This is a genomic window from Pedobacter zeae (assembly GCF_014196715.1).
Lineage (GTDB): Bacteria > Bacteroidota > Bacteroidia > Sphingobacteriales > Sphingobacteriaceae > Pedobacter > Pedobacter zeae.
Genome location: NZ_JACIEF010000002.1, coordinates 1,209,224 through 1,266,894, shown reverse-complemented (window position 1 = coordinate 1,266,894; position 57,671 = coordinate 1,209,224). Strand labels below are relative to the sequence as shown.

Below are 57,671 nucleotides of genomic sequence, written 5' to 3'. Positions count from 1 at the left end.
ACTTTCATGGTAGATTTCGAAAACGAAGCCCTAAAATTAGGTATTCCTTTAAAAACACGTCACAATGAGGTTGCACCTTCTCAGTTCGAGTGTGCACCGATTTATGAAGAAATCAACTTAGCTATCGACCACAACCAATTGTTGATGGATTTGATGGAAAAAGTTGCCCGTCGTCACCACTTCCGTGTGTTGTTACACGAAAAACCATATGCAGGTATCAACGGATCAGGTAAACACAATAACTGGTCGTTAATTACCGATACCGGTAAAAACTTATTGGCACCAGGTAAAACGCCTAAAAACAACTTAATGTTCCTTGCTTTCTTTGTTAATACCATCAAAGCGGTTAGCGAACATGCCGATTTATTACGTGCAAGTATTGCATCGGTAAGCAACGATCACCGTTTAGGTGCTAACGAGGCTCCTCCGGCAATTATCTCTATCTTCTTAGGTTCGCAATTGAACGATGTATTGGATGAGATTGAGCACTCGCGTATCAGCAAAAAAATCAAAGAAGATAATGCACTTTGGTTAGGTATCCCTAAAATCCCTCAGATTTTATTGGATAACACCGACCGTAACCGTACATCTCCTTTCGCATTTACAGGTAACAAATTTGAGTTAAGAGCGGTAGGTTCGTCTGCTAACTCTTCTGCTCCGATGACGATCTTAAATGCAATTATGGCTGAGCAATTGGTTAAATTCAAAGCTGAAGTAGATAAATTGATCAAAAAAGGTGATAAAAAAGATATCGCTTTATTAACCGTGATCAAAAAATACATCAAAGAATCTAAAAATATCCGTTTCGAAGGTAATGGTTATAGCCAGGAGTGGGAAGATGAAGCTGCAGCACGCGGTTTATCAAACATCAAAACCACACCAAAAGCCTTGGATGCTTACTTAACTGAAAAATCAGCGGAGTTATTTGCAACAACAGGTATTTATAGCCCACGTGAAATTCATGCCCGTCATGAAATCATGTTAGAAAACTTCTACAAAAAATTACAGATCGAGGCACGTGTAATGGGCGAAGTGGCGAACACCGCCATTATCCCGGCTGCCATTGCTTACCAAAACTCTTTGATCGAAAACGTACAGGGATTAAAAGCAGTGGGTGTAGACAGCAAAGTTTCTCTTGATATCGTGAAAAAATTATCAGAGCACTTAGAAATTGTGAAAACCAATATCGATGCGATGTTAGAAGAACGTAAAGTAACCAACAAAATCGAAGATACCCGCGAAAAAGCGATTGCTTACGATGAGAAGGTTAAATCTTACTTCGATACCATCCGTTACCACGCTGATAAATTAGAGCAAATTGTTGACGACAGCGTTTGGCCTCTACCAAAATTCAGAGAATTATTATTCATGAAATAGATTTTAAGCCGTAAGGTTTAAAGTATAGGGCGTAAGGTTTAAACTTTACGCCCTTTTTTTGTTCATTAGTTCATTAGTGACTGCAAACTTCCAGCAGTTCCAGGCGTCATTTCGACTGCAGCATAGCGGAACGGAGAAATCTACTTATTTATTTCTTGTATAAGAAACCCATTTTACCACAAACTGCCAATTGAAAATTGTAAACTGCTTATTATTACTTCGTGCCTTTGTGGTAAAAAACTTAAGCGCATTAGCGGTATTCAAACATTTTTTTGGAAAGCAATACCTGTGCTCATCGGTTAAAACAGCCCTGCTTTTCTTCCTGCTGTAAAGTTCTCTCTAATTTCAACTTATGGTTCACAGCATCCATCCAATCAGGTTTATTTAACCTAGGCCGGTGCAAGGAAAAAACCCGCCACAGGGAACAGCCCTCCGTACCCTAAGCCCGATTGTACGAATGCCGTTTTAATCGACAGTTTTTTTTAATCTCCGAAATTTAAAAACGGCAGCAGGAAAAGCGGGGCTGAAAGCCGCCATGGAAGACCAGACGTTCACTTCCCAAAAAGAATAAGCCGCGATCTCTTGCTGTTATAGGAATATAAACCTTTGTGCTTAGTGCCTTTTGCTTAGCTACACTCAGATGCATTGAGGTCCCTTAGGCGGTAAAAATCGTTTGGAAAGCAATACCTGTGCTCATCGGTTAAGGTAGCCCTGCTTTTCTTCCTGCTGTAAAGTTCTCTCTAATTTCAACTTATGGCACACAGCATCCATCCAATCAGGTTTATTTAACCTAGGCCTGCAAGGAAAAAACCTGCCACAGGGAACAACCCTCCGCACCCTAAGCCCGATTGTACGGATGCCGTTTTAATCGACAGTTTTTTAATCTCCGAAATTTAAAACGGGCAGCAGGAAAAGCGGGGCTGAAAGCCGCCATGGAAGACCAGACGTTCACTTCCCAAAAAGAATAAGCCGAAATCTCTTGTTGTTATATGAATAAACCTTTTTGCCTTAAGCCTTTTGGTTAGCTCAACTTAGATGTGCTTAGGTACCTTAGGTGGTAAAAATCGTTTGGAAAGCAATACCTGTGCTCATCGGTTAAGGTAGCCCTGCTTTTCTTCCTGCTGTAAAGTTCTCTCTAATTTCAACTTATGGCACACAGCATCCATCCAATCAGGTTTATTTAACCTAGGTCTGCAAGGAAAAAACCTGCCACAGAGAACAACCCTCCGCACCCTAAGCCCGATTGTACGGATGCCGTTTTAATCGACAGTTTTTTTATCTCCGAAATTTAAAAACGGCAGCAGGAAAAGCGGGGCTGAAAGCCGCCATGAAAGACCTGACCTTCACTTCCCAAAAAGAATAAGCCGCAATCTCTTACTGTTATAGGAATATAAACCTTTGTGCATAACGTCTTTTACTTGGCTCCATTCAGATGCATTGAGGTCCCTAAAAGTGGCAAAAATCATCAGGTAAAACCCAACACCAGATTAATATTTTCATGATCAACTTTAGGCTTCTGGTACCAGACTTCAGACTTTCTATCAACCTTTTACCCTCTACCCTTTTACCTTCCACCTTAAAAAACTATCTTTGCGCAACATGAGTGATAACAGGTACAATCAACGCGGCGTTTCTGCCTCAAAAGAAGATGTGCACAATGCCATCAAAAACATCGATAAAGGAATTTTCCCAAAAGCATTCTGCAAGATCATCCCCGATATTTTGGGAGGTGACGAAACCTATTGCAACATCATGCATGCCGATGGTGCCGGCACCAAATCTTCTTTAGCTTATGTGTACTGGAAAGAAACCGGCGATATTTCGGTTTGGAAAGGTATTGCACAGGATGCCATTATCATGAACATCGACGATTTAATCTGCGTGGGGGCTACAGATAACATCCTGCTGTCTTCTACTATTGGCCGTAACAAAAACCTGGTGCCAGGCGAAGTTATCGCTGCTGTCATTAACGGAACAGAAGAAATTCTGGCCGATTTACGCGAACAAGGTATCTCCATTTACTCAACCGGCGGCGAAACAGCCGATGTGGGCGATCTGGTACGTACCATTATTGTCGATTCTACGGTGACCTGCCGCTTAAAACGCGAAGAGGTCATCAGCAATGATAACATTAAACCGGGCGACGTGATTGTGGCCCTGGCTTCGTACGGACAAGCTACCTACGAAACCGAATACAACGGTGGTATGGGCTCAAATGGCTTAACCTCTGCCCGCCATGATGTTTTTGATAAATCTATTGCCCATAGCTACCCTGAAAGTTTTGATCAGGCAGTACCTTTCGACCTGGTTTTCTCAGGAGGCAAAAAACTAACCGAAGAAATAGAAATCGAAGGTTTCGGCAAAACAACTGTTGGCAAATTGGTGCTGTCACCTACCCGTACTTATGCCCCGGTAATTAAAAAGATTTTAGAAAGCTACCGCAGCCAGATCAATGGTATTGTGCATTGCAGTGGTGGCGCACAAACCAAGGTATTACATTTCATCAATGATGATATCCATGTGATCAAGAATAACCTGTTCCCTATTCCGCCGCTTTTTAAGCTGATACAGGAGCAATCAGGTACCGATTGGAAAGAAATGTACAAGGTATTTAATATGGGGCACCGCATGGAGCTGTATGTACCGCAGGAAATTGCAGATCAGATTATCGAAATATCGAAAAGTTTTAATATCGATGCCAAAATTATCGGCCGCGTAGAAAAAGGCGATCAAAAACAGGTAACAATCGAGAGCGAAAAAGGAACATTTGTTTACCACTAATTTCGCACTTTGCGTTTCATATCAAGGCTTCGGATAAATCCCGAGGCCTTTCTTTTTTTCATCATCACCTATCTTTACCCCCCAATTGCAATAAACGCTTTACAATGGGTAAAAACCATTATTACCAGTCAAAAAAAGTATATTCGTGACAATAAACTAACAAAACATGAATTCTAAAAAGACCATTGTAATGGGCTTGCTGGCTTGCCTTGTCATCAGCCTGAGTGCTTTTATGCCGAAAGCCGAACCCGCGCCAAAAGCAAAAAACTTAAAGGTATTGCCTAAAAACATCAGCAAGGAAGAATTGGACAAAGTAATGGACGATTTTAAACTTGCTTTAGGGGTACGCTGCAGCCATTGCCATGCGCCGATGAAAGATAACCCGCGTAAAATGGATTTTGCCAGTGATGAGAAACCGGAGAAGGAAATCGCACGCGATATGATGCGCATGACAGCCAAGATCAATAAGAAATATTTTCACAAGGCTTTAGAGGAGGGCAAAACCATTACCCAAATTGCCTGTATCACCTGCCACAATGGTAAAACTGAGCCCAGTAAATAAAGAGACTCATAATAATAAGAATACAGTAAAGGAAGGTTATAGAAATTATTTCTCCGCCCTTCCTTTACTTCTATTAAATTGTGCTAAATTAATATTTATATCCTACTCCTTCAGAAAGTGCAAAAGAATTTGAATTATAATAACTATAATTGCCGTATTCCGAACTATACTCTGTTAAAGCTGTGCCAAGGTACACAGAATGATTTCCTGCAGGAACAACTAATTCTCCTGGATACCCCCCATTGCCTTGAAGACTTCCAAAATTATTAACGTACTTTATTTTAACAGGGTTAACCAAATAAATTGGCGTATTAAAACCTGCGTCACTAAAAAATTCCAGTGAAATGAAGTATTCAAATCTAGCATCTTCATTCGTAATACTGCTATTATAATAAGAACCTTCTTCATTATAAACAGAAACTAATTTAACATATATAGGCTTATACAAATAATTCACACCATCTATATCACCTTGTGAAAGATAATAATTATCACCCCATGTGGTAAATCCATCCTTTTTTGTCATTTGTGGAGCTGTATTTCCCCCAATTCTAGCTGCTGCGTTATTAGAGCGATAAAGCATTACAGAATTGAAATCAAAAGTTCCAATCTCTGAGCCTGATTCACCTTGTACACTATATGTATCGTATTGTGATGTCCAGAAAGAATTTATATTACCATAGTTTACTGTAATATATTGATCCCTATCCGCTCTTGTTTGTTCATGCATTAAACCAACAGCATGCCCTATTTCATGTACTACAGTGGTAAAACTAGCATTATCTTCTAATTTAATCTCCTGTCTACCTCCAATCATACCCAATTGAGATGAGCCAGATCCCTGCGACGGTGAACCTGTAAAATCAACGTAATTAGGCTGATTCGTCCGCTGAACAAAACGAATTGGTGTATTAGACTCCCATTCATTTATTGCTAGCCCAATATTACTGCTGTTTAGGGTGTAACTTATGGTATAGTATACAATGCCATCAGGCCATAATTTCTGAAATTCAGCCGTAAACGTACTTCGTGGCGTAGTCGCCTTACCATCACCAACTTTATTATACTCCAAATAAGCAATTTGATCTTTTGATAAGATCACATCGCCTCCAACAACATATTCTCCTCTATCATTAATTTGGGCAGTAACCTGCCCACCGTTCTTTAAATGATAGGTAATAACTTTACCTGGAGTGTTTTGTGACTGCTCTATTTTAACAGAAGTTTCTTTTTTACAGGCAGTCATAAAAATAACGAGCGCTGCAACAGCATAATAGATTTTTTTCATGTTTAGATGTTTTAAATTTTAATTCATGTTGATTTAATTATTAAGTAAAACATGGTTGACCTACTATAAAAGCACAAAGGTGTAGTATTAAAGCGAAATAGAATTGGAGGGATAAGCTGCTTAAGCAGAACTTAATGTTCTAATTCAATGAAAAGATCTTTTTCTGAGAGAGAGTGCGTTTCATAGATAGTTTTATTTGTTTTCCATGATAAAGATAGCTGTCTATTATAAAAACGGTTACTTTTTTACATCAAATACTTGGTTTATTACACAAAGTCCACTGAAACAAGATTAACTGTGAAATCATAAAAAAACAAAGCGCGGTCATAATTGACCTTCAATTTTAATAAATATACGTTATTAATTATTATTTAAAGTTATGACGAACACCAAGCTGCATGTAGTAAGCTTAAGAATTGGTCTGAGGAGCACCAAATGTTTCTCTAGTGATATCACTCAGCTGTCCCTATGTGCCACAAGAAATTGCAGATCGTATTATCGAAATATCAAAAAGCTTTAATATAGATGCTAAATTATAGGCCGCAAAGAAAAGGATAATCAAAAACAGATAACCATTGAAAGTGAGAAAGGTACTTTCATTTATCATTAAGAACATAAAAAGGCTGAAATACAATTTCAGCCCTTTTTTATTCCCGTTCTACAAATTTGTGAAACGTACTTTCATCTCCATTAGCTTTCTTCTCCTGGTAAAGAAAATCGAGTTGATGCTCATCAAAGGTTTTAAAAAAAGTATCCCAATCAATTTCTTTTAAGTCGGATGAGTGATCGCTATGCTTAGGAAAATGTATCCTTAAAACCCCATCGCCTTTATTTGTTGAGGTATCTGCAACTATTGCAGGTACACCGCCATGCTCCTCTGCCCAGGCTTTAATGGTTGCATGGTTATGCGTCTGTTTCGAACTGCTCATTGTTTTATAAATTAGTTTTTAATAAATAGACTAATCATAGAATCATGTTCGGCAGGAAATGGTTTTGGATTTAACAAAAAAAGCGCCGGTCAAGTGTGACCGGCGCTTTTAATAATATACGTTATTAAGTATTAGATAAAGTTGTAACGAACACCAAACTGCATGTAGTAAGCTGAAGAATTGGTCTGAGAAGCACCAAATGTTTTTCTAGTGATATCACTCAGCTGTCCCTATGTGCCACAAGAAATTGCAGATCGTATTATCGAAATATCAAAAAGCTTTAATATAGATGCTAAATTATAGGCCGCAAAGAAAAGGACAATCAAAAACAGATAACCATTCAAAGTGAGAAAGGTCTTTCATTTATCATTAAGAACATAAAAAATAACATAAAAGGGTTGAAATACAATTTCAGCCCTTTTTTATTCCCGTCTAAAAATTTGAGAATTATCTTCAGTAAAATGATTTTAGAACTTTAAGAAAATAGAGTATACATAATTAACAATTAAGCATATACTTTATTATGTCATCACTACCATATAACATGCCCATAATAAGAGTTAGACCAATAGGCAACTTGAAAACCGCTTGTATTATCATACACTTGATTCCCAAATTCCCAGCCTCGATCTACTGTAAATTCACCTAAATGATATGAAGACACTCCATCATCTATAAGCAAATTTACCACAGAATCCACACCACCATAATAACTAAATATATTTAAAGTAAAATAATTCGAAGTTATGTATGGAATTGTACCTGCTGCATCCTGATAAAACTCTAAAGTAATGTCATAAGACCTTTTATCGTAATCACTGGCACCCGAGCTATAAGAGTCATTGTAAATTAAATCATGAATTTCTTTAATGTAAATATCTTTTCTGTAGGGATAAAGTGACTTCAAAGACAAAATGTCTCCAGATGTAAATGCACGGTCACTCCCGTCAGAACAAGCTGACATCACCGAACCATACGATGGCCCAGTCGGAGTACCTCCTATGTGATTCGCTCCAGGGCCAGTCCCTTCGTTATTTCCTGGTTTCACTACTCCACAGCTAAATGCTCTATTCATATAGTCAGTATGTCTGAGCCCAACCGTATGTCCAATCTCATGAACTAATGTACTAACAGCATCAAGTCGATCATAAGAATTGTTATAATAATAAGTATTAACATTAATTTGATTATAAGGATTTCCAGACGTAGGGAATCCAGCAGACATTAAATAAGCTTCATTAGGATTGGTCACCGCATTTATGTATGTTGTTGAAATAATAATATCAGCGCCCGCAGAACTTGAAGTTCTACTAAATATCAAGCTTAAATCCAAATTATTATATCTAGCTATTGCTGTATCCAAGCTATTATGCATATAAGTTCCAAAAGCCGGGCTCATAAATATATTTATTGTCCTACGATTTGCACTTAAGCTTATTAAGTTATTTGTCCTATAGTGGCTGAGGGGGTCTTTCCCCTGAATTTTTAATTTTTTTAGGCTTAATAATAAAGGGATATTAATTTTTGAAGCTTCGCTGAGTTTATTTATATCTTCAGTTGTCATGAAAATATCACCTTCAACTAAATAGCCATTTTTATGCTTTCTAAGTCCCTCACTAGTATCAAAACCTGCGGCTTTTAATTTTTGGATAATATCATTGGATATTTCTATTTTATTTTCAACAATAGTCTGGTCTTTTTTACAAGCACTAAAAACTGCGATCGATAAAAACAAAGCATAATAGATTTTTTTCATGTTTAGATGTTTTAAATTTTAATTCATATTGATTTAATTATTGTGTAAAACAATGGTTGAACTACTATAAAAACACAAAGGTTTAGTATTAAAGCGAAATAGAATTGGAGGGATAAGCTGCTTAAGCAGAACTTGATGTTCTAATTCAATGAAAAGATCTTTTTCTGAGAGAGCGTGCGTTTCATAGATAGTTTTATTTGTTTTCCTTGATAAAGATAGCTGTCTATTATAAAAACGGTTACTTTTTTACATCAAGTACTTGGTTTATTACACAAAATACTATGAAACAAATATTTAACTGTAAAATTTATTTTAAAAAAAAAGCGCCGGTCAAATATGAACGGCGCTTTTATTAATATAAACTATTAAGTATTAGTTAAAGTTGTAACGAACACCAAACTGCATGTAGTAAGTTGAAGAAATGGTTTGAGATGTACCAAATGTTTCTCTTGTGATATCACCTTGGCTGTTATTAAGTCTAAATGTAGGCTTTGTAGTATCATTTATAGCGCCAACATTTTGTGGAACTAAGATAGAAGAACTATTTACAAAGTTTACATTACCCCATTTACGGTTTAGTAAATTACCTACGTTGAAGATATCTACTGTAAATTGGAAAGAATTTTTAGTGTTACCAAAGTTCTTGAAAACCTCTTGAGTTAACCTAAAATCAAACTGATTTCTCCATGGAGATGTTGCTGCATTACGCTGGGCAAATTCACCCCTGTGTTTACTTAAGTAGGCATCTTGCTGAATATAAGCTTCGAAAATATCTGCCTGTTCTTGAGCGCTATATGCTCCCTTATAGTTAGTTGTTCCGGCGGGAATAGCAACGAATGATGAGGCTGTCATTTCGCCTGGTTTAGGAATATAAATTAAATCATTTCCTGATTGACCATCACGGTTAAAATCTGTACTATAAGTATAAGAGAATCTTCCTTGTTGAGTTCCCTCATAGAATAATGAGAACGAAGTTGCTAAATTTCCGAAATATTCTTTTCTATAAGAAATGTTGGCAATGATGCGATCTGGATTTAAGTTTTGGGAATAACTTAGAGTTGGCTTATTTGGGTTACCAGAAGTTGCAGGAATTGACCACAAGTTTAACAATTGATCACCACCGCCATCGCCGTAATTACGCTGATCAGATCTGGTATAAGCAATCATTGCAGACAATCCGCTTTGGAATTGCTTCGTTAACTGTGCAGTAGCTAACCAGTTGTAACCACCCTTTGAATTTGTCATCTGAATTACGTTGAAACCAGATGAACTTGTGGTAGCAGCAGTAGAGGCAACAGCTCCACCATTTGTTAATGAAACAAATTGTCTGGCAAATGCTCCTGCCGATGTTGTAGGCAATTGACCACCAGAAGGAAACATTAATCTATTGTCGCCATAACCACTGATATTCAATGCTGTTGGGTTAACCAAGTTGATGTTTTGAGCAACAGCAACATTTAAATCACGTCCATAAATACCTTCCAAAGTTCCGATAATACCCCATGGCAATTTAATATCGAAAGCAATACTTGATTTCCATGTTTGCGGCAATTTCAGGTTTGGAGACATCACACTAATGCTACTTGGAATCGAAGATCCTGCTGCAGGAGCAGCGTTTAATAAGTTTGGCGCTATGTTTGGACTAAAAAACGGGGTATTTGCTTGCCCTGAATAAGTTTGAGTATATTGTAGTAATCCAGCATCACCTGATTGAGAAACAATCCATACAAATGGAATACGACCGGTAAAGATACCTGTACCACCACGTACCTGGAATGAACGATCACCAAATACGTTCCAGTTAAAACCAAAACGAGGTGAATAAGAAATTCTATTCTCAGGCAAAACACCAGTGTCCACTTTTTGTCCATTAAAACTTAAGCCAGCAACCAAAGGGTGTGTCCTAACTTCACTTACATCAGGATATGTGGCTTGTTCGACACGCAAACCAGCTGTTAGTTTTAAACGGTCAGAAACAGTAAACTCATCTTGTAAATAGGCAGAATACTGATTAAATTTAAAACTTGGATAAGCTTGAGAACCATCTGCAGTTAAAGGATAAGTAACAGCGTAATTCGAAGGTTTAGCATTATTTACAAAATCAGCCCAAGAATTAAATACATAATAACCTGTACCAAAACGTTGGAAACCATTTTTAGTAGTGCTAAATTCAGCTTGTAAACCTAAACTAATGTTGTGTTTTCCTAAGGCAATACTTAAATCATCAGAATAAGTATATCCTTTAACATCTCTTAAGTTTCCGTAAGTAAATGGCTCATAACCAAAAGTTGTTGCTACAGCCGGGCCATCTAAGATATCAACCAATGGAAATGGGCTACTATCTGATGTCCTTGGATCGTTTTGATGAGAATAAGTTGCCCTAGCCACATTCGTTACCTTACTACCAAAAGATGAAGTTAATTCTGCTACAGCAGAGTATAGATTTGCCGCTTGATAATAGTTAGAATTTGCAAATGATAATGCAGTACTTGCTGCTCTATTATTGGCACTTGAAAAGGTTACACCAGAACCAGTTGTAGAAGTACTTAGAGATGATGGTGATTGACTTTCTACCTGGTTATATCTAACACTAAAACGGTGATCTTTTGTAATGTTCCAATCTAAACGGGCAAACATTTTCTCGTTATCACTGATATTCGAATACCCCTGATAAGGACCTGTTGCATAACCATACTTAGATTGCAGATAAGATGAAACTGTATTTAAGAAATCTGCGGTAGGTTTTGCAACAAATGATGGCGTACTTGAACCGCCAAAAGGAAGTTGAGGTGTTGATGCAATTTTATTTGTTCCAGGTTGAATAGTATGTTTCTTTTCGTAGTTTACAAAGAAGAATAACCTATCTTTTACTATTGGGCCACCTAGGCTAAAACCGTAATTTTTCTCATCAAGTTTTTGTAAAACTGGGATTCTATAAGTTTCGCCTATTCTTTTTCCTTGTTGCTCTTCTCCGCGCATGGTATAAAAAGCACTACCAGTAAAATTATTGGTACCAGAACGGGTTACAGCAGTAACAGAGCCTCCCGTAAAACCGGTTTGACGAACATCAAATGGAGTTACATTAATCGAAATCTGCTCTAACGCATCAATTGAAATTGGTGAACCGCCTGCAGGGATGTTCTGACCAATACCAAATTGGTTGTTAAAGTTAGCACCGTCTACGGTAAAGTTGTTAGAACGATAGTTACCACCACCAATTGAAGTACCATTTGCCTGTGGCGTTAAACGGGTCAAATCGTTAACACTTCTACTAATGGTCGGTTGACTTTGGATCTGCTGTTTGCTGATCACAGTAGAAGTACCATTCCTACTTGAATTCATAATTGAATTGGCACTTTGACCCACAACTTTAACCTCCGCAAGAGTTGAACTGTTATCTGTTAAAACTAAATTTAAAAGATAAGGCTCACCTAATTTCAAATAAACCTCGGTTTGTTTCTCTGGCCTGTAACCAACAAAACTAACTTCAATGGTATAAGGACCGCCAACACGCATACCACCAATGGTAAAACGGCCATCGTTGTTTGTAGATACCGAATAAACAGTCCCGGTTGGTGTGTGTGTTGCTTTAACACTCGCACCAGGCAAGGCGCCTTTGGCATCCTTAATTGTTCCTGTCATTGATGAAGTGGTTACCTGTGCGTTAACGCCGAAAGTAATACCTACAAATGCAACAATAACCAGTACTAATCTTAAAAGTAAAGATTTCTTCATACTTTGTTTTTTAAATGTTTTTTGTCGTTGAAAATAACCCCAATAAGGATTTTATTGCTGCAAATGTCTTAATAAAATTTAACAGATTTTAACATCTCATGTTAAAAAATTATTAAGTCGGTCAAAACTTTTCAACATTTAACACATATTACCTCAATTATAACTTTCAGTTTATCAATACATTGACATTAAAGCTAAATTTTTAATAACGAAACATTCAGTTGATTATAATTTAAGCATAAAACCTATGTTAACTTTGGTATTTTTTAAATAATATATATTAACACCCTTTTTTTAGCCCTAACATCCTGATTATTCAACTTTTTACGACCTGTACCATATATTATTCTGCAAATCAGGCGGATGGTAACGATTATTTTTAAACATAAGCTTCACCACAATCACTACCCAATGTAATTTTTAAGGCCTATATCAACATTGCCCTATTCAATTGACATTTTTTTTTTAGTTTTGAGCGATTATTAAAGGATCAAAACCTTTAACATTTGTAGTGTACGGGATAAATGAGCAGATAACCGCAACCTTAAAATTACCGGTTAATGCAGAACAATTAAAAACAAAATCTCTTTAAAATAGATATGAACCGTCCATAATTAGATCATTAGTTATGGTAAGCTCCGTCTGACAGATAAAAAACAAATTAGAAAAAACAGATGAATTACGACGTTATTGTTTTAGGCAGCGGCCCAGGTGGTTACGTAGCTGCGATCAGAGCTTCTCAATTGGGACTGAAAGTTGCAATTGTTGAGCGTGAATCATTAGGTGGTATTTGTTTAAACTGGGGCTGTATCCCTACCAAAGCACTTTTAAAAAGTGCCCAGGTTTTCGAATATATCAATCATGCTGCTGATTACGGCATTACGACTTCGGGTGCTACTGCCGATTTTGCCGCTGTGGTAAAACGCAGCCGTGGTGTTGCCGATGGCATGAGTAAAGGCGTTCAGTTTTTAATGAAAAAAAATAAAATTGACGTGATTATGGGTACGGGTAAAGTTAAACCCGGCAATAAATTAGAAGTTAAAGGTGCTGATGGTTCACAAAAAGAACTTAGCGCTAAACATATCATCATTGCAACAGGTGCCCGTTCGAGAGAATTGCCTAACCTGAAACAGGATGGCAAAAAAATTATCGGTTACCGCCAGGCCATGGTACTTCCCGAATTACCAAAAAGTATGGTGGTGGTAGGCTCAGGCGCCATCGGTGTTGAGTTTGCTTATTTCTATGCCACCATGGGTACCAAAGTAACCATTGTTGAGTTCATGGAAAACGTTGTACCAGTTGAGGATGAAGATGTTTCAAAACAACTGTTACGCAGCTTAAAGAAAACCGGTATCGATGTAATGACCTCAGCCAGTGTCGAATCGGTTGATACCAGCGGTGCAGGTTGCAAAGTTTCGGTTAAAACCGCTTCTGGCATGCAAACCATCGAAGCCGATATCGTACTTTCTGCGGCAGGCATTGTGGCCAACATCGAAAACATTGGTTTAGAAGAAGTAGGAATCAAAACCGAAAAAGGTAAAATCGTTACCGATGAGTTTTATAATACTTCGGTAAAAGGATACTATGCGATTGGTGATGTGGTGGGCGGACAAGCCCTGGCACACGTTGCTTCTGCAGAAGGTATTATCTGTGTAGAAAAAATTGCGGGTCAGCATGTAGAACCATTAGATTACAATAATATTCCGGGATGTACTTATTGTACACCAGAAATTGCTTCGGTAGGTTATACCGAAAAAGCAGCCAAGGCAGCAGGTTATGAGTTAAAAATCGGTAAATTCCCATTCTCAGCCTCAGGTAAAGCCAGTGCCGCCGGTGCTAAAGATGGTTTCGTAAAACTAATTTTCGATGCAAAATACGGCGAATTATTGGGTGCACACATGATCGGCGCCAATGTAACTGAAATGATTGCCGAAATTGTTGTGGCACGTAAGCTGGAAACCACCGGACACGAAATGATTAAATCGGTTCACCCTCACCCAACCATGAGCGAAGCCATTATGGAAGCTGCCGCTGATGCTTACGGAGAAGTAATACACTTATAAGGTAGAAGGTTTAAAGGTGGAAGGCAGAAGGCTAAAGCTTAATAAACTTAATTAAAACCAACATTACAGAGCCCTTTAGTTAATCCTAAAGGGTTTTTGTATTTTTATCAGTTATTTTTAAAAAACCCCCAAACCCCCAAACCCCCAACCCCCCAAACCCAAACCCAAACCCCAAACCTTAAACCCTAAACCTTAAACCTTAAACCTTAAACCCCAAACCCTCAGATGAAACTCCATACCATAAACACAGGCCTTTTTAAACTCGATGGCGGCGCCATGTTTGGCGTAGTACCCAAAGCAATCTGGCAAAAAACCAACCCGGCCGATGCCAACAACCTCTGTACCTGGGCCATGCGCTGTTTACTGATCGAAGAGGGCAATCAACTGATTTTGGTAGATACCGGGATCGGCAACAAACAGGATGAAAAGTTTTTCAGCCATTATTACCTGCATGGTGATGATAGCCTCGAAAAATCGCTGGCGCAATTGGGATTCGGTACCGCCGATATTACCGATGTTTTTTTAACACACCTCCATTTCGATCATGTGGGCGGTGCCGTCATCAGGGATGGCGATCAGCTGAAACCGGCTTTTAGCCGTGCCACCTATTGGAGCAACGAAAAGCATTGGCAATGGGCCATAACACCCAATGCCCGTGAAAAGGCTTCTTTTTTAAAGGAAAATATTTTACCCCTGCAGGAAAGCGGTCAGCTTAAATTTGTTGCCGAGCAGGAAAATATAACCTGGCAAAAAGACATCAGCATCAGTTTTGCTTATGGCCATACCGATGCCATGATGCTGCCTAAAATGAGCTATAAAGGCAAAACCATCGTTTATATGGCCGATCTTTTACCTTCTGTTGGTCACCTGCCCCTGCCCTATGTAATGGCTTACGACATGTTCCCGTTAAAAACACTAAACGAAAAACAGGCCTTTTTAGAAGAAGCCGTTAACAACAATTATATATTATACCTGGAGCACGACCCTGTTAACGAGTGCTGTACCCTACAACGCACAGAAAAAGGCATACGCGTGGCAGAAACCTTTAAACTCAGCGAAATCTAACCGGATCATCACCTTAACCCCCTACTTTCCATAAGGTACTACTCAAATTTATTTTGAATTTTATTTGTATTTAATCTAAATAATCACAATTTTTGTAGCCAATGGAAAAAGCTTGTATCGATATCAACCAATTGGTTAACGTATTCTCAAACCACCAGGGCTCTGTTTATCAATCAGATAAATTAAATTGCTTTTACGTAGATTTTGGAGGTAAGTTTGCCCGTTTCAACTGCTTGTCCCTTCAAAAATTGAAAAAGGTAGTAGAAGATATTGATATCGACGCATTGCTGTTAAATACCCAAAAAGCCAATTTCGAACTTGTTACCTTTAATGGCTGCGAACACATTTATCTTTTAAACGTTTTAGAAATTATAGCCTTAAAAGATTTATTGCAAGGTACCTTCACCATGTTCAAACTTAACCACCTGATCAACGACTGCCTGTATAGATTGGTTTACTAGTATTGGTTCATTGGTTCATTGGTCATTGGTTCATTAGTCATTGGTTCATTGGTAACTGCAAATTGATTATTGGTCATTAGTTCATTAGTCATTTGTTCATTAGTCATTTGTTCATCGGTGCAGCAAATTAGTTAACTGCAATTCTTCACAGCCGTCCTCCTGAACTTGATTCAGGATCTGAAACGAGTGATTTAACAAGGAATGTAGCGGTATAGAGAAATCTTTCTCCATATACTTCCCATTACAAAAGATCCTTCATTGCATTCAGGATGACAGATTATTGGAAAGAGATAGTTAGGTACTAAAAACTGCTAACACCCAGCTGAAAACCAACCACCATCCTGCTGATCCTCAGCCACTATCCGTTTCGCGTTATACTAACCTTACCAGCGTGCTCCTATCTTATTTAAACTGATTACAAATAACTAATTATCAGCAATTTAGACTAATTTCATATTGCAAATAAATTAGTAAGCCGAACAAATTCGCTTTACATTTGTATTGTTATTAAAGCACAGAATTATGAAAGACTTAATGCGTATCCAATGCTTAATATCTCAGGATATTGAAACATTGTTAAATCAACAGATCAAAAAAGAGGCACACTCTTCATCACTATATTTATCTATGTCGTCCTGGTGCGATCAAAATGGTTTCGACTATTCGGCAGATTACTTCTTAAAACAATCTGAAGAAGAAAGGGTTCACCAGCTTAAATTGTTCAAGTATGTATTAGACATGGGCGGAAATGCCATCTCTCCGGAAGTAAGCGGAATCAAAACAGACTTCGCCAGTTTCAGGGAAGTTTTCGAAGATGCTTTGGAAGCAGAAATCGCGATCACCCAGAGCTTCAAAAACATTGCCGCTAAATGCCATAAAGAGCAGGATTTTGTAACCATGGAATTCTTAAACTGGTTCCTGAAAGAGCAGCGCGAAGAAGAATACAAAGCACGCAGGGCTTTAGAATTGTTCGAAGTGATTGGCGAAGAAGGTACCGGAAGATGGGAAATCGACAAACACGTCAACAAAATCAATTATTCAGAAGAATAAACAACAACAAAACATATATTGGAAAGCTATCCTGAAAAGGGTAGCTTTTTTTGCTTAAAGCATTGAAATAAAATCCACACACGCGCAAAGATGACGGCATCCCTAAATCTTAATTCAATCATCTTTTAATCTGCGCCACTTATCTTTTTTAAATCTGCGGGAAAAACTTTAATGCAAATCCTTTGTTTCCCGCTGATCAGGTAGAAAAGGACCGCAGATCCAAAAGGAATTTATTAAATCATCAATTGGAAAATCGTAAAGCATATAACACAGGTCGCGGCAGGTGCGAAAATGACGACCGTTTTAACCTCCAAGTATATTCCCTTCGCTGTATTTCAGTCGAAATAACGATACTGCTTACCCTTCCAGCTTCACTTCATCTGATCATTATCGTATAATGCGGACAACACTCTAAAAAAGAAAAGCCCCAGTTGTTCTGGAGCTTTCTTGGTTTGGTTGTTTGGTTTATGTTGATTATGAATAAGTCTTAAGAGTTTTATAAAAAAAGCGCTGTCACAGCGCTTTTTTTAAACCAAATATATAATAATAATTAACGAGCATTACAAAAGTACGAACTTTATTAATATTTGCAAGTATTTTTATTAAAAAATTAAATATTTTAATAAAAATTTTAAAAAACACCTACATTTAACCGCAAACAACACCATAAAACATTAAAAATCAGCATAAATATTAATTTTATACACAAAAAACACAATTATTTGCTTATAAAAACATATTTTAAGGAAATATTTAAGTCAAATGATAGAAGATTTTATTAAAAGCTACTCAAATCATCCTAAAACTTACGACGAAATGTTTTTAAACGGTGATCGTTACCGCGATCATTATACTAACTTTATTAACAATTTCTCTAAAGAATCGCTCGAAAACCTAAACAAAAAGGAAGAACTAGCCAAAAAACTGTTCATGAGTCAGGGAATTACCTTTACCGTATACGATAGTGGCGAAGGAATCGAAAAAATCTTCCCTTTTGATATTATTCCGCGCATTCTTACCTCCTCTGAATGGAGTTTTATAGAAAAAGGAATCAAACAACGCTTAAAAGCGCTCAATCTTTTCTTAAAAGATGTGTACAGCAATCAATTTATCTTAAAAGATAAAATTGTTCCCATCAATGTTATTTATTCCTGCCCGCATTTCTTAAGAGAGATGCATAATGTAAATGTGCTGCACGATATTTACATCCACATTGCCGGGATAGACCTGATCCGGGATCACGACGGTACATTTTACGTACTGGAAGATAACCTCCGCACGCCATCCGGCGTGAGTTACATGCTCGAGAACAGGGAAATTACCAAAAGGTTATTCCCGGATCTTATCCCCCAGTGCGGCGTAAGAAGCGTAACCGAATATCCGGCTATCCTGTATAAAAATTTAATGGCACTTTCGCCACGGGCAGTATCCAATCCCACCATTGTGTTGTTAAGCCCGGGCATGTATAATTCTGCGTATTATGAACATACTACATTGGCACGCTTAATGGGGGTAGAACTGGTAGAAGGGCGCGACCTGGTGGTAAAAAACCAAAAGGTATTTATGAAAACCACTACAGGTCTGCAGCAGGTTGATGTGATCTACCGCCGTGTAGACGACGACTATCTCGATCCTTTGGTATTTAATCCCAACAGTGTACTGGGTGTTGCCGGCCTGATGGGCGCCTACCGTAAAGGCAATGTAGCCATTATTAACGCCGTAGGCAATGGCGTAGCCGACGACAAAGCGGTTTATACCTATGTACCGGATATGATCAGGTATTACCTGAATGAAGAACCGATATTAAAAAACGTACCCACCTACCAGCTCAGCAATAAAGATGAGCTTGATTATGTTTTTGCAAACATTAACACCATGGTGATCAAAAAAACCAATGGAAGTGGCGGTTATGGCATGCTGATGGGACACGCATCAAGCGAACAGGAAACAGAAGAATATAAAATTGAAGTACTGAAAGACCCGCGCAATTTTATTGCCCAACCCACCATCAGCCTGTCGTCGGCGCCCTGCTTTATCAACGGAAAACTGGCCCCACGCCGGATCGACCTCCGTCCTTTCGCTTTAAACGGCCCCGATGGCATTTCAATTGTTCCGGGCGGCTTAACCAGGGTAGCTTTAAAAGAAGGCTCGCTGGTGGTAAACAGCTCGCAGGGTGGCGGCAGTAAAGATACATGGGTTTTAACTTCTTAGAATACAGAACAATATGTTAAGTAGAGTTGCATCAAGCTTATATTGGTTAAGCAGGTACGTTGAGCGCAGCGACGGTATGCTGCGCATGTTAAAAATAAATTACGCTTCCTCGCAGGATACCATCCAGGAATTTACCTGGAAACCGGTGATCAGGATTTTCTCCTCGGATGATGAAAATGAACTGCTGAATATCCAGCACGACAGCCGTGCGGTAATCGAATACCTGCTGTTGAACCGCGAAAATCCAAATTCGATTTTAAACATCGTTACCCTGGCCCGCGAAAATGCAAGGAGTGTACAGGAACACATCCCCAAAGATTTATGGCAATGCCTGAACGAGTATTACCATACCGTTAAAGATGAAAAACTGTTATGGTACGTACAAAAAGACGATCCCATTACCGCACTTGATATTTTAATCAAACAGGTGATGCTCTATAACGGAACGGCCGACAGTGTAATGGAACGTGGCGAAAGCAGGAGTTTTATGAATATTGGAAAACACCTGGAGCGGAGCATACAATCGGTCGATATCCTCGATATTAAATTCAGTTCCATCAGCGGCAACCCTGATTTATTGACCGATATCTCCTACTGGAAGCACCTGCTGCTATCGTTAGGGGGCTACGAACTGTACCTCAAAACCTACCGGCAGGGCTTTGATGCCAAAAACATTATCGAACTGGCCATGCTCAATAACGATTTCCCACGGTCGGCACTGTATGCCATGAGCAATATCGAACGGTATTTTAACCGTTTAAAGAGCGAAAGCAATATCGGTCATTATAATAACCTGTCGTTTAAAATCGGCCGATTAAAAAGCATGATTACCTATAGTTCTGTTAACACCATGGACGAAGGACAGTTGCACCATTACCTGACGGAAATTAAAACCGAACTCTTTGGTATCGGAAACCTTTTGAATGAATATTATTTCGCAAATTCATAAATAGTTTTTTAACCACAGCTCAACATGATTCACACCGGTAAATTTCCTTTTTTCATTTTTCATCCATGTTTATCCTTTATACCGGTGGTCACCCATAAATAACAAAACCCCTATGCCAATTTTTAAAATCAAACATATTACCAATTACAAATACGAATCGCCCGTTCGGGATAGTGCGAATCAGATTATTTTATTTCCGATTAAAGATGATTTCCAGAAAGTAATTAAACACGACCTGAATATTTCGGGAAGTCCGGAAATTGAAATTTTTATCGACTATTACGGTAACGAGGTGGGTACTTTCACCCAAAACGAACCCCATACCCAGCTTAAAATCTTCTCGAAAGTAAGTGTAGAGACTTTTGCAAAGCCATTGCCACAGGACGATATGTTCAGCAGCGAGCAATGGAACAGCCTGGATGCACTTAAATATGAAGTGCCCTATATCGATTATTTACGGCAGGAAAGTTTTGAGGGCATTCACCTGCTGAAGGCAACTGCCCTGGAGATGAAGGAGACGGATGATACGCCCTACCAAACCGCCATCAAATATTGCGCTTATGTGTTTAACAATTTCGAATATATTAAAGGCGTAACGGCTGTCGATACCACCATTGAAGAGATTTTGAAGCTCAAGGCTGGTGTTTGCCAGGATTTTGCACACATCCTCACGGCAATGTTGCGCTTAACCGGAATTCCGGCGCGGTACGTGAGTGGTTACATCTGCCCCAACAGAGATGGCATGCGCGGCGAAGGCGCTACCCACGCCTGGGCAGAAGCTTACCTGCCCGCATACGGCTGGCTGGGTTTAGACCCCACCAATAATTGCATCGTAAATGAAAACCATGTGCGATTGGCAGTAGGCCGTAATTTTGCAGACTGCTCGCCCGTAAAAGGCGTATACAAAGGTGGGTTTGAGCACATTATGGAAGTAAATGTTTCGGTTGGTTATAACGATGAAGATCTGAATGATAACGAAACTTATTTCCAGCCAAAGGAAGTGAATTACAGCAAAGCCACCGGAACAATCACCACCGCAAGAACCAAAAACAGCTATCAGCAGTATATGGAAGCGATGCAGCAACAACAACAGCAGCAACAGTAGGCAGTTTTCAGTTGGCAGTTACCAATGAGCTAATGACCAATGAACTAATGACCAATGACCAATGAACCAATGACCAATGACCAATGAACCAATGAACCAATGACCAATGACCAATGACCAATGAACCAATGACCAATGAACCAATGAACTAATGACCAATGAACCAATGAACTAATGACCAATGAACCAATTTACAGTTGGCAATTGACAGTTTAAACCAAGCTTATGCAAAAAACTGTACACTGATACCTGCAAACTGTTAACTGATACGAGTTTTTTTTCTAAATTTGCGCCTTTTACAAATAACAATATGATTAAGAGACAGCAAATTAAAGATTTATTAAAGTCGACAGCATTTGACACAGAAGTAACGGTTATGGGATGGGTAAGAACTTTCCGTAATAATCAGTTTATTGCCTTAAATGACGGATCTTGCATGAGCAATATCCAGGTTGTGATCGATTTTAATAATCTGCCTGATGAGCTGTTAAAAAGAATCACCACGGGTGCCGCAATCGCTGTCACCGGCAAACTGGTCGAATCGTTAGGTAAAGGCCAAAGCGTTGAGATCAAAGCCACCAGTGTAGAAATTTTAGGCGATAGCGATCCGGAGAAATTCCCTTTGCAACCTAAAAAACACAGCCTGGAGTTTTTACGCGAAATTGCACACCTGCGTTTCCGTACCAATACTTTTAACGCTGTTTTTAAGGTTCGCCATGCCCTGGCTTTCGCCATCCACCAGTTTTACAACGAACGTGGTTTTGTATACATGCATACGCCCGTAATTACGGCCAGCGATGCTGAAGGTGCAGGCGAAATGTTTAAGGTAACCACTTTAGATTTCGACAACCCGCCACGCACTGACGAAGGTAAGGTTGATTTCTCGCAGGATTTCTTTGCCCGCGCGACCAACTTAACCGTATCGGGCCAATTAGAGGGCGAATTGGCCGCCATGGCTTTTGGTAAGATATATACTTTCGGACCTACCTTCAGGGCCGAGAACTCAAATACCACCCGCCATTTGGCCGAGTTCTGGATGATTGAGCCTGAGTTTGCTTTTGCCGACCTGGAAGACAACATGCAGCTTGCAGAAGACATGATGAAGTATGTCATTAAATATGCTTTAGACCACTGCAAAGAGGAACTGGAATTTTTAAATAACCGCCTGGCCGAAGAAGATAAACAAAAGCCACAAAACGAGCGCAGCGAACTGAGTTTATTGGAAAAACTGGATTTCTGCCTGGCCAACGATTTTGAGCGTTTAACCTATACAGAGGCCATCAGGATATTAAAATCTTCTAAACCTAACCAGAAAAAACAGTTTAAATACCTGATTGATGAGTGGGGAGCAGATTTACAAAGCGAGCACGAACGTTACCTGGTAGAAAAACACTTTAAAAAACCGGTAATTTTAACGGATTACCCTGCAGATATTAAATCGTTCTACATGCGCCAGAACGAACCGGATGCCGAAGGCAGGCAAACTGTTGCCGCTATGGACATCCTGTTCCCGGGTATTGGCGAAATGATCGGCGGATCGCAGCGCGAAGAGCGTTTAGACCGCTTAATCCAACGCATGGAAGCGTTAAACATCCCGCAGGAGGAATTGTGGTGGTATTTAGATACCCGCCGCTTTGGTACTGCACCGCACGCAGGTTTCGGTTTAGGTTTTGAACGTTTGGTACTGTTCGTCACCGGCATGACCAACATCCGTGATGTAATTGCGTTCCCAAGGTTCCCTAAAAACGCGGAGTTTTAAGATAGGTTTAGGGCTAAGCGCCAGGCGATCAGCGTAAAGCGGTTAGGACCAGGCGAACAGCGTTTGGCGATAAAAGAACAAGCCCCATCAATAAAAAAGCGGTCAGGTTTTAAAAAGCTGACCGCTTTGTTGGTTATGAAGCTTTCTGCCCTACAGGTTTGCCAGCGCTTCCATGGCCTTTTTTTCTTTAGCCGAAAGGTTTTTTAAAATACCGGATGCCTGCTGAACATATTTAAAATCACTGGTCAGGCTTACTTTCTCGAATAATTGTGAAACCCCTGTCCAAAGCGAGGCAATTTCTGCAAAAGCTTCATCACCTGCTTTCAATTCCTCAAGTTTGAGCAATTCGTAGCTTTCTTTCAAAAAATCACGATACAAATTCCTGAATAAAGCGCCACCCGTTCCGGCTTTTTCCATCATCATGGCCGATTGCCCGAATTCGCCAGCGATATTTTTGCTCACCTGAAACCATTTGAAAATCTCGCTGCTTGCCTTTAAAATTCCTTTATAGGTAATATTGGTGATGGGCGGATTTAAATACGTTTTTGCATTATTTTTAATTGCCTTTAACGTTGCAGCTTTCAGGTCGCTTTCTTTCTCCTGGCGTTTTATGGTATAATACAGGTTTTTAGAAGCCATAGGGCCTTTCTCAGCCCTTGCCAATGCCAGGCTATCCAGTGAGGTTTTAACCAATCCGCCTTGCTGCCGTGTGTCTACTAAAAAGGCATCGTGGTTATCGTAGCCATAAATGGCTGCATAATGCCCGGCAAAGTGAAAAGGCTTTGAAAAGTATTCCAGGTGATAACAATCTAATTTCAGCCCCACCACCTGCCCTTTATCCAGCAGCTGCTTTACCCCATCCCAGGCCTTTTGCTTGGAAGAAGTTTCTTTAGCCCTTAATTCGAGGTTTAAATTTCTGGTAATATTTTGCGTTAAAAGGTCTGTTTTTATTCTCCCTCCCATAAAGGGGAAGTCCATGCCTTTCATATTCCAATAGATAAAGCTCAACCCTTCTCCAAGACCAAAAAGCATGGGCTCTGAAAGTTCAATACCAAGCTGGCGCAGCAAAGTTCCTGTTGCCGTGGTTTCACAGTGTTGTCCGTCAAAAGGCTTTAAATGCTCAATTTTCATTTTAACTGATTAATCAAAACAATATATTATTTTTTTATCTGCCCGATGCCCAAACTCGATGGTAAATGATTGAAAATCACAAATCGTACCATTTTGAGGATTAATCAAAAAAGATTGTCCTTTGAATACGCTATCATTGACAGATACTAAAGAGGCTCGTCATTGCGAGGAGGAACGACGAAGCAATCTTACCACCATGGGTTACAGCGACCGCATTAAGATTGTTTCATCCAATAAAAAATTAGCTTCGTAATGACGATTCCTCATCTTTCATCATCCTTATAATGCCATCCGAAACACGAAGCATTTACATGGAAACACTTCATAGCCAGCCAATTGAATCATTAGTATTTCATTCCGTACGGGCATTTGCTGATTAATCCGTTAATACCCCTTCATTACTGGCCGCCTAAACCTGATTGACGCGGAAAGCCCGGAGCGAGGAACGAGTGAAGACTTGTAGCAAAAAGCAGGACTACCCAAACCCAGGCACCACTGCCCCTGCTTTTCAAAAAACTAATCAGTTGCCATATGCCAGACTTCCGAAGTTCTACCTACGCTTAGCCTCTTTTTAAACTTCGTCAGTTATCCCCGGCTGTTATCGCCCATCATCATGCATGGTATCTCCATACGGATTGGCATGCGCATAATCAACTGCCGAAACCTTATAATCGGTAGGTGCAAAACTTTGCGAAGTACTTAAGGCCATACCCAGTTCGTAACGGGTTGGATAAGGCGTTTGCAGCAAGCTACCTGCCGGGATATACGGAAAGGTCTCCAAATAACTCTGCATTACACTCGGGCTTACACGCCTGTTGATATACGCCCTGCTGAGCTGGTGCGGCTCCCTTAATCCGGCAGCGCCCAGTAATTCTACCGCACTGGCCACGGTAAGGTTGTGAAAGTTTTTAACCCTTACCGTTTTATCCTCTACCACCAAACCTTTCATTAAACTCGGATCTTGCGTGGCCACGCCCGTTGGGCAGGTATTACTGTTACACTCCAGTGCCTGGATACAACCCAGGGCAAACATCATTCCGCGGGCGGCATTACACATATCAGCGCCCAATGCTATATTTTTAACCAGGTCAAATCCGGTAGCTACTTTACCCGAAGCAATAATTTTGATGTGTTTCTTCAGGTCGAAACCATTTAACACATCGTACACAAAGGCCACCCCTTCGCGCAGCGGCATCCCTACCGAGTTGGAAAATTCCTGTGGTGCAGCACCGGTTCCGCCCTCGCCCCCGTCAACGGTAATAAAATCGGGGTAAATCTTTGTTTCTACCATTGCCTTGCAAATGGCATAAAACTCGCTTTTACGGCCGATACACAGCTTAAATCCAACAGGTTTACCACCCGATAGCTCGCGCAGTTTTTTCACAAATTCGAGCAAACCAATGGGCGTGCTGAAAGCCGAATGTGCCGGCGGCGACAGTACATCTTTTCCTTCGGGCACTAAACGGATGCGCGCCACCTCGGGCGTTACCTTTTTAGCGGGTAACATCCCACCATGGCCAGGCTTAGCCCCCTGCGAAAGCTTAATCTCGATCATCTTAACCTGATCGGCCTGGGCACGCTCGGCATAAGCATCGTAATTAAAGGTACCATCGGCATTGCGACAGCCAAAATAACCGGTACCGATCTGCCAGATTAAATCGCCACCCGGCTGCCTGTGATAATCGCTGATCCCCCCCTCGCCGGTATTGTGCGCAAAATTACCCAGTTTGGCCCCTCCGTTTAAGGCCAGGATGGCATTCTGGCTTAAGGAACCAAAACTCATGGCCGAAATATTGTAAATACTGGCCGAATAAGGCTTTTTACAATCTGGTCCGCCAACCAGCACCCGCGGATCTAAATTCAGCTCGTGGTGCGAAATAGCGGCAATACTGTGGCTTAACCACTCGTAACCATTTTCGTACACGTTTAACTGCGTGCCGAAGGGAATGGTATCATTATCGGTTTTAGCGCGCTGGTAAATGAGCGAGCGGTTTAAGCGGTTATAGGGCGTTCCGTTGGTATCGCTCTCTACAAAATACTGGTAAACTTTCGGCCGCAACTCTTCCATAAAATAACGTAAGCGACCAAAAACCGGGTAGTTACGTACAATGCTGTGTTTGGGCTGGTACAAATCGTAAATCCCAAGCAGCACAAAAGGGCCGGTGAAAATAAATGTCCACCATAAAAACGGGTGGTAAAGCCCCAGCATAATGGTAAGGGCAACTAAAAATGCGGCGATGGCGACGAAAGCTTTTCTCATAAAATCAGATTAGCGGATGTTTTGTTGTTACAAAGATAAAGATTAGGATTATTAAACAACTGACACCATTAAATTGTTATTTTTACGTTATGCTTATTAAGATTTATCCTGAAAACCCCAACGAAAAAGCCATCGAACAGGTAGCAGAGGTGCTGAAAAAAGGCGGCCTCATTATTTATCCAACCGATACGATTTATGGTTTGGGCTGCGATATTACCAACCAGAAAGCCATTGAAAAAATTTGCCGTATCCGTGGCATAAAACCCGAGAAGGCTAATTTTTCGTTTATCTGCCACGATCTGAAACACATTTCCGACTACATTAAACCGATTGACAATACCACTTTCAGGGTGCTTAAAAAAGCCTTACCGGGTCCGTTTACCTTTATTTTTAACGCCAACAACAATGTACCTAAATTACTGAGTTCGAACAAAAAAACGGTAGGTATCCGTGTACCCGACAATAATATCGCCCGCTGCATTGTTAAAGAACTGGGCAACCCGATCCTCTCTACTTCGATAAAAGACGATGATGATGTGATCGAATATTCTACTGATCCGGAACTGATCCACGAAAAATACGAAGACCTGGTCGACCTGATCATCGATGGAGGTTATGGAGATAACGAGGCTTCTACGGTGATTGATTGTACCCAGGGCGAGTTCGAAGTGATCAGGGAAGGTAAGGGAAACATTGAAGAATACCTGTAGCAATTTTTGGCAATTTTCTGAATATACTGCCATATCAGTTAAATTGTATTTTTTTAAGGAAGTGAGCGCTCCGGTGAGCTGTGGCGGCCTCCTGTCCTGCTTTACACTACAAGTCCTCCCTCGTTCCTCGGTCCGGTCTTTCCGTTTCAATCAGGCTTAGTAACAAGCGCTGCTACTTTCAATCACAAACCTATAACATAAGACCTGCGTGATCCCTTGGCAACTAAATAAGGGCGAGTTCGAAGTGGTCAGGGAAGGTAAGGGAAGCATTGAAGAATACCTGTAGCAATTTTTAGCAATTTCCTGAATACACTGCCATATCAGTTAAATTGTATTTTTTTAAGGAAGTGAACGATCCGGTGAGCTGTGGCGGCCTCCTGTCCTGCTTTACACTACAAGTCCTCCCTCGTTCCTCGGTCCGGTCTTTCCGTTTCAATCAGGCTTAGTAACAAGCGCTGCTACTTCCAATCGCAAACCTATAAGATAAGACTGGCGTGATCCCTTTGAAAACCAAATAATAACAGTGCAAGTGATAAAGGGCCTCCATATCTTCATTCCCGACCGCAGCGGAGCGTTCTTTTTAGCGGAGCGCAAAAGATTTCTCCCTGCCGGAGGCAGGCGGGCGTTCCGGTAGCTATGACACTGATTTTTAAAATTTGTCATTGATCATCAAACGGAAGCGTATTTACAGGAAGAATAATACAATTTCCAGCGATAAGTTGTCAGCAAATTGATTTCTTTAAAGAATGTTTGACATGAAATGCACTGAAAAAACCGGAACAACGTCTACATATACAAAAAATTACCCCATATTACATTTATTTTTCCACAATCGGTGGAATTAACACTAAATTAATCTGATCATAAGCCATTTGCATCTACATTTGTTGCAAACAAAACTAACTATATGAAAAGATCTTTACTGCTCATTTTATCTTTTCTGTTTTCTCTCCCAACATTTGCCCAGGTTAGCCTGACAAGCTCCCCTTATGTTGAGAATTTCGACGGAATAGGAAACGGATTACCAAATGGATTTACAGGGAGGACATCCGCTAATGCTACTTCATTAGGTACCGTTGCAACTTTTGCCACGGCCAGTGCGCCATGGAACAATGTCAGCGCCGGCTTCAAAAATTTAGCTTCTGCTACTGCCGGGGCTGCTGCTGGTACCACTGCACAGGCTGCTGCAACAGACCGGGCCCTGGGGCTTAGGCAAACCTCCGCAGCAGGTTACGATCCGGGAAGCGCATTTGTATTCCAGATTGCAAATACAACCGGGAAATCGGCCTTTAAATTAACATTCGACTTACAATCACTCGATGCCAGTTCACCAAGAACAACAACCTGGGCGGTAGAATATGCTTTTGGTGCAACACCAACCAATTTCACGGCAGCTGCCGTTACCGGAACCACCACTACCGGTGGCAGTACCTTCAGCAATAATTCCATAAGCGTTGATTTTGGTACCGCACTCGATAACAATGCCGGCCCGGTTTGGATCCGTTTAGTCGCTTTAAGCGCTACTACCGGTAGCGGGAACAGGGCAACCACCGCTATTGATAACTTTAATTTAACTTTTAACGCCGGCACAGTTCTAAGTCCATCTTTAACGGTTGCACCAAATAACCTGGATTTCGGAACACAGTTTACCAACAGCGCATCAGCCGAAAAAACTTTCGTTTTAAGCAGTGCAAACTTAAATTCGAGTAATGTTGGATTAACTACAGCTGCACCTTACAGTCTTTCCAAAACATCCGGAGGCACTTTTTCCACCTCGTTAACGTACAGCCCCGCCGAACTGGCTTCTGGCAGCAATACGGTTTATGTTAAGTTTATGCCAACCGCTGCCGGGAACTCAACCGGCAACATTACATTTACCGGAGGAGGGGTAACCAACCCGCCATCGGTAACCTTAACCGGTATAGGGCAATCAACTGTTTTAACCGCCAGTCAGACTTCCCTCGATTTTGGCACACAAAATACAGGCACTAATTCTGCGGCACAATCCTTCACGCTTTCGGCTACGGGATTAACCGACGTGGTCAATGTAAGCACGAATGCGCCTTTTGCCTTATCGAAAGACAATACCAGCTTTTCTACCTCCCTAAGTTATACGGTAGCCGAACTGGCCACAAGCAAAACGGTTTATGCCCGTTTTAGCCCAACTACTGCTGCCGCAGCCAGTGATAACATCAGCATTTCGAGTACAGGAGCAAGCAGCCAAACCATTGCCCTAACCGGCACAGGCACCACCCCACCCGTTGCGCAGGCACATGTGGTCATCAGCGAAGTGTATGGTGGTGGCGGTAACTCCGGTGCCACGTATAAAAACGATTTTATTGAATTGTACAACCCCGGTAATACCGCGGTTGATTTAACCGGATGGTCGGTACAGTATACCAGTGCTGCCGGAACCGCCTGGAATAACCCTACAGCCTTAACGGGCAGCATCCCTGCAAAAGGATTTTACCTTATCCAGGAAGCGCAGGGCGCCGGTGGTACACTTAATTTACCTACCCCCGATGCGATCGGGACATTAGCCCTGTCGGGTACTGCCGGAAAGGTTTTACTCGTTAATACCACCGTTGCCCAAACGGGCAGCAAACCTGCAGGTGCGCAGGTGATCGATTTTGTAGGTTTTGGTACGGCAAACGCGTATGAAGGTGCTGGCGCTGCACCGGCTCCTGCAAACCCTACTTCCATTGAGCGGAAAGCAAGTGCCAGCTCTACCGCAGCTACCCTGGCCGCCGGCGGAACGGAAGAATTTGCCGGTAACGGTTACGACACCGACAATAACAACACCGATTTTGTAGTGCAAAGCCCTAATCCGCAAAATACCAGTGTGACGGAACCTGCCGGGGCCAACCATGTGGTCATCAGCGAAGTATATGGCGGTGGCGGCAATACCGGTGCCACATTAAAAAACGATTTTATCGAACTGTATAACCCTACCAATGCCGATGTGAGTTTAGCAGGCTGGTCGGTACAATACGCCAGTGCTACAGGTACCAGCTGGCAAACTACCGCTTTAAGCGGCACCATTAAAGCCAAAGGATTTTATTTGGTACAGGAAGCCCAGGGTACCGGCGGTACCCTTAACCTGCCTGCGCCAGATGCTACCGGAACCATCCCGATGGCCGCCGGTGGTGGTAAGGTATTACTGGCCAACGTTACTGTTGCTCAAACCGGCAGCAAACCTGCAGGCAGCCAAATTATTGATTTTGTGGGTTTTGGTACGGCCAGTACTTTTGAAGGTAGCGGTGCAGCCCCTACCCCTTCTGCCAGCATTTCGGTTGAGCGTAAGGCTTCGGCAGGCTCTACTGCGGCCAGCTTAGCTACCGGCGGATCGGAAGAATTTGCCGGTAACGGTTACGACAGCGACGACAACAGCGCTGATTTCGTAGCGCAAACGCCTAAGCCGCAAAACAGCAGTGTTACCGAACCGGTTTCTGCCTCAGCAGCCAGCATCAGCGTTAACCCAACCAGCCTGGCATTTGGCAACCAGGCCATTAACACCACTTCAGCAGCAAAAACCTATGTGGTATCGGGCGCTAACCTCACCAACAATGTAAACATTAGCGTAAGTGCACCTTTTAGTATTTCTAAAGATAACAGTGCTTTTTCAAATGCAATTAGTTTTAGCCCTACCGAAATTGCTGCAAACCCTACAGTATATGTAAAATTCAGTCCAACTGCAACGGGTAATGCCACTGCACCACTGGCGCACAGCAGCGCAGGTGCCACCACGGTTAACCTGGCCCTTACTGGTGTTGGCATTAACCCTAACCAAACCGCATTCAATTTCGAAAACTGTACTACAGCCGGAAGTTCGGCGCTTTCTGATGGTTTCTACCAATATAGTGTTACGGGCCCACAAACCTGGGGCTGCACCACTACGTTCGGGCACGATGCCAGCGATGCTACCGGTGCAGGCAGTGCCGGCAACGCCTTACAGATTAACGGTTACTCGGGTGGTAACATCCAGAACGAAGACTGGCTGATTTCGCCGGCCCTGAATATTGCTTCATTTAATTATGCCGTTTTATCGTTCTGGACCCGGTCGGCCTTTGCAGGCGATAAACTGCAGTTAAAAATATCAACCAACTACAGCGGTACGGGCAATCCGGCTTTAGCCACCTGGACCAATCTTGATGGTAAATTCCCGGAAACCGGTTCAGATAAATGGACCAAATCAGATCACATCGATTTATCGGCCTATAAAGCCACACCGGTATATGTAGCCTTTGTGTACAACTCTACTACCTCATCGGCCAGCCGCTGGACGGTTGACGACTTTGCCATAACCAATTCCAGCACGCCGCCGGCGGTTGATATCAACACCTCGCCATCGGGCCTTAATTTCGGTTTCCAGGCTGCTAATACCACCTCTGCTGCCAGCAGCTTTGGTTTCTCGGCAGGCAATTTAACCGGCGATGTCACCTTAACGGCCCCGGCCAATTTCAGCCTGTCTAAAACCAGTAACGGTACTTTCGGCAGCAGCTTAACCTATGCCAAAGCCGACATTAACAACACCTCGCAAAGCGTTTACGTTAAATTTTCGCCAACAGCAGTAAATACCAGTTATGCCGGTAATGTAACTTTGAGCACCAGTGGCTCGGCCAATAAAACCGTTGCGTTATCCGGAAATACGTTCGATGTAGCCAGCACCCTCGAAGTAGTCAACTGGAACATCGAGTGGTTTGGCAGCCCTGCGCAGGATCCATCAAACGATGTTCAGCAAGCCGCCAACGTTAAAACCATCGTCAACAACATCAATGCCGATATTTATGGTTTTGCCGAAGTGGTAGATACCACTTTATTCCGCAATACCGTACTTCCGGCCGGATATAACGTCATTTTCAGCGAATTCGGTTCTTATGCCGATGATAAAGCCGATGCCGATTATCCGCTGGCCCAGAAACTGGCTTTCATGTACCGCACCGATCTGATCAAACCCCTTTCAGCTTTTGGTGTTTTACGCGATACCTACAACCCCGCTGTGCCGGCTACCAGTGCCGATGGCACCCCTTACAAAAACTGGTCGTCGGGCCGTTTCCCTTACCTGATGCAGGCGCAGGTTAAAATCAACAATAAGCTCGATACGGTGTATTTTGTCGAAATACATGCAAAAGCCAATACCGGCACCACTGCCGATCAAATCGATTCTTACTACCGCCGGAAAAATGGCAACAAGCAGTTAAAAGACTGGTTAGATGCCAACCTGGCCGGCAAGAAGGTGATCATCCTCGGCGATTTTAACGATGTACTCGATCCCGATAAAACCATTGCCCCGATGCCTGCCGGTACCGGAACTTCATATGTTGATTTTACCCAGGATGTAGCGCGCTACGTGCCTGTTACCCTGCCTTTAAGCCTGGCCGGGAAACAATCTACTGCCGGTTTCAATACCGTAATCGATAACGTGATCATTACGAAGAGCCTGAACCTCAATTACCTCCCGGCATCGGCCGAAGTTTTGGATGGCGTTAAAAACCTGGTCACCAATTACAGTTCGACCACAACCGATCACTACCCGGTTAAAACCCGCTACCTGTTCGGCAATGGTGCGCCGACCATCGATGCCGTAGCCAACCAGGCTGCCTGTTATTCGTCTGCCAACCAAAGTATTGCCTTAACCGGGATTTCAGCTGGTCCGGAAACCACGCAAAGCACTACCCTTTCGGTAAGTGCCGATAACCCTGCATTGTTCGATGTATTATCCATTGCAGCAAACGGAAGCGATAAAGGAACCCTTACCTACCGTTTAAAAAACAATGTAAATGCTGTTGCCAATATTACGGTTACCGTAACCGATAACGGCGGAACCGATTTCGGCGGTGTAGATAAGGTCAGCAAAACCTTTAAATTAACCCTTACGGCGGCCGCTACAGCAACCATTAGCGGTACAGCTGCAGTTTGTTTAAACAGCGCTGCCCCAACCATTACCTTTACCGGTGCCAATGGTACTGCGCCTTATACTTTTACCTATAACATCAATGGCGGAAACAGCCTGACCGTAAGCTCGGCAGGCAGCAGCAACAGTGCTACTGTTTCGGCACCGGCTAACCAGGCGGGAACATTTACTTACAATTTAATCAGTGTAAAGGATGCCAACTGTGGCCAAGCGCAAACGGGTACCGCTACGGTTACCGTTAAAACCTTGCCTACTGCAACGATTTCGGGTAGCACAGCCGTTCCAAACCTGGCGCCTGCACCTAACATTACCTTTACGGGTGCAAACGGAACCGCCCCTTATACTTTTACCTATAACATTAATGGAGGCAGCAACCTCACCGTTACTTCAACGGGTAATACCGCTACTGTGGCGGCACCAACCACTACCGTAGGTACTTTTGTATACAATCTCGTGAGTGTAGCCGATGCCAGCTGCAGCCAGGCCCAAACCGGTTCGGCCACGGTATTGATCCGTCCGCTGCCGGTAGCCGCCATTTCAGGAAGCACTTCGGTTTGTAACTTTGCCGCTTCGCCGAACATTACCTTCACCGGCTCGGCAGGCACTGGCCCTTATACCTTCACCTATACCCTTAACGGTGGCAGCAACCGTACGGTAAGCACCAGTACAGGTTCCAATACGGTAACTGTAAGTGTACCAACGGGTACAACCGGAAACTTCACCTATACTTTGGTGAGCGTAGCCGATAGCTATGCCAGCCAGGCACAGAGCGGAACCGCCACCGTAACCGTAAATGCTTTACCAGTAGCTTCCATCAGCAGCAATAGAGGACTCTCTGTTTCTAAAGGCGAAGCCCTCGTTTTAACCGCAACAGGTGGTACGCAATACAGCTGGTCGGGGGCCGAAATCGTGAGCGGGCAAGCCAGTGCAGCGGTAACCATCAGGCCAAAACAGAGCGGCACCTATAAAGTAACCGTTACCAATGCCAGCGGTTGTGTAAGTGAGCAAAGCGTTGCCGTTACTGTAACTGAAGATTACAAACTCGAAGCCAGTACCGTAGTTACACCTAACGGCGATGGTTATAACGATAAGTTCATCATCAAAAACATCGATTATTACCCGAATAATACGCTGAAAATTTTTGATAAAACCGGGCGCATCCTGTATACCAAACACACTTATGCCAACGATTGGGATGGTACCATAAACGGCAGTCCGCTCGCCGAAGGCACCTATTATTACATCATCGACCTGGGAGCAGGCATTGGTACTTTTAAAGGTTTTGTTAACATCATCAGAGACTAATTACAGACATGAAAGCAATCATCAAAAACATAAAGCAAATAAGTCGCGTAACGTTTCTATTTGCAGCAGGATTATCCTTTATTCAAAGTGCAAAGGCACAGCTTCTGCCTTTAAATGCCCAGTATTTCCAGAACCGCTACCTGGTTAACCCTGCTATGGCCGGTATTAACGAAGGTTTTAACATCAATGGCAGTTTCCGCAAGCAGTGGTCGAACATTCCCGGCGCACCGCTTACCCAAAGCGTTACGCTCGATCAGCAGCTAAACAAGGTGGGCTGGGGTGTAAATTTCTACAACGAAAAATCGGGCGGTATCCAGCGCACCAAAGCCGTGGGTACCTTTGCCTATCACCTGCCGCTGAGCAATAACGACCAGCAACTGAACTTCGGGATCTCTTTCGGTGCCAGCCAGGACAGGCTCGATTTAAGCAGTGTAAAAAACAGCGACATCAACGACCCTTCTATTGCCCGCTTTAACGACAGGGGTTATTACCTCGATGGCGATTTCGGGGTATCGTACACCTCGAAAAACCTGAGCATAGAAGGTGCCGTGCCTAATATGCGCTCGGTATTCCGGAAAGATGATTTAAACTTTGCCGATAAACCGACCTTTTACTCGGCAGTGAGCTATAAATTTAACCTGGGCTCGGGCATGGATGCCGTGAGCCTGGAGCCGAAAGGTGTGTTCAGGGGCATTAAAAACTACAAGAATTTATGGGATGCCGGCTTAAACGCCAATTTTGCCAACGACAAGCTGTACCTGATGGCCATGTACCACAATACGCAAAATGCAACGGTGGGCCTGGGCATGAACTATAAATCTACCCTATATTTTATGGCCTATTACAACACGGCAACTTCGGCCATCAGCGGTTATACCGGCGGCGATTTTGAAGTGAATGTACGCGTAAACATCGGCAGGAAACCATAAGGCACCAGGCTGCACAGCTTCTGAAACAAGTTCAGAATAACGATCAAACAGCCGTAGATCGAAAGATCTGCGGCTGTTTTTATTGAGATTTTGTCATCATGAGGAATAATTTATTGGATAACAGTCAATATGATTGACATAACTGATTTCTTATACCATGCAACACAGTCTTGCCTCGGCTCGCCGCCGCCGAAGGGCTCTTTCTTTTTGGTGTCAAAAAGAAACAAAAACCACCGGCTGAAAATTTATTCATCTGTTGTTATATTTTTCAGCTGCATTCATGAGGGCTACGCCGTTTTCTTTCGAAGCTAGTAGGTTGGCTGGGGCAGTGCAGCCCGAAAAATTTGTTAGGCCGGATTTAAGTAGAACGGGGATACTGTGCTATGGCTTAGCTACTCTGAAATGCATAATGCCGCAATACACTCGTTAATAGGCGATTACAAAATAACGTCAATGGTAGGTACGAAGGATCTTTACGACCTTAAGCCCTATCGGCACCTTTCCCCTGAAAGGGAAAGGACTCAAGACAAATTACTGCCCCCTGCAATACGCACCATGCTATTTGCTCCCTGCTATCCGGCCTGGGAAATGATGGCAGGAGAAAACGTTAAAGCTTTTGCACACCCTTTCAACCTAATACTGCACAGAGGCAGCACACCCTCCCCGATCCTTCATCGGGGCTTGTGCTGACGACCTAAAAGCTTTGACGAATTTATCCAACATCAATTCCAAGCCTTGATTTTTGGTTACCTTTTTATCAAGAAAAAGGTAAATCCCTTTGGTGACTAACCGAGGCAAGCCCGAGCCAGGGGGAAGAAAACCTTTAATGTCATGCTGAACGCAGTGAAGAATCTTTAGAGCAAAAGATCCTTCGTTCCTCAGGATGACAGAGCTATTAAGAGATGCTGATCCCGATGAATTGGGAAAGCATGACGATAAGAGGAAGAGCTGCGCATCGGGCTTCTCTGCACCCTGCTATCCGGCCTGGGAGATTTTCGCCGGAAAAAGCACGAAAATCTTCGCACTTCCAAGTCACAACACCACAGCCCAAGGCAGGATCAAAGCGGGAGCGTTGGCACAAAGCCAGAGTAAGCGCCTCGATGCTGCCGCAATAAAGATTTCCGTAGGTTTTTACAAGAATTGCGCAGCAATCTTTTATACCTATAAAAACAACATTATCACATAAAAAACGGTCCAAGTCTTTCAGTTATGCCTTGTTTATTATTGTAGTTTAAGGTAGGCATGCTTTCGCTACGCTCAGGTTTGTTTCTTTTGGGCCAAGCCAACCTGCGAAGCAAGCTTGAAGACCGATAAAAGCATAAACGACCACTGAAAAAAGAAAGAGCCCTTCCGTGGCTAACCGAGGGCAAGCCCGAGCCAGGGGGAAGAAAACCTTTAATGTCATGCTGAACGTAGTGAAGAATCTTTCAATAAAAAGATCCTTCGTACCTCAGGATGACAGCAATACTTAAACAACACCAACCAAAGTATCAAAATCCCCGCTGCGCAAAAACAACGGACTGGCCAAAATCGCACCAAACCTTCCCTTATCCCCTCTATTTTCACTACTTTTACCCTATGGCCAAAACCATCAACCTCGAAATATTCAAAAGATTTTTCCGTGCCGAGCAAACCGGCGGCGTACTCCTCTTAATCTGCGTAGCCATTTCGCTCCTCATTGCCAATACCAGTGCTAAAGACAGCTTTATCCGGTTCCTCGAAACCCAGGTAGGCTTTGGCCCCCTTAACTACAGCATTTTAGCCTGGATTAACGATGCCCTGATGGCCATCTTCTTTTTACTGGTAGGCCTCGAAATTAAACGCGAACTGATAGAAGGCGAACTTTCTTCGGTTAAAAGCGCAGCCTTACCCGTAATTGCCGCCCTGGGGGGCATGCTCGTACCTGCTATGATTTATAGCCTGCTGAATCAAGGCACGGAAACTGCCGGCGGCTGGGGCATCCCCATGGCTACCGATATTGCCTTTGCACTGGCCATTATGGCCATGCTCGGTAAAAACGTACCACCCAGTTTAAAAATCTTCCTGGCCGCACTGGCCATTGTCGACGATTTAGGGGCCATTTTAGTCATTGCCATTTTCTACACCAGCCAGATCCATTTCGAATACCTGGCCATGGCGGCAGGCATTTTACTGCTGCTCAGCCTCCTGAATTATTTCGGCGTAAAGCGCCTGGTCTTCTACCTCATCCCCGGTGTGTTGCTCTGGTATTGCATCCACCATTCGGGCATACATGCCACCATTGCAGGGGTATTACTGGCTTTCACCATCCCCACCAATGAAACCGATATCGAATCGCCTTTAGAAAAACTGGAGCATGCGTTAACCACACCGGTTAATTACCTCATTATGCCCGTTTTTGCCCTGGCCAATACCAACATCACTTTCCAAAAAGAAATGCTTACCGGGCTGGTTTCGCCTTTAGGCCTGGGCATTATCATCGGTTTATTTGCAGGCAAAACTATTGGGGTTAGCCTTTTTAGCTGGCTGGCTGTAAAACTGAAATGGGCCGAATTACCCACCGGAGCCGGCTGGAAACACCTCCTGGGTTTGGGCATGCTCGCCGGTATCGGTTTTACGATGTCTATTTTTATTGCCCTGCTTTCGTTTAGTGATACACTGCATGTTTCAGAAGCGAAGTTTGCGATTTTAACCGCATCGGTGTTATCAGGGGTGGTGGGGTATGTGTTTTTGAGGGTGGTTAAAGCTAAGGATTAACCAAATTGCATTTTAACCACAGAGAGCACAAAGAAAGGCACAGAGGGCTACAGAGCTCTTTCCGCCCATGAAGATAAGTTCTTTAGGCACTGCGCCAACTGCCTTTCACCAAGCCATAAGCTTAACCGAAGTACGCCCGTCAATCCCAAGGGCCAGCAAAATCAAAAAAACAGGTGCAGACCAGCACAACTAGCACTACCAAACCTCAAACGCAGTGAGTTTTGTGCTTCATGTTGGCAAAAAACTTTCAATAACCACTAACGAACAAAACAAAGTGCCACTGTTTTTTTGATGTGCATCGGCTTGCGAAAAAGGCCCATTGCTGGATTGACGAAGCATTTTTGCATACTTTTGATGCCTCAAAAGTTTGATGCCCCGCGGCATAGAGCGAAGATAACATTACCCCCTCTTCACCTCATACCACTTCCCCACCCCCTCTACAAACCTCTCAAAAAATTCCCTGTAATACCCTTTCGGTACTTGTACCCTAAAATTTACCCGGCTAAAAAACCATACCAGTTTATAATCCATTTCAGCTTCAAGCAAATACCACAAATACGGTTTAGATCTTTCGCAAACTAAAAACAGCCCAGGCTGATCCGTATTTAGCTCCAGTAGTTTACCTTTTACTCTAAGCTTCAGCAGCAGTTCGTAATAATCGCCCTCATCTTTTAATATGAAGCTTAAAACAGGTACCTCCATGGCGAATTCAACCAGTTTCATATCACGCATTACCGGTTTGCCGGATACATTGCGCAGGCCATAAGTATAAAAGTAATGTGTAAAACGCTGCTGCATCAATAATGGTAAAGCCTTGTTCCATAACTTAAAAAGGACGAGCTGGTTGGCATCATTAATCGCATTAATTTTAGCCGCAGTTTCGGGCAGGTGACTATTGGCACTAAAGCGTATGGCAGCGATCTGTTTCATGGCAAAGCAAATGCTGTTCAGCTCCTCCTGTTGGGGCGAGAGGCTTATACCATCCACATCGTGCGGATTTAATACGAAACGTTTAAAAGATTTAACCGTTTTAAGGTAAGCCGTGGCTGCAAAAACATAAGGAATTAAAAAAGGATAATGGTTGCTGTGGAAATGCTGCAGATCTGTATTGGCGAAACAATAACCAATGCTAATCGGTGCCAAGCGTGCCATAACATGTTTATCCAATACCCTTTCACGCGGTACTACCGTTCGTTCCGTAACATCAGGCAAATCATCACCAGGCCTAAACAAACCGCTAAACTTTTTCTTCAAGGTGATGGTAAAACCGCCAGGTTTTTTAACCACATCTACATAGCCCGACCGCTTGTTGCCCAAAGCAAAACATGCCGGCCAGTAATATTCCCGAAAATCGCAGTAACCACTCCGCATCATGGCACGCAAAGTAAGGTAAGCATAATGCCCAAGGTAGGTTTCATCCGTATCAACACTACAGCTCACCAACAGGCAATCGTATTCTACCCCAATGTAAACCCTCGCCTCTTCCCCTTCCAATTTAACAGTAACGATTAATAAACCCTGATCAAAAGAAAGCGATGTAATGGCCAAAGGCTCAGGCTTTTTACCTACGCCAAAGGTGTTATGCAATCCGCCAGCTGCCTGATCCAGCACCGCTAACTTTAACACCCTGCTCCCCTTTTCTAAAGGCAGTTGGTAAAACCGCGAAAGCGGTTTCCCTGCAATGGTAATTGGTTTGGTCATCATACTCGTATAGTTTTACGAGTCTTGTTGGGGTAAAATATAAAAGTGGGCTTCTACCTACCATAGCTCCTTAAAGTTTCTCAGGCCTTACGTTGATATGGAATTACAGCAGAAACCCACTCTCATTTAGAAATGCTAAAATAGCATAAACTACGCAAGAATGGGCTATAAATCTACTGTTTTACATCAACGGCCTGAGATGTGGAGCTGCAAAACTCTTATTTATAACTCTTTATTAATTAATCAAATATAATAAATCAAAAACAAAAGGACAAATAAGTCCTAATATTTTTTCAATAATATTTAGACTTTGCACTGTGGGAAAACAATACCGGGATCAAGAATACTTAGTCAAAATTGGAAAACGCATTGTGGAAATTCGTGATCTTCGAAAAATTACACAGGAAAAGCTGGCAGAATTAACTGAAATTGATACCAGACAAATAGGTCGTATTGAAAGAGCTGAAACTAACGTTTCTATCAGCAGCCTTAAATTGATTGCTGACCACCTAAAAATATCGGTATCTGATTTACTGGATTTTTCTAAATCAATAGAAAAATAACAAGCCATTAATATTATATCAAATACATTTCATGACACCAGTAGCGACAATTCAACATTAATTGCCAGCTCATTAAACTATACAATTTTGTTACTATCCCCCTCTCGATCTGACAACTGCTTTCGGCAATCTTTTTTTGCTAATCAATCTTCTACTAGAGATGAAATAAGCTTACTTTTTCCAGTCGCTTTGCCGAAAGAGTAATATTCTGCTAAGAGATCATAGGGTGAAATTACCCTTTTCTCATTAAAATATTCAAAATAGAATTTGTCTTGCTATATTTAGGCTCAAACAAATTAAGAATATGTCTATTGGTACCTGTTACGTCTGTTTTGATGGCGACAATGATATCCGCTATTATCGGTTAATGCAAGCGTGGCATGAAAATGAAAACTTTGATTTCACATTCAAAAATGCCCACGATCTTGCCCAAGCCCGAGACACCAGTTCCGAAGAAACCATTAAAAAAAGCTTAAGATTAAGATTGAACGCTACTGACGTTTTTATTGTACTTGTCGGACAAAGCACAAAGCACTTGTATAAGTTTGTTAGATGGGAAATTGAAGTTGCCATCAGCATGGGAATTCCAATCATTGCCGTAAACCTTGATAAAAGTCGATCAATGAACTCTGCTTTATGTCCACCCATTCTCAAAAATGAATTGGTAATCCATGTCCCTTTTGGACATAAGATTATTAATTACGCTATAAAAAACTGGCCTAGTAGTTATAAAAGCCATGTTTCCAAGGGAAACAAAGAAGCCTACGTTTATAAAAATTCAGTTTATGAGGAATTAGGGCTTTAGAATGAATTACCATTTACGATCTTTCCGTACCAAATCTTATTGGTTGTATGCACTTTGTAGCGTTGACTCTCTTAAGACATTTATTGCAGTAGTCGGTGGAACATGGACAATTGTTGATATTTCAGATTCGTTTCATCTATTAGATAAAACTGATCTTCCCGCATTCTGGATATATGTTTTGATGGTTATCGGAATAATAACAGTTATCATAACTAGACGTCCAGTAAAAAAAATAAGCTATAAATATCCAGGAGAAGATTTGTCAATTGAAGTACGAATAGATGATATCTTCAACATATCTGGTCAAAAGGTTATCAGTACCAATACCACCTTCGATACAGATATTGCCAACGGAATTATTTCTCCAAACAGCCTTCAAGGGCAATTTACTAATAAATTCTATTCCGAAAGAGTAAACGAGTTAAACGAGAAGATTGACATTGGCCTAAACGACACTGAATTTACGGTTATTGAAAAAGAGGCTGGTAAGAATCATCGTTATGATTTTGGTACCACTGTAAAATTTAGAGAAGGTGATCAGTTTTTTTATTGGTTTGCCATGTCTGACCTAAACTATAACAATAATGCGCGAACAACACTCAATAATGTACAAAAATCATTAGATGGACTTTGGGACTTCATTGCTAACAAAGGCGAAAAAATTGACATTGTCATCCCTGCAATTGGTTCCGGGCTTGGAAGACTGAAAACCAGTAGGAAGAAACTAATTGCCATCATAGCACAATCCTTTATCAATGCATCAGAGGAAAGTATATTTTCAAATAAACTAATTATAGTTGTTCATCCAAGTGACATTTCCAAATCCTCGTTAAATTTATTTGAGGTAAAGGATCTACTTCGACACTATTTACCATAAACGGGAATTTTTCTATAAGGACTACTAGTTCTAAAAAAAAGCATACTTGAGCAAACTCATATGCATTATCTCATAACTTACATTATTTTCCAAAGAATTAGTTGTTTCAACGAAATTATTAAACTATCGATTATTTAATTTCTTGAGAATCCTGTCAAGGCAAACTTAAAATAATTAAAAAACGTATAAGGTCCAAATTAATCCTCTTTAACTATTGCATAGAAAATGTCTAAAAACATAAATACAACAATCAGTTGGTGAACTAAAATGCTAAGACAGATTGAATCAAATATATTTCTAACGCTATGGTTGAATAATGATGCCTTAGAACTAGACAAATCAAATCCTATGAAAATTAGTGCAGCTATAATTAGTAATCCACAAGATATTACAGCTTTTTTATTCAATGAAATTAAGGTAGGGTAATTACCACTTTCTCTAATTCTTATAATAGCTTCGTTATTCGCCTGAACAAGTATTGCCAAAACAGCTAGAAGAAAGCCAAAGCTAATTGAAGAAATATCTATAGACTTATCCATAACTTTGTTCATATCAATACTTGCACTCCAATCATATATCAAATTGCATGTTAATATTAATAAGGCAGAAAATAATCCCAAATAATTTTGAATAATCTTTTGAAAGGTCATTATTATAAATATCGATAAATATCTCGTCTTAAACGCTCATAAGCTAAAATAATTTCTTGTTTACGAGCTGTCGGTTTAAGATCTGACATGTTTTTACTATCTGAATATTTAATTTTCTCTATCATTTTATCTCTAATGAAATCTACTTCTGTAATTTTCTCTACATCCTCTTCATAACCTTTAACTTCAAATTTTTTAACATTATCTCTCAATAGATCAAATTTATTATTAATATACTCAAGCATATTATTAATTTTTCCATTATGAAGGTATTTACCTTTAGTCGTAGTTACTTTATAAATAACGTCAATTAATTCTGCTCCAATATCTTTCCCCGGTTTTATTATCTCTTTTATAGCACTTTGTTCACTTTTAATCTTTTTTAACATTTCATCAGGATGAGCAAATTGGATGTGAACAGCCTTTCGATCGCCCATAGAAAGTAGTTTTTCCATAGCATTAGCATTCATAAGTGGAATAAATTTAATATCAATCTTAACTAATGGATAATCTCTTATCAGAGAATAAAACAAATCACCTAATTGGCCAATAAACAATCCATCTCTCGTAACCTCATAAAGCAAAACCTGTTTTTCTTTATCGAAAAGAAAAACATTGCCATACAATAACCCTTCTTCCCGTTTTAAACCTAAAGCTAATGTTTCATTAGTAAGAATATTGCGCTTTGGTGGTGTGGAATCCATTTTAGTAGATTGAATAAGCCCAACGCAATAATTTTCATGATCCTGAACGTACACCAATGACCTATGGCTTCCACCAATTTTTATATCTACATTGTGAAAATCAGGATTTAGTAAGATCTGTTCAAATTTGAACTCCGATTCATCAATAGTTTTAATCTTTACTTGAACTACTTCAACTTTTTTTTCTGTCATTTTCTTGAGATTTGTTAACAACTAACATTCATAAAGCTTAGCTGCTTGATTATTTGATTTAGATTAATTTTATACTTTCTTCACAAATCTAATTCCGCTTAGGGAAAAATAAATAAAGCTAATACTTAAACTATTCTTTTACTTTAATTCAATCTTTGAATATCAGATAACTTCAACTTTATTCTAAAAAACATACCTATTTTATGATAAGGCGTGAATATTTAAACGGTATATGAGAAAATCTTTTCTTACTGTCAAGATACTTGATGATAGAAAATAAAGCTTACGGTTTACCGTATTTGATGAAAATTGTTACTGAAATAATCTGTTAATAAGTTAACACACGTTCAAAAATCCCAATAACCTTTAAATCAATAGTTTCTTCATCTCTTAAAACAAGAGGCTTAAAATATTCATCGGTAGATAAGGGATGTAAGGTAATTTCTTCATGCACCCAACTATCATCAGTTTGGGCTTTTTTGCTTCTGTATTCTTTAATAGTATACTGGCCACCTAAATCTTTATCATATATATTGGTGGATTCGACTAAACAAATTAATCCATTACGTGAGCCTCCGCTATATTTTTTAAATAACGCAATCGATCCGTTAGAGATAATTTTATTCATAGATTCGCCAACAATCCTGCAAGCAAACAGATCGGCATTTGCCCTTAAACTTTCAGGCAATTCCAAAAAGCTAATATTTTCAATTTGCTGATAATCGGAAAATGAACCCGCAGCAATATTCAAATCATAAAAAGGAATGCACTGGCTGTTGATTTTGGTAGGATATATGTTTAAAGGCTTAACTTCAGCTGGGCTTTCTTTTAACCGCCAATACTTTTTAAAATGGTTACGCAGTGCCGGATCGCAAACGTAGATGAAAGTTCCATTAATTCCTCTTAATAAAATGGTTTTATAAATATTAACAATGTAGCTTTTTAATATTTCAGGATCTTTTATAGCGTTTTTACCATTTTTATCCTGATATAATTGATCATGAATAATGAGTTTTTCTGATACTGGATCATAGCCAATTTCAGGCCCGATGATTACGCCGGTATAATTTAGATCATAGCCTTGAACAGTATGTATACAACCAACTTCATTTATGGCATTTGGTGTATTTACCCAATCAATGGTTACGGCATTCCACTGCAATTTTGTATCCTCAATAACAATATCAAATTTGCTTTTATCTTTCTTTGAAATCCATTTCCACGCAAAACCTGCAACCAATCTGGATAAGCCGAATTGCTGATTTTTTAATTTGATATCATTCACCATATCATCCAAAGATTCGTAGAGATATGACTCATAGTTTAAACCAGGGGCATAAGGTTTTAATGCCTTATCTTGCTCAGTAAACAAACCTTGAATAAATTTAACGTATTCTGCACCACCCTTTACCCTGAATTGAGTTTTCAATATCTCGTAACGGGTATCAGCTTTTTGTTTTAGATTATTAAATGCAATGGTCGACACATCAGAAGGTTTTATACTTTGCTGTTCATCATAAAACAGAATGCTTTTATCGGCTTGTTTTAAAACCCAGTCTAGCTCAGAACTCGTCATTTTATCGAAACCCAGCACTTCACAGTTTTGATCAAAAACACCAAAATAGGTACCTAAATTTACTCTTTGCCTTAAACGATGTGATTCATCAACAATTAATAAATCATATTTCTTTTTAGCCACATCAGCAGGCCCGATAACCATATTTGATTTTAACCCTTTAATCCCTTTAAAAACTTTTTCTATTGTTTTTCTAAACGAGGACATAGGCACTACTAAAGCCATTTCTAAATGACCGTATTGTTCTTTAACCTTTTTAAACAAATCAAAAAGTTCCAGATCATTCTCGTCAAAATCAGTAAAATTAAAATCTTCGGTATCTGTTTTTAAGAGTTTAAATAAAAAAATGGCCAAAATACTCTTTCCTGTGCCGGCACCACCTTCAATTAAACTCACCTTTGCCCGATCATCCAACAAACATTTAAGTATCGTTTTTAAACTACTAACCTGATCATCCGACAAACTTTTATAAGGCGAATATTTAAAAAGATCACTATTATCTATATATTCTAAAGAATGTCTGGTAATACCAAGCTTTCGGAGTTCAGACCAGATGTCTTTAAAAATATCCCAATATAATTCCTTCTTTTGGTAAAAGTTATGGTCAATAATGCCTAAATTACCATTTTGTAATTTATAGCGGCCATCGGCAGCTATGTATTTTATTAAGTTTGATTCAATATCCAGCGTTGCAGATTTGTTAAAAAGATCACTGGAAATTAAATGTACTGAGTTAAGATTTTTTTTACGATCGCTTTTTAAATGGGCTTTCATCCTACTAACAAGATCGGTAGTTTCCCCAACGTAAGCTTCATGCTCTTTGTTTTCACTTAATTCACTTAAAAAGTAAACTAATGGCCAGGATAAAAAATTCTGATGTTTTAAACTTATATCTGTTAAACTTTCTTCAGAAAATTCAGAGGTGCTAATTAGATAACGTTCCTTCATTTATAGTTCGTTATACTTTTTAGCCGTTCCCTTTGCCTTATCTACAGGATACTTGCTATCGTTGAGTTTAATTTTATCCAGAATGATTTGCTTCACATCCAGGTTATATTTTTCGGCTAGCAAAAGTGCATAAGAAAACACATCAGCGAGTTCTTCCTTTATCTTGTCAACATTGGCATCTTCGGCATTCTTCCATAAAAAAAGTTCCAACAATTCAGCCGCTTCTATATTTAAGGCAAGGGCTAAATCCTTAGGATTGTGAAACTGCGCCCAATCGCGCTCGTCTCTAAATTTTATTAATGCTGCTGTTATTTCTTCGGTCATAGGGTTAATTACAGCCAATTTAAGAATATACTGTTGATTTGGGAAATACAATCATTGAAATTTTCAGATTGTGGTCATATAATCAAGTTGATCAAAGCTTAAGAAATGTCCAACAAAACTATTTCAACCATCTCACTCCTCCTCCACCTCCCAACTCAACCTGTTCTCCTGCTCTGCCACCATTTTTTCTGCCTTGGGCTGCGCCACAAAATTTACCACCACCCCATCTTTTAAATGCAGGGCATGGATAATTTTACAGGCATAATAGCGCCGGTCGGCAGCGCGATGGGCATCCCTAAAGAAAGAGATACCCAGGGCAATGATTAAAGCTTTGTCGCCCTGGTGCTTTAAATGCAGGGTTAAAGTGGTTTTCGGGAAATGGGGGAGGTTTACCGGCACCACAAGGTCATTTACTTCGATAATTTCATAGCTGCCCTTACCGGCCAGTTCGAAATGGAAACCCATTACCTGCAGGTGCGCTTCGGTGGCTTTGGGCTGGGCTTTCAGGAGCGATTTAAGTTCGCCTTTTGGCAAAATAAGTTTAACTGATCCATCCGGCTCCAGGTTCAAAACCGTTTCCTTTAGCCACAACTGCTTTAAAGGTGTGCTGGCATTAAATTCGAAGCCTTCCAGTAGGGCCAGGTGCCCGTCGATCAGCTTTTTACGGCCCGCCTGTTCGGGTGCAATGGTTTTAAAGATTTCGATCAGGCGTTTATTCAGCCGGTTGAGGAGGTCGCCATGGGCGTACCGTTTTGCCAGGGGCGCAAACGCTTTCCTGATGTAAGCGGCATTGCGGGTAGCGGAGCCGAAATCGGTACTGCTTTTTTTGCTGGCTTCGGTTTGCTGCTTATTGCCGGCTTTTTGGCGTACCACTGCCTTTCTACCGCGTTGGTAAAAAACGAGGTCGCCGAGTTGCCCGTTAATTTTGATAATTCCGTTTTGTGTAGCCATAATTTTAGTATATTTAGGTTAAACAAAAGGGATGATGCTCCAATTTAATCAATCTGATTTAAACCTCCCAAAAAAATATCTTCCAAGTCCACCTTCATTCCACATTTACCCCACGTTAAGGCCACCTTTTAGCCAGGTTTGCTAGGGTACTGCTGTGTACCTGCTGTAGTGTTGCTTCGCCGATGCCGGGCGGCAGGTTAAGTGCTGCTGCCGGTAGCCCATACCCTGAGGTTGCCCTGCTTTGTGTTGGCGGGTTAAGAATAGGTGGATAAAAGGTTTGCAAATGGTAAGGCCTATTGAAGCGAGGTAGCGCTGATATACCTGCGTATGTCCTCCTGCCGTCGGCCGGTTAGGATTTATACCGGTAAGGGAGGCAAGACAGCGCGAAGGGCAAAACCTACATGGTCATTCTGAACGCAGTGAAGAATCTTTAGAGCAAAAGATCCTTCGTACCTCAGGATGACAGCGAAGAAGAATTCCCTTTACGCCATGCTGTTTGCACCCTGCTGGCCGGCCTCGCAGATTTTTGCAGGAAAAAACATAAAAAATTGCGGGCTGACTTTTATGAAACAGATTTCTCCGTTTCGCTGTGCTTCAGTCGAAATGACGATCGATTATTAGAAGAACTATATGCCTCTGCATCATGCTATAAGCACCCTGTTATCCGGCATAGGATATGATGGAAGGAAAAAACGTTAAAGCTTTTGCACATCCTTTCGAACTACCACTGCCCAGAGGCAGCACGCCCTCCCCGATCCTTCATCGGGGCTTGTGCTGGCAACCTCAAAGCTTTGACGAATTTATCCGACATCAGATCCAAGCCTTTCAGTTATGCCTTGTTTGTTGTTGTTTTCAGTGGTAGGCATGCTTTCGCTACGCTCAGGTTTGTTACTTTTTCATCAAGGAAAAAGTAAAAACCCTTCCGTGGCTAACCGAGGCAAGCCCGAGCGAAGGTCAAAGAATAGCGAACGCATTAAGATTCCCGCCTGCGCGGGAATGACGACCGTATTAGAAACAATGCCTATACATAATGCTATCTGCATCCCGCTATAAGCACCCTGCTATTCGGCCTGGCAGATTTCCGCAGAAAAAAGCACGGAAATCTTTGCAGTTCCCCATCACAACCCCACAGCCCAAGGCAGGATCAAAGCGGGAGTAGTGGGACAAAGCAAGGATAAGAGCCTCGATGCTGCCGCAAATAAGATTTCCGTAGGTTTTTACAAGGAGGGCTGCTAGCCTTGATTTTTTGGTCTCTTTTTCATCAAGGAAAAAGGACTAGCCTCGGCGGCAATGAGCCGAAGTGCAAAACGAACATTGTCATTCTGAACGCAGTGAAGAATCTCGATCAAAAGATCCTTCGTACCTCAGGATGACAGAAAATAATGAGCAAGGGCGAGCGAAAACTTCAAGATTAGCTTCGCTGAGCATTTCGTGGTTCCTGCCTGCGCGGGAATGACGGATCGTAGAAAACAAAAAACCTATAAGATCATCACGACCTTATAGGTTTCTTTATGCTTTTATGCCTTTGCGTTTAAAAATGGCTTAATTCCATCCCCCACCCAAAGAGCGGTACAAACCTACCACGGCATTTAACTGCTCGGCTTTGAGGGTTGCCAGTTCCAGTTCGCTTTGCAATAAGTTGCCCTGAGCGGTAATTACCTCTAAATAGTTGGCCATACCACTTTTGAACAACAGATTGGCGTTGCGCGAAGCTTCCTGTAAAGTTTGGGTCCTTTTTTCGGCAATGCTGTACTGGCTTTTCAGTTTTTCTACCTTGGTCAGCTCATCAGACACCTCGCCTACGGCATTTAAAACCGATTGGCGGAACTGGATCACTGTTTTCTCGCGGTCTATTTTAGCCAGTTCTAAATTGGCTTTCAACTGTCCGCGTTGAAAAATAGGCTGCGTAATGCCACCCGATACCAGGCCGAACAGCGAAGCCGGTACATTAAACCAGTTACTCGCTTTAAAAGAGTTAACGCCTCCACTTGCTGTAATTACCAGCGAAGGGTACAGGCTGGCTTTCGCCACCCCTACTTTGGCATTGGCTACATTCAGTGCCAGTTCGGCACTTTTAATATCGGGCCTGCGGCTTAACATCGATGAGGGGAAACCCGCATTTAAATTGGCAGGGATACTCATTTTATCCAAACGGCTGGCGCGGTTAATGGCTTTAGGCAAGGTACCGATCAGCACACTCAAGGCATTTTCCTGTAAAGCCACATTCTGCTCCAAACGGGGTACCAGCTGTGCCGCCACCAATTGCTGTGCCTGTGCCTGCTGTATGGCCAGCGAGGTTACCTGGCCGGCATCAAACTGCAGGTTAATGATCCGCAGGGTGCTGTCGTTCAGTTTTAAGTTTTTGCGGGCAATTTCCAGTTGGGCATCCAGCATCAGCAAATTATAATAACCCTGGGCCACATTGGCTACCAGGCGGGTCTGTATGGCTTTGCGTGCTTCGGCAGTTTGCAAAAAACTGGCTAAGGCGCCAGCTTTTTGGTTGCGGATTTTCCCCCAGATATCGGCTTCCCAGTACAAGCCCAGGTTGGCACTGTAATCTTCAATATGGGTAGAGCCGGTAAACTGGTTTAAGCTTAGCCCGTTTAAACTGTTATCAGACGGGCGGCTCGAACTGGCCGTTACCTGCAGCTTTAGCTCGGGTATATTGCCCAGTTTCGATTGTTTAAACAACACTTCGGCCGCATCGATATTTTTCAATGCGATCTGCATGTCGTAATTTTTGGCCAAAGCGGTATCAATTAAATTCTGTACCGTAAGGTCGTTAATAAAACTTTTCAAAGGCATGGTGCCAATACTCGAAGAGTCTTGTGGCGAGCTGTTTCTGAATAGGCCCGGTGCTACATTTGGCAGCAGGGTATCTTTAGAAACCGAACATCCGCTCCACACCAAAACCAGGAGCAGGATGGCATATATATTAAACCGTTTCATAAACTGCATGATTATTATTTACAGGTTCTTCATGGTGATGAACAACCTCGTTTGATTTTTTAGATAGTTTTTCCTGTAAAGCCTGGAAGATCACAAAAAGTACAGGAATGATAAATAAACCTAATACCACACCCGATACCATCCCTCCGGCAGCACCGATACTGATGGAGTGGTTACCCTGTGCCGACGGACCCGTTGCAATACTCATCGGGAACAAACCAAACACAAAGGCCAGTGAGGTCATGATGATCGGCCTGATCCTTAAGCGCGCGGCTTCTATGGCCGAATCGAACAGGCTCAGTCCTGCCCTTCGTCGCTGCACCGCAAACTCTACGATCAGGATGGCGTTTTTAGCCAGCAACCCGATGAGCATGATCAGCGCTACCTGCACATAAATGTTGTTTTCGATACCGGTTAAACCCAATACCACAAACACACCAAATACACCGGTAGGGATAGAAAGGATTACCGCCAATGGCAGGATGTAACTTTCGTATTGTGCTGATAACAAGAAGTATACAAATACCAGACAAAGCAGGAAGATTACGGTCGATTGTCCGCCCGAAGAAATTTCCTCGCGGGTTTGTCCGGAGAATTCATACGCATAACCCGTTGGCAATTGTTCTTTAGCTGTTTCTTCTATCGCTTTAATGGCATCGCCCGAGCTGAAACCCGGTTTAGGGATGGCATTAACCTCGATAGAGTTGAACAGGTTATAACGCGAAGCCGTTTCAGAACCATACACACGGGTTAATTTAACCAGGGTGCTGATCGGCACACTTTCGCCGTCTTTGTTTTTCACAAACACGCGGTCAATACTGGCCGGGTCGGTCCGGTCGGCAACATCAGCCTGTACCACTACCCTGTAGTATTTACCAAAGCGGTTAAAATCTGAAGCCTGCGCCGTACCAAAATACGTTTGCATGGTTTGCAAAATATCTTTCACACTTACGCCCAGCTGATCGGCTTTTTCATTATTCACATCCAGCTGCAACTGCGGATAATCGGCTTTGTAAGAGGTAAAGGCAAAGGCAATGGCCGGTTTAGCCATTAATTTGGCAATAAAGTTATTGGCTACCCCGCTGAATTTATCCAGCCTGCCATTTGTTTTATCCTGCAACATCACGTTCATCGCTTCCACATTGCTGAAGCCCGGCACGGTTGGGAAACTGAATACAAAGAAGGTACCGGCAGATATAGCGGCCATTTTAGCCCGTACGATATTCTGGATCTCATCGATATTTTTTACGGCTCCACGCTCTTCATTCGGTTTTAACAATAAGAAGATCTGTCCGGCCGAAGGGCTGTTCGAGGCCGTTAAGAAGTTATAACCGGCCAACGACATCACGAACCTGGCCGATGGCATGGCGCGTAATTCTTTTTCGGCCTGTTGCAATATTTTATTGGTATTGGCTAATGAAGTTCCCGAAGGGCTCGAAACCGCAATGGCCACAAAGCCCTGGTCTTCTGTCGGGATAAAACCGGTTTTGGTTCTGCCTACCAGTAAAACTGTAACCGCAACAATAATTGCCAGGCCGGCCATACTGATCCATTTATGACGGATCAGCACTTTTAATCCACCGATATAACGGTTGGTCATGTAATTAAAGCCACCGTTAAAGCCGGCATAAAATTTCTCTACAAAACCTTTTTTAGGTTCATGGTGCCCGCCCCCGGCATGTTTATTCTTTAAAAATAAGGCAGCCAGCGCCGGACTTAAGGTTAAAGCGTTAACCGCCGATATAATGATGGCGATGGCCATGGTTAAGGCAAACTGTTTGTAAAATATACCGGTAGAGCCGGTCATGAAACCCACCGGTAAAAATACCGCCGCCATAACCAGGGTGATGGATATAATGGCCCCGGTAATTTCGTTCATGGCCTGTGTAGTCGCTGCTTTCGGGCTCAGCTTAGGGTTTTCTTCCATTTTGGCATGCACCGCCTCTACCACCACGATCGCATCATCTACCACGATACCAATGGCCAATACCAGGGCAAACAGCGTTAACAGGTTAACTGAGAAACCGAACAACTGCATGAAAAAGAACGTACCGATAATGGCAACCGGTACCGCAATAGCCGGAATTAAGGTCGACCTGAAATCCTGAAGGAAAATAAATACCACGATAAATACCAGTAAAAAGGCTTCGATCAGTGTATGCTCTACCTGGTTAATGGATTCGTCAAGATCGGTTTTGGTACGGTAAAACTGGTTGTATTTAATGCCCGCCGGAAAATCTTTCGATAGTTTTTCCATCAGTTTATCAATGGCGATCTGGATTTCGTTGGCATTCGATCCCGATAACTGGATCACCCCAATGGTAATTCCATCGTGTCCGTTCAGGCGGTTTACGCTGCTGTAGCTGTACGCACCCAATTCAACACGGGCTACATCTTTTAAACGCAAGATCGAACCATCTGCGTTAGAACGGATGGCAATATTTTCGTACTCCTCCGGTTTGGTGAGTTTACCTTTATATTTAATTACATATTCGAAAGCTTCGTTACTGCGTTCGCCCAAACGGCCCGGTGCCGCTTCGAGGTTTTTATCCTGTATAGCACGCATCACTTCGTTAGGGGTAATCTGGTGAGCAGCCAGCTGACTTGGGTTTAACCAGATCCGCATCGAATAATCTTTAATCCCGCCGAATACACTGGCCGAACCTACCCCCGGGATACGTTTAATCTCGGGAATGATATTGATCTGCGCATAGTTATTCACAAAAACGGCATCGTATTTTTTAGGGTCTTCAGAGTAAACCCCTATCGCGCCGATAAAGCTGTTCTGCTGTTTGGTAGTGGTAATACCATATTGTACTACCTCTGCAGGTAACTGGCTGGTGGCCTGCGAAACCCGGTTCTGCACGTTAACGGCAGCCTGATCGGGGTTGGTACCTTGCTGAAAGTAAACCGTAATACCCAATGTACCATCGTTACTGGCAGTGGAGGTCATGTAGGTCATGTTTTCCACACCATTAATTGCTTCCTCCAGCGATGGGGTTACCGAACGCAATATCGTTTCGGCATTGGCCCCAGGGTATACAGCAGTTACCAATACCGATGGAGGCGCGATATTCGGAAACCGCTCTAAGGGTAACTTTGTTAAGCCCAGTATACCAACGATTACCAATAAGATGGAAATCACGGTTGACAGTACCGGCCTGTTTATAAATTTCTGAAACATGACTTTTAGTGTTTATGGTTCTTATTTTTTTGTACTTGTAACAGCCACTTTATCTGCTGCTTTCTGAGGTTGGATCACCATGCCCTCCTGTAATTTATCAATGCCGCTTAACACGATCTGGTCGCCAACTTTTACGCCGTCTTTGATCAGGTAATTTTCGCCGGCTTTACCTACAATGGTAATGGCTTGTTTTTTAACCTTACTGCTGTCGCCAAGGGTAAATACAAATACCTTATCCTGCATTTCTACCGTTGCCGATTGAGGCACCAGGATGGCATCATTATGCAATAAACCCAAACGGATTTTACCGGTATTACCAGAGCGCAGCACGCCATTGGCATTCGGGAAGGTGGCCCTTAAGGTAATGGCACCCGTATTTTTATCAAACTGGCCATCAATCATGTCGATTTTGCCTTTAACCGGGTAAGTAGAATTATCGGCCAATACCAGTTCTACTGCAGGCAGGTGTTTAATCCTGTCGGCCGGGGTTTTACCTGGGTAATTGGCGTTAAAGCTGTTAAAGTCGTTCTCGGCCAGCGAGAAATACACATGCACTTCGTGGATATCCGATAACTGCGTTAAAGCGGTCTGATCGGCCGGAGATACCAGACTTCCCTGTTTTTTCGGGATACGGCCAATATAACCGCTAACTGTTGCCTTCACGTTGGTATAACCCAGGTTAATCTGTGCCGAAGCCACGTTGGCTTTAGCCTGCTCGGCGTTGGCCTGTGCAATTTTGTAAGCCGTTTTAGCCGTTTTTAACTGGATTTCGGAAACGACCTTGTTTTGTACCAGGGGCGTTAACTTATCAACCTCGAGCTGGGCATTTAAAATAGCCGCTTCAGCAGCATGTAAACTGGCTTTGGCATTGTTTAAGGCCTCGCGGTAAGGGTTTTCGTTAATTTTAAAGAGGGTTTGCCCGGCAGTAACATAGGCACCTTCGTTAACCAGCACGCTTTGTAAATAACCGCTTACCTGCGGGCGTACATCAATATCAACAGCGCCCTGGATAGAAGCAGGATATTCAACAAAAGTAGTTTCAGCACCTCCGCTAACCGAACTTACCGGTAAAACCGGGGGCGGTGGTGCGGCTGCGCCTTGCTGGGGCGCCGATTTGCAGCTGATCAGCACAATAGCGGCGAAAGCGAGAGCGAAACTGTATTTAACAAATGTAAATCGTTTAACAGTGTTAAATAATAAAAACAGACGATGTAGAGATTTCATATGATTTTAAATTATAATGGATTTAAGATGTATAAACTATTTAACAGTGTTAAATAGCAGGGTAAAAAAATTTAACTATTAATAGATAAGGTAATGCCCTTAATAGCGTCTTTTAAAATTTGCTGGTTCAGCTCGTTGGTTGTTCTCCCATCCGGGCGTACCAGGTTGATGGATATCAAACCGTGTATAATCGACCAATAGGTGTAGTACTTTCTACAGATATCTTCTTCTGATACCGGTTTTTTCTCGAATAAGGATTCGATTACATCGCCAAGCATACCGCCTACATGTTCTGCTTCGGGCAGCGAGTTTTTAACGGTGCAACAAACCATGTCCACACCGTACATCAGCTGGTAAAATTCTTTGTTTGCAAAAGCGAAGTTCCAGTAGGCAATCCACATGGCTTCCATCTGCTCGGCCGGTGTTTCATGCCTGTCGCGGGCTTCGCGAATGTCTTTGGCCAGCATCTGGTATCCCCTCCGGGTTAACTCCAGCAGGATCCCCTCTTTGTTCGAAAAATATTCGTAAATGATCGGTGCAGTATATTCGATCTGATCGGCAATTTTACGCATACTCAATGCCTGCCAGCCCTCGGTTTGAACAATGTTCAAGGCCGCATCCAGAATTTTGGTTCTGGTTTCATCTTTTAAACGTAGTATTCTTTCTTTGCTTCCCATGACCTGGAATATAAGGTGTAAAATAATCTAACACCGTTAAGCAAATGTAGAACCAATTCCGGAATTCAGCATCATGCAATTGTCAAATCGAATTTCGCAGGCTTAAAACCCGCTTCTTTTGGGTTTAAATGCAGTTTTTAAATCACCATATCGTGCGGAAGAATATTTTGACTTTATTCTCCCGACCTGACAGGCCTGCCATTTTATATTCCAGGCATGCCATTTATGCGGGCTTTGTCATGCCTGATCTTCTTTTCCTGTCATCATCCGGAACGGGAACAGGGCAGCGGCAGCAGGGAAATGTTTATTTAACTACCTAATGCAGCTTAGCGCATCTTTCATTTCCAGCCCGGATTTACTTACCGGTTTAATGTGGTAAATTTAATCATTTCTTTAATCAATCCTTATCTTAGTTCGATGATATACCGCGAAGCACTGATAACTGATATTCCGCAAATCCAGATCGTAAGGCATACTGTTAAAGAAAATACGCTCTCCAACCCTGCCCTGGTTACTGATGCAGATTGCGAAGACTTCATTACGCGCCGTGGCAAAGGCTGGGTATGCGAAATAAATGGTGAAGTAATCGGCTTTGCCATTGTTGATTTAAAAGCGCACAACATCTGGGCATTGTTTTTAAGGCCCGAATACGAAGGCAAAGGCATTGGCAGGGAATTGCACCGGCTCATGATGGATTGGTATTTTGCGCAGACCAGGGAACCCGTTTGGTTGGGCACAGCGCCAGGCACCCGTGCTGAAGAATTCTACAGCAGGCAGGGCTGGAAAAAAGCTGGCATGGTAAATAAAGGCGAAGTAAAATTTGAAATGGCTTATGAGGATTGGGTGAAACGGCCTGAATAATGCCCACAACGATACCAAGACACAAAGGAGCATTTTTTATCCTTTAGTATCATTAATGCCTATTCAAACGAGTTGAAACACATTTTTCTAAATAAGCGTCTATCACTGCATAAAACGATCATAATATGGCTCAATATTTTATATTTGCCTGCTGAACATTAACACTCTTTTATTATGGCAATAGGCATTACACCTAAGCACCGGGAAGAAATTCCACTCCACGAATTAACTCCGTTACAATTTTTAACCATAGCAAGCCAGGCGGCTACACGGCTCAACTGGACAATCCATTATCAGAGTGCGAGCGGTTTTATCGCCCAAAGCACTACTTCTGTGATCAACTCAGGCAGTGAAATTAAATTGGTTATTGACGGGCAAACCGCAACGATTTCGAGTGAATCAACAGGTGGTGAAATGATCGATTTTAACAAGAATAAAAAGAATGTCCGGGCTTTTTTAGATGCTTTTGCTATTGCGCAGTCGGAAATATCTCCGGAAGAATTATCGATTAAATCACAGGAGCTCTACGATTCCTTTGATTTAACGGCTGCCGATCTGCTAAAAATACCTGCCGAATCTGCCGGGCAAAAAGTTAAAAACTTCTTCTCACTGTTTATTCCAAAGAAGGATTTCTTTTTTACCCCAATACTGGTCGACCTCAACATCCTGATTTTTATAATCATGGTCATCTGCGGTGCAGATTTTATTTCGCCAAGTTCAGAAATTCTGATTAACTGGGGTGCCAATTTCCGCCCGCTGATCTCTATCGGCCAATATTGGCGTTTAATCACCAACTGCTTTTTACACATCGGCATATTACACCTTCTTTTTAACATGTATGCATTACTATATGTTGGTGTATTGCTAGAACCCATGCTGGGCAAGAGCAAGTTTATTGCTGCCTATCTGTTAACCGGTATCGGAGCCAGCCTAGCCAGCACCTGGTGGCACGAGCAAACCATTAGTGCAGGCGCGTCGGGTGCCATTTTTGGCCTATACGGCGTTTTCCTTGCCTTACTGACCACTGATCTGATCGAAAAAGAAACCAGGAAAGAATTATTAACAAGTATCGGCATTTTTATAGTTTATAACCTGGCCTATGGTATGAAAGGTGGTATTGATAATGCTGCGCATATCGGCGGCTTGATTTCGGGACTGGTAATGGGCTATGCTTTCACCCCCAGCTTAAAGAATCCTGAAAAGCCCTCACTGGGTGCTATATCCATTGCCACATTGTGCATCGTAATGCTTTTTTCATCTTTTGGTGTGATAAAGTCGATCCCGAATACAGAGAGTTTAACCGAATACGACACAAGATTTAAACGTTTCAGAATTTTGGAAACAATGGCACTTGACGTTTATTCGCTTAAAGCTGATACTAAAAAGGAAGACGCGTTATACGAAATTCG

39 protein-coding genes (2 of these 39 running past the window's edge) are annotated in these 57,671 nt (G+C 41.8%); 23 read left to right on the top strand and 16 right to left on the bottom strand.

Annotation, left to right across the window (positions count from 1 at the left end):
• From GGQ60_RS12030 to GGQ60_RS12020, 3 genes are all read left to right on the top strand, one after another.
• Nucleotides 1-1,377, top strand: partial view of a glutamine synthetase III family protein gene (locus GGQ60_RS12030; RefSeq protein ID WP_183764197.1) — the 3' portion only. The gene continues 798 nt to the left of window position 1, outside the view; the window shows 1,377 of its 2,175 coding nt (coding positions 799-2,175); the start codon falls outside the window, past its left edge; its stop codon occupies nucleotides 1,375-1,377.
• Between the two features lie 1,599 nt (nucleotides 1,378-2,976).
• Nucleotides 2,977-4,158: an AIR synthase related protein gene (locus tag GGQ60_RS12025; RefSeq protein WP_183764195.1), complete on the top strand. Its 1,182-nt coding sequence runs from the start codon at nucleotides 2,977-2,979 to the stop codon at nucleotides 4,156-4,158.
• 166 nt (nucleotides 4,159-4,324) lie between these two features.
• Nucleotides 4,325-4,720 carry a c-type cytochrome gene (locus GGQ60_RS12020; protein ID WP_183764191.1) on the top strand — a complete coding sequence of 132 codons (396 nt, stop codon included), beginning with the start codon at nucleotides 4,325-4,327 and terminating at the stop codon, nucleotides 4,718-4,720.
• Nucleotides 4,721-4,808: 88 nt separating this feature from the next.
• Here the strand turns inward: GGQ60_RS12020 and GGQ60_RS12015 are convergent, their stop codons facing one another.
• The 4 genes from GGQ60_RS12015 to GGQ60_RS12000 form a co-directional block, all read right to left on the bottom strand.
• Entirely contained in the window at nucleotides 4,809-6,008 is a 1,200-nt protein-coding gene (locus tag GGQ60_RS12015) for a M12 family metallopeptidase (RefSeq protein WP_183764188.1), read from the bottom strand.
• Nucleotides 6,009-6,655: 647 nt separating this feature from the next.
• Complete coding sequence (locus GGQ60_RS12010) at nucleotides 6,656-6,937, bottom strand: hypothetical protein (RefSeq protein WP_183764185.1); 282 nt, start codon at nucleotides 6,935-6,937, stop codon at nucleotides 6,656-6,658.
• A gap of 532 nt (nucleotides 6,938-7,469) precedes the next feature.
• A complete protein-coding gene (locus tag GGQ60_RS12005) occupies nucleotides 7,470-8,693 on the bottom strand; it encodes a M57 family metalloprotease (RefSeq protein ID WP_183764182.1) in 1,224 nt (407 codons plus the stop codon).
• Nucleotides 8,694-9,065: 372 nt separating this feature from the next.
• On the bottom strand, nucleotides 9,066-12,428 hold the full coding sequence (locus tag GGQ60_RS12000; RefSeq protein ID WP_183764180.1) for a TonB-dependent receptor: 3,363 nt from the start codon (nucleotides 12,426-12,428) through the stop codon (nucleotides 9,066-9,068).
• A 674-nt stretch (nucleotides 12,429-13,102) separates the two neighbouring features.
• On the opposite strand from GGQ60_RS12000, the gene lpdA reads away from it, so the two are divergent.
• The 8 genes from lpdA to asnS all read left to right on the top strand — a co-directional run bounded on the left by lpdA (nucleotide 13,103) and on the right by asnS (nucleotide 23,091).
• Nucleotides 13,103-14,491 (top strand): dihydrolipoyl dehydrogenase, encoded by a 1,389-nt coding sequence (lpdA, locus tag GGQ60_RS11995; RefSeq protein ID WP_183764177.1) that lies wholly within the window; start codon nucleotides 13,103-13,105, stop codon nucleotides 14,489-14,491.
• A 225-nt stretch (nucleotides 14,492-14,716) separates the two neighbouring features.
• Nucleotides 14,717-15,556, top strand: a complete 840-nt coding sequence (locus GGQ60_RS11990) for an MBL fold metallo-hydrolase (RefSeq protein WP_183764172.1) — start codon at nucleotides 14,717-14,719, stop codon at nucleotides 15,554-15,556.
• Between the two features lie 101 nt (nucleotides 15,557-15,657).
• Nucleotides 15,658-16,017 carry a hypothetical protein gene (locus tag GGQ60_RS11985; RefSeq protein WP_183764169.1) on the top strand — a complete coding sequence of 120 codons (360 nt, stop codon included), beginning with the start codon at nucleotides 15,658-15,660 and terminating at the stop codon, nucleotides 16,015-16,017.
• Nucleotides 16,018-16,539: 522 nt separating this feature from the next.
• Complete coding sequence (locus GGQ60_RS11980; protein ID WP_183764166.1) at nucleotides 16,540-17,067, top strand: ferritin; 528 nt, start codon at nucleotides 16,540-16,542, stop codon at nucleotides 17,065-17,067.
• Nucleotides 17,068-17,829: 762 nt separating this feature from the next.
• A complete protein-coding gene (locus tag GGQ60_RS11975; RefSeq protein WP_183764163.1) occupies nucleotides 17,830-19,278 on the top strand; it encodes a circularly permuted type 2 ATP-grasp protein in 1,449 nt (482 codons plus the stop codon).
• A gap of 13 nt (nucleotides 19,279-19,291) precedes the next feature.
• A complete protein-coding gene (locus GGQ60_RS11970) occupies nucleotides 19,292-20,227 on the top strand; it encodes an alpha-E domain-containing protein (RefSeq protein WP_183764160.1) in 936 nt (311 codons plus the stop codon).
• 112 nt (nucleotides 20,228-20,339) lie between these two features.
• On the top strand, nucleotides 20,340-21,332 hold the full coding sequence (locus tag GGQ60_RS11965) for a transglutaminase family protein (protein WP_183764157.1): 993 nt from the start codon (nucleotides 20,340-20,342) through the stop codon (nucleotides 21,330-21,332).
• Nucleotides 21,333-21,642: 310 nt separating this feature from the next.
• The gene (gene asnS / locus GGQ60_RS11960) at nucleotides 21,643-23,091 is read left to right on the top strand and encodes an asparagine--tRNA ligase (RefSeq protein WP_183764154.1); all 1,449 of its coding nucleotides are present in this window, start codon (nucleotides 21,643-21,645) and stop codon (nucleotides 23,089-23,091) included.
• A gap of 150 nt (nucleotides 23,092-23,241) precedes the next feature.
• Here asnS and GGQ60_RS11955 read toward each other — a convergent pair whose 3' ends face one another.
• Nucleotides 23,242-24,222, bottom strand: coding sequence for a BtrH N-terminal domain-containing protein (locus GGQ60_RS11955; protein ID WP_183764151.1), 981 nt, complete (start codon nucleotides 24,220-24,222; stop codon nucleotides 23,242-23,244).
• 598 nt (nucleotides 24,223-24,820) lie between these two features.
• Entirely contained in the window at nucleotides 24,821-26,482 is a 1,662-nt protein-coding gene (locus GGQ60_RS11950; RefSeq protein WP_183764148.1) for an FMN-binding glutamate synthase family protein, read from the bottom strand.
• An 89-nt stretch (nucleotides 26,483-26,571) separates the two neighbouring features.
• Between GGQ60_RS11950 and GGQ60_RS11945 the strand changes: the two genes are divergently transcribed.
• The 6 genes from GGQ60_RS11945 to GGQ60_RS22985 all read left to right on the top strand — a co-directional run bounded on the left by GGQ60_RS11945 (nucleotide 26,572) and on the right by GGQ60_RS22985 (nucleotide 38,269).
• Nucleotides 26,572-27,192, top strand: coding sequence for an L-threonylcarbamoyladenylate synthase (locus tag GGQ60_RS11945; protein ID WP_183764145.1), 621 nt, complete (start codon nucleotides 26,572-26,574; stop codon nucleotides 27,190-27,192).
• Nucleotides 27,193-28,099: 907 nt separating this feature from the next.
• Nucleotides 28,100-34,411 carry a lamin tail domain-containing protein gene (locus tag GGQ60_RS11940; RefSeq protein ID WP_183764142.1) on the top strand — a complete coding sequence of 2,104 codons (6,312 nt, stop codon included), beginning with the start codon at nucleotides 28,100-28,102 and terminating at the stop codon, nucleotides 34,409-34,411.
• Nucleotides 34,412-34,419: 8 nt separating this feature from the next.
• On the top strand, nucleotides 34,420-35,340 hold the full coding sequence (locus GGQ60_RS11935) for a PorP/SprF family type IX secretion system membrane protein (RefSeq protein ID WP_183764139.1): 921 nt from the start codon (nucleotides 34,420-34,422) through the stop codon (nucleotides 35,338-35,340).
• A gap of 883 nt (nucleotides 35,341-36,223) precedes the next feature.
• Entirely contained in the window at nucleotides 36,224-36,526 is a 303-nt protein-coding gene (locus GGQ60_RS11930; RefSeq protein ID WP_183764136.1) for a hypothetical protein, read from the top strand.
• Nucleotides 36,527-36,918: 392 nt separating this feature from the next.
• On the top strand, nucleotides 36,919-38,076 hold the full coding sequence (gene nhaA, locus GGQ60_RS11925; RefSeq protein ID WP_183764134.1) for a Na+/H+ antiporter NhaA: 1,158 nt from the start codon (nucleotides 36,919-36,921) through the stop codon (nucleotides 38,074-38,076).
• 67 nt (nucleotides 38,077-38,143) lie between these two features.
• Nucleotides 38,144-38,269 (top strand): hypothetical protein, encoded by a 126-nt coding sequence (locus tag GGQ60_RS22985; protein ID WP_260300595.1) that lies wholly within the window; start codon nucleotides 38,144-38,146, stop codon nucleotides 38,267-38,269.
• A gap of 206 nt (nucleotides 38,270-38,475) precedes the next feature.
• Here the strand turns inward: GGQ60_RS22985 and GGQ60_RS11920 are convergent, their stop codons facing one another.
• Nucleotides 38,476-39,780, bottom strand: coding sequence for a hypothetical protein (locus GGQ60_RS11920; protein ID WP_183764131.1), 1,305 nt, complete (start codon nucleotides 39,778-39,780; stop codon nucleotides 38,476-38,478).
• Between the two features lie 314 nt (nucleotides 39,781-40,094).
• On the opposite strand from GGQ60_RS11920, the gene GGQ60_RS11915 reads away from it, so the two are divergent.
• From GGQ60_RS11915 to GGQ60_RS11905, 3 genes are all read left to right on the top strand, one after another.
• Complete coding sequence (locus GGQ60_RS11915; protein WP_183764129.1) at nucleotides 40,095-40,340, top strand: helix-turn-helix domain-containing protein; 246 nt, start codon at nucleotides 40,095-40,097, stop codon at nucleotides 40,338-40,340.
• Between the two features lie 304 nt (nucleotides 40,341-40,644).
• Nucleotides 40,645-41,145, top strand: coding sequence for a TIR domain-containing protein (locus GGQ60_RS11910; protein ID WP_183764125.1), 501 nt, complete (start codon nucleotides 40,645-40,647; stop codon nucleotides 41,143-41,145).
• Nucleotide 41,146: 1 nt separating this feature from the next.
• Nucleotides 41,147-42,022: a macro domain-containing protein gene (locus tag GGQ60_RS11905; protein ID WP_183764122.1), complete on the top strand. Its 876-nt coding sequence runs from the start codon at nucleotides 41,147-41,149 to the stop codon at nucleotides 42,020-42,022.
• A gap of 197 nt (nucleotides 42,023-42,219) precedes the next feature.
• Here the strand turns inward: GGQ60_RS11905 and GGQ60_RS11900 are convergent, their stop codons facing one another.
• The 9 genes from GGQ60_RS11900 to GGQ60_RS11860 form a co-directional block, all read right to left on the bottom strand.
• Complete coding sequence (locus GGQ60_RS11900; RefSeq protein ID WP_183764119.1) at nucleotides 42,220-42,672, bottom strand: hypothetical protein; 453 nt, start codon at nucleotides 42,670-42,672, stop codon at nucleotides 42,220-42,222.
• A 2-nt stretch (nucleotides 42,673-42,674) separates the two neighbouring features.
• The gene (locus tag GGQ60_RS11895; protein WP_183764116.1) at nucleotides 42,675-43,568 is read right to left on the bottom strand and encodes a hypothetical protein; all 894 of its coding nucleotides are present in this window, start codon (nucleotides 43,566-43,568) and stop codon (nucleotides 42,675-42,677) included.
• Between the two features lie 328 nt (nucleotides 43,569-43,896).
• The gene (locus GGQ60_RS11890; protein ID WP_183764113.1) at nucleotides 43,897-46,092 is read right to left on the bottom strand and encodes a DNA/RNA helicase domain-containing protein; all 2,196 of its coding nucleotides are present in this window, start codon (nucleotides 46,090-46,092) and stop codon (nucleotides 43,897-43,899) included.
• The gene (locus GGQ60_RS11885) at nucleotides 46,093-46,416 is read right to left on the bottom strand and encodes a nucleotide pyrophosphohydrolase (RefSeq protein ID WP_183764110.1); all 324 of its coding nucleotides are present in this window, start codon (nucleotides 46,414-46,416) and stop codon (nucleotides 46,093-46,095) included.
• 132 nt (nucleotides 46,417-46,548) lie between these two features.
• Complete coding sequence (locus GGQ60_RS11880; protein ID WP_183764107.1) at nucleotides 46,549-47,367, bottom strand: hypothetical protein; 819 nt, start codon at nucleotides 47,365-47,367, stop codon at nucleotides 46,549-46,551.
• A 1,542-nt stretch (nucleotides 47,368-48,909) separates the two neighbouring features.
• Nucleotides 48,910-50,316: a TolC family protein gene (locus GGQ60_RS11875; RefSeq protein WP_183764104.1), complete on the bottom strand. Its 1,407-nt coding sequence runs from the start codon at nucleotides 50,314-50,316 to the stop codon at nucleotides 48,910-48,912.
• On the bottom strand, nucleotides 50,303-53,500 hold the full coding sequence (locus GGQ60_RS11870) for an efflux RND transporter permease subunit (RefSeq protein ID WP_183764101.1): 3,198 nt from the start codon (nucleotides 53,498-53,500) through the stop codon (nucleotides 50,303-50,305). Before GGQ60_RS11870 ends, GGQ60_RS11875 begins: the two co-directional genes overlap by 14 nt.
• 21 nt (nucleotides 53,501-53,521) lie before the next feature.
• A complete protein-coding gene (locus GGQ60_RS11865) occupies nucleotides 53,522-54,724 on the bottom strand; it encodes an efflux RND transporter periplasmic adaptor subunit (RefSeq protein WP_183764098.1) in 1,203 nt (400 codons plus the stop codon).
• A gap of 71 nt (nucleotides 54,725-54,795) precedes the next feature.
• Nucleotides 54,796-55,401: a TetR/AcrR family transcriptional regulator gene (locus GGQ60_RS11860; RefSeq protein ID WP_183764095.1), complete on the bottom strand. Its 606-nt coding sequence runs from the start codon at nucleotides 55,399-55,401 to the stop codon at nucleotides 54,796-54,798.
• 152 nt (nucleotides 55,402-55,553) lie between these two features.
• On the opposite strand from GGQ60_RS11860, the gene GGQ60_RS11855 reads away from it, so the two are divergent.
• From GGQ60_RS11855 to GGQ60_RS11845, 3 genes are all read left to right on the top strand, one after another.
• On the top strand, nucleotides 55,554-55,721 hold the full coding sequence (locus tag GGQ60_RS11855) for a hypothetical protein (protein WP_183764093.1): 168 nt from the start codon (nucleotides 55,554-55,556) through the stop codon (nucleotides 55,719-55,721).
• Nucleotides 55,722-55,818: 97 nt separating this feature from the next.
• Entirely contained in the window at nucleotides 55,819-56,262 is a 444-nt protein-coding gene (locus GGQ60_RS11850) for a GNAT family N-acetyltransferase (protein WP_183764090.1), read from the top strand.
• A 174-nt stretch (nucleotides 56,263-56,436) separates the two neighbouring features.
• A protein-coding gene (locus tag GGQ60_RS11845; protein ID WP_183764087.1) for a rhomboid family intramembrane serine protease crosses the window boundary here: on the top strand, nucleotides 56,437-57,671 show its 5' portion. The gene runs 235 nt beyond the window's last position; 1,235 of the gene's 1,470 nt are visible here — the first part of the coding sequence; its start codon is at nucleotides 56,437-56,439; its stop codon lies off the right edge, out of view.

What these genes read in the sequence shown, in the direction of transcription:
- GGQ60_RS11900 (WP_183764119.1), bottom strand. Translation starts at nt 42,672, where the DNA reads ATGACCTTTCAAAAGATTATTCAAAATTATTTGGGATTATTTTCTGCC.
- GGQ60_RS12010 (WP_183764185.1), bottom strand. Translation starts at nt 6,937, where the DNA reads ATGAGCAGTTCGAAACAGACGCATAACCATGCAACCATTAAAGCCTGG.
- GGQ60_RS11850 (WP_183764090.1), top strand. Translation starts at nt 55,819, where the DNA reads ATGATATACCGCGAAGCACTGATAACTGATATTCCGCAAATCCAGATC.
- lpdA (WP_183764177.1), top strand. Translation starts at nt 13,103, where the DNA reads ATGAATTACGACGTTATTGTTTTAGGCAGCGGCCCAGGTGGTTACGTA.
- GGQ60_RS12015 (WP_183764188.1), bottom strand. Translation starts at nt 6,008, where the DNA reads ATGAAAAAAATCTATTATGCTGTTGCAGCGCTCGTTATTTTTATGACT.
- GGQ60_RS11910 (WP_183764125.1), top strand. Translation starts at nt 40,645, where the DNA reads ATGTCTATTGGTACCTGTTACGTCTGTTTTGATGGCGACAATGATATC.
- GGQ60_RS11965 (WP_183764157.1), top strand. Translation starts at nt 20,340, where the DNA reads ATGCCAATTTTTAAAATCAAACATATTACCAATTACAAATACGAATCG.
- GGQ60_RS11890 (WP_183764113.1), bottom strand. Translation starts at nt 46,092, where the DNA reads ATGAAGGAACGTTATCTAATTAGCACCTCTGAATTTTCTGAAGAAAGT.
- GGQ60_RS11905 (WP_183764122.1), top strand. Translation starts at nt 41,147, where the DNA reads ATGAATTACCATTTACGATCTTTCCGTACCAAATCTTATTGGTTGTAT.
- GGQ60_RS12000 (WP_183764180.1), bottom strand. Translation starts at nt 12,428, where the DNA reads ATGAAGAAATCTTTACTTTTAAGATTAGTACTGGTTATTGTTGCATTT.
- GGQ60_RS11940 (WP_183764142.1), top strand. Translation starts at nt 28,100, where the DNA reads ATGAAAAGATCTTTACTGCTCATTTTATCTTTTCTGTTTTCTCTCCCA.
- GGQ60_RS11985 (WP_183764169.1), top strand. Translation starts at nt 15,658, where the DNA reads ATGGAAAAAGCTTGTATCGATATCAACCAATTGGTTAACGTATTCTCA.
- GGQ60_RS11945 (WP_183764145.1), top strand. Translation starts at nt 26,572, where the DNA reads ATGCTTATTAAGATTTATCCTGAAAACCCCAACGAAAAAGCCATCGAA.
- GGQ60_RS11895 (WP_183764116.1), bottom strand. Translation starts at nt 43,568, where the DNA reads ATGACAGAAAAAAAAGTTGAAGTAGTTCAAGTAAAGATTAAAACTATT.
- GGQ60_RS11870 (WP_183764101.1), bottom strand. Translation starts at nt 53,500, where the DNA reads ATGTTTCAGAAATTTATAAACAGGCCGGTACTGTCAACCGTGATTTCC.
- GGQ60_RS11970 (WP_183764160.1), top strand. Translation starts at nt 19,292, where the DNA reads ATGTTAAGTAGAGTTGCATCAAGCTTATATTGGTTAAGCAGGTACGTT.
- GGQ60_RS12025 (WP_183764195.1), top strand. Translation starts at nt 2,977, where the DNA reads ATGAGTGATAACAGGTACAATCAACGCGGCGTTTCTGCCTCAAAAGAA.
- asnS (WP_183764154.1), top strand. Translation starts at nt 21,643, where the DNA reads ATGATTAAGAGACAGCAAATTAAAGATTTATTAAAGTCGACAGCATTT.
- GGQ60_RS11860 (WP_183764095.1), bottom strand. Translation starts at nt 55,401, where the DNA reads ATGGGAAGCAAAGAAAGAATACTACGTTTAAAAGATGAAACCAGAACC.
- GGQ60_RS11990 (WP_183764172.1), top strand. Translation starts at nt 14,717, where the DNA reads ATGAAACTCCATACCATAAACACAGGCCTTTTTAAACTCGATGGCGGC.
- nhaA (WP_183764134.1), top strand. Translation starts at nt 36,919, where the DNA reads ATGGCCAAAACCATCAACCTCGAAATATTCAAAAGATTTTTCCGTGCC.
- GGQ60_RS11885 (WP_183764110.1), bottom strand. Translation starts at nt 46,416, where the DNA reads ATGACCGAAGAAATAACAGCAGCATTAATAAAATTTAGAGACGAGCGC.
- GGQ60_RS11880 (WP_183764107.1), bottom strand. Translation starts at nt 47,367, where the DNA reads ATGGCTACACAAAACGGAATTATCAAAATTAACGGGCAACTCGGCGAC.
- GGQ60_RS22985 (WP_260300595.1), top strand. Translation starts at nt 38,144, where the DNA reads ATGAAGATAAGTTCTTTAGGCACTGCGCCAACTGCCTTTCACCAAGCC.
- GGQ60_RS11930 (WP_183764136.1), top strand. Translation starts at nt 36,224, where the DNA reads ATGACAGAGCTATTAAGAGATGCTGATCCCGATGAATTGGGAAAGCAT.
- GGQ60_RS11950 (WP_183764148.1), bottom strand. Translation starts at nt 26,482, where the DNA reads ATGAGAAAAGCTTTCGTCGCCATCGCCGCATTTTTAGTTGCCCTTACC.
- GGQ60_RS11955 (WP_183764151.1), bottom strand. Translation starts at nt 24,222, where the DNA reads ATGAAAATTGAGCATTTAAAGCCTTTTGACGGACAACACTGTGAAACC.
- GGQ60_RS11865 (WP_183764098.1), bottom strand. Translation starts at nt 54,724, where the DNA reads ATGAAATCTCTACATCGTCTGTTTTTATTATTTAACACTGTTAAACGA.
- GGQ60_RS11875 (WP_183764104.1), bottom strand. Translation starts at nt 50,316, where the DNA reads ATGAAACGGTTTAATATATATGCCATCCTGCTCCTGGTTTTGGTGTGG.
- GGQ60_RS12020 (WP_183764191.1), top strand. Translation starts at nt 4,325, where the DNA reads ATGAATTCTAAAAAGACCATTGTAATGGGCTTGCTGGCTTGCCTTGTC.
- GGQ60_RS11920 (WP_183764131.1), bottom strand. Translation starts at nt 39,780, where the DNA reads ATGATGACCAAACCAATTACCATTGCAGGGAAACCGCTTTCGCGGTTT.
- GGQ60_RS11935 (WP_183764139.1), top strand. Translation starts at nt 34,420, where the DNA reads ATGAAAGCAATCATCAAAAACATAAAGCAAATAAGTCGCGTAACGTTT.
- GGQ60_RS12005 (WP_183764182.1), bottom strand. Translation starts at nt 8,693, where the DNA reads ATGAAAAAAATCTATTATGCTTTGTTTTTATCGATCGCAGTTTTTAGT.
- GGQ60_RS11980 (WP_183764166.1), top strand. Translation starts at nt 16,540, where the DNA reads ATGAAAGACTTAATGCGTATCCAATGCTTAATATCTCAGGATATTGAA.
- GGQ60_RS11975 (WP_183764163.1), top strand. Translation starts at nt 17,830, where the DNA reads ATGATAGAAGATTTTATTAAAAGCTACTCAAATCATCCTAAAACTTAC.